The following is a 57671-nucleotide window of genomic DNA, read 5'->3' as shown; positions in this document are numbered from 1 at the left end:
GCCTCCGCAGCGGCAGCCATCCTCCTCTACGAGGCGGTGCGCCAGCGGCTGGGGTGAGATAAGATACGCGCTGACAGGTGAGAAGATCATGGCAAAGGACCGGGACGACGAACTGAATAAGCCTACGTCCGAAGAGGAGAGCTTCTCCCTGGAGGAGATCCTGGCGGAATTCGGCGGCGGCACGGCCAAAAAGTCGTGGAAGGAAGATACGATTCCCTTCCCGGTGGTGCCCCGGGAGGGAAAACGCTCCACCGGGACCCGACCGGGGAAGGTCGTATCCTTCCCCGGCGGGCAGCCCGCGCCGGCACCGCCCCAGCGGGAGCCGGAACCGGAGCCGGAGCAGCAGCGGGAGCCGGAGCCAGAACCGCAGCCGGTGGACGAGGACAAGGTGGTGGAGTTCCCGGGAGAAGAGGGACCGGCTACCGACAATCCGCTGGCGGAAAAGCTCAACCGACTGATCCGCCGGGCAGACGACTATGCCGGGCAGATGTTTGAGGAAGAGGGGCGGGAGAACGACGAGGACGTTCGCCGTGCCGAGGAATTTATCCCGGGAACCGACGAGGAGGAGCCGCCGGCCGATCGGCGGGAGCGCAAGCGCCGCCGCCAGCCGCCGCCGGCCCCCGATCTGCCGCCGGCCGATCTGGCCAAACGGTACGGGAAAGGACTCAAGTCCCTCCGTCTGCGCACCACGCTGGTATTTCTGCTGTTTTTGCCGGCGCTCTATTTGACGCTGGACCTCTTCCCCTACCCGCCCCAGCTGACCCCTCAGCTGCAGGTGCTGGCCCTGGCAGGGATACAGGGTGCGGCTATGCTGCTGGGGCTGGACGTACTGTTCCGGGGATTGTTCCGGTTGCTGCGGCTGGAGATGGGGATGGATACCCTGCTGGTTTTTGCCTGTGCGGCGACTCTGGCCGACGCGCTGACGATGTACCGCCTGGATCCCAGGGACGGCCAGATGCCCTACTGCGCGGCGGCGGTGCTGGGGATCTTTCTGCTGATGCTGGGCACCGGGCGCAAGCGGCGTGGCCAGCGATTGGCCTGCCGTACGGCGGCCTCTGCGTCGGAGCCCTATCTGGTCACGCTGGATGAGGGAAAATGGAACGGCTGGGATACCTACTGCAAGTGGTCGGGTACGCCGGCGGGCTTTGGCCGGCAGATGCAGGCCACGGATGGAGCCGAGCGGATCTTTTTCCGTATCTGTCCGCTGCTGTTTGTGGCCTGCCTGCTGCTGAGCATTGTTGCCTCCGTGGGCTGCCAGGCGCCGGAACGACTGCTCTGGTGCCTGTCGGCGATGCTGACCGCCTGTACCAGCTTGTCCGGAGCGCTGTGTTATGGCCTGCCCTGGCTGAGTCTGACACGCCGGCTGAGCCAGCTGGGCTCGGCCATTGCCGGGTGGGATGGAGTCACTGCCACAGGGGGCAGCGGCATCCTGCTCAATGACACCGATTTCTTTCCCCCAGGCTGTGTCTCCCTCAACGGAATTAAGGTATTCGGGGATTTTCCGGTGGATAAGGTGGTATCCAATACCGCCACCCTGATTCGGGACTCGGGCAGCGGCCTGGAAAAGATTTTCCATGACCTGCTCCGTTCTCAGGGGTGCGTATACCGGCGCAGCAGCGATTTCTGCTGCTATGAAGGCGGACTGTCTGCCGTCATCCGGGACCAGCAGGTGCTGGTGGGTTCAGCGGCCTTTATGCATCTGATGGAGGTCACCCTCCCTCAAGGACTCAATGTGAAAAACGCCGTGTTCTGTGCCATTGACGGCGAACTGGCCGGTATTTTTGCCCTCAACTACACCCTCCATGGTACGTTGGAGCCCTCGCTGAACAGCCTGATCCGCAACCGTATCGTCCCGGTGATGGCGACCCGGGATTTCAATCTCATCCCCGCCATGCTCCGGCAGCGTTTCAAACTGCCGGTGGACAAGATGGAGTTCCCGCCGGTGGAGCGGCGTATGGAGCTCTCCGGTCAGGAACAGGAACACAGCGATATCCTTACCGCCGTCCTCTGCCGGGAGGGTGTGGCGCCCTATGCCGAAGCAGTGGTAGGTGCTACCCGGCTGCGCCGGGCGGTGCGTCTGTCCGCTGTGCTGGCCAGCCTGGGAGCGGTGGCCGGGTTACTGCTGGCCTTTTACCTCACCTTTGTGGGTGCCTATGCCTCTCTCTCGGCGGCCAATTTGCTGATTTTTTTGGTCATGTGGCTGATCCCTACTCCACTGATCGCCGGAACTGTGAACAAATATTGAACAAAAGGCCCTTATCCAACCGGATAAGGGCCTTTTATTGTGAATAATGTGTAAATCCCGGGGTGGACGCATTGACTTTGGACACAGGAGCATCTATGATTACTTCGCATAAAAAATAATTGCGAACAGACAGGGAGGTCAACCATGAAAGAGGTCAAGAACAACGAGGTCAAGTCCTCACCGCCTAAAAAACCGCTGATCTTTTATTACATGCTGGCACTCATTGTGCTGATGCTCCTCAATGTATTCCTGTTCCCTTCCATGTTGGAGCGGCAGGTGCTGGAGGTGCCCTACAGCCAGTTTTTGACCATGGTGGACGGCGGACAGGTGGAACAGGTGGCCCTGGATGAGACCGACCGGGAGATCGTCTTTATTGCCCGGGACGAGAATGGAAAGCAGGGCTATTACAAAACCGGTGTCTGGCCTGATGACGGTCAACGGCTGCTGGAGCAGCTCAGCAGTCATGAGGAGATCGTCTTTACCGCTGAGATTCCCACCCAGGCCAACCCGATTCTCTCCTTCCTGGTGAGTTGGATCGTGCCCATCTTCATCTTCATTCTGATCGGCGAACTGCTCTCCCGCTGGATGGCCAAGAAAATGGGCGGCGGCTTGCCTGGTATGGGCAACGCCATGACCTTCGGTAAGGCAAATGCCAAAATCTATGTGGAAGAGGCCTCCACCGGCGTATCCTTTGCCGATGTGGCTGGTCAGGATGAGGCCAAGGAATCGCTGATGGAGGTAGTGGATTTTCTCCACGACCCGGAAAAATATGCTTCGATTGGCGCCAAGCTGCCTAAGGGCGTATTGCTGGTGGGCCCTCCCGGTACCGGCAAGACCTTGCTGGCCAAGGCCGTGGCCGGCGAGGCCAAGGTACCCTTTTTCTCCATCTCCGGCTCGGAGTTTGTGGAGATGTTTGTGGGCATGGGTGCGGCCAAGGTACGGGACCTGTTCAAGCAGGCGGGAGAAAAGGCCCCCTGCATTGTGTTTATCGATGAGATCGACGCCATCGGCAAAAAACGGGATACCGGCGGCTACGGCGGCAACGACGAGCGGGAGCAGACCCTCAACCAGCTGCTGGCGGAGATGGATGGTTTTGATTCCAGCAAGGGCGTGGTGCTGTTGGCAGCCACCAACCGGCCGGAGTCCCTGGACCCCGCCCTTATGCGGCCCGGCCGGTTTGACCGGCGGGTACCCGTGGAGCTGCCCGATCTGGAAGGCCGTATTGCTATCCTGAAGGTCCACGGAAAAGACGTGCACATCGACGGCGATGTGGACTGGTCCGCCATTGCCCGGGCAACTGCCGGAGCTTCGGGTGCCGAGCTGGCCAACATCATCAACGAGGGCGCCCTGCGGGCGGTGCGGCAGGGCCGTAAGACGGTGACCCAGGCCGACCTGGAGGAGAGCGTGGAGACCGTCATTGCCGGTGCCCAGCGGAAGAACGCCGTCATCTCTCCCCAGGAGAAGAAGCTGGTGGCCTATCATGAGGTGGGCCATGCCCTGGTGGCCGCGCTCCAGTCCCACTCTGCCCCGGTGACCAAGATCACCATTGTGCCCCGTACCTCCGGGGCTCTGGGCTACACCATGCAGGTGGACGAGGGGGAGAAACGGCTGATGAGCCGTACGGAGCTCACCAACAAGATCGCGACCTTCACCGGTGGCCGGGCTGCCGAAGAACTGGTCTTTGGCGCGGAGAATGTGACCACCGGTGCCTCCAACGACATTGAACAGGCCACCAAACTGGCCCGGGCCATGATCACCCGCTACGGCATGACAGACCAGTTTGACATGGTGGCCCTGGAGACGGTACAGAACCAGTACCTGGGGGGCGACGCATCTCTGACCTGTTCGGCGGAGACCGCCGCAGAGATCGACCGCCAGGTGGTGGATACGGTAAAGGCCGCCCACCAGAAGGCCCTGTCCATCCTGCGGGAAAACTCCGGTAAGCTCCAGGAACTGGCGGAGTACTTGCTGGAGAAGGAGACCATTACCGGCGAGGAGTTTATGGAGATCCTGAAGCGGTAACGTATAGAAAACCCCCGGGACCGAGCGGTCCCGGGGGCTTTTTACATGTAGGAGAAGAAAATTTAGCCCTGGGCCTCCACAAAGCTGTGGAAAGCGGCCTCTCCGGCATCGGCGTCTTCGGCGATGAGGAAGAGGAACCAATCCCCCTCCACCACAACTCGGGCATCCTGCACCTTGGGCAGGTTCTGGGACAGGTACCAGGAGAAGGTGTCCTCCTGCTGCTGGCGATAGGCTTCCACGGCGGTCTTGACGGCCTCCACATCGGCCCCCTCAGCCAGCTTGCCCAGGATCAGGGTGTCGGGGTTGGTGATCATGGGGAAGAAGGCGATCACCTGCTCAAAGGCATCGGCGGGGATCTGGTAGGTCTCAGCCAGCTGCTGGCCATCCATGCGCATGCCGTAACCCATGCCGGCCGCGTCCATGATGGAATAGGCGGCCTTCACCATGGGGTCATTGTTGGGGGTGGTGATGGTCACGGCCTCAGAGCCGTCGGTGGTGGGATCGGCCCACTCTACGGTGTACCCGTCCAGCAGGGAGAGCACGCTGGCGGAGACAAAGGTGACCCCGTCGACCACTTCGGCCTGGGATTTGACGGACTCCTCCCCTACCCAGATGCTGTTGTCGGCAAACTTCACGGTGATGAGGTTGTCCCCGAAATAGAACCAGCTCTCATTGTTCTCCTGGTCCCAATAGGCGCTGCCGTGGTCGGCCTCCGCCACCAGGCGCAGGGGGATGAGAGAGTCGGAGGAGGCGGGGATGCCGGCGGTATTCAAGGTCTCGCCGTTAAGGGTAATGGTGGTGGAGTAGGCGTTGGGGTTGGCGGAAATGAGCAGGCCCTCCGTGGCGCAGGCAGGGAGGGTCATGGCACCCGCCAGGGCCAGGGTGAGGGCAAACGTGCCGAGTTTCTTCATGTGGATTCTCCTTTGCAATTTGATCAGTCGGGAGAATAGACGGCAGGGATGGGAAAAAGTTCCCGTCTGCCCCAAAAAAGTTATTTGCATACCGGGGCAAAGCGTCCCCGTACCAGTGCGCACAGCGCCCCAGGGGCCACCTCTACCTGGGCGCCGATCTTGCCGGCGCTTACCGTAATGGTGTCCAGGGTCTCTTCGCTCTGGTCAAATACGGTGGGGAACTGCTTTTTCATTCCCACCGGGGAGCAGCCTCCGTGGACGTAGCCGGTGAGGGGGAGCAGCTGGGCCTGGCGGATCATCTCAATGGACTTTTCCCCCACCGCCCGGGCGGCGGCCTTCAGGTCCAATTCCCGAAGTACCGGGATCACAAAGACGTAATATTTCTTGCTGGCTCCCTGAGTGACCAGGGTCTTGCACACGGACGCCGGATCTTTCCCGATGAGGGCGGCCACACTGGCACCATCCACTGCCCCATCGGGGTGTGCATAGTGGTGGGGAGTATAGGGCACCTTTTTTTGGTCCAGTACCCGCATGACATTGGTCTTTTCCTCGGACATGGTTGCATCGCTCCCGTGATCTGGTATAAGATAGAATTATATTACTACAAATGAGGAGACGATGCAAATGCTGAATACACAGGGCTGCAAGCCCTTTTTGATGGAGACCGCCCGGACCCTGCTTACCACCGACAGCCCCAGCGGTTTTACTGCCCGGGTGGTGGAGACGGCCGAGGGGATCGTGCAGGGACTGGGATATGCCACCCGGCGTACCAACAAGGGCAACCTCATCGTGTCGGTGCCCGGCCGGGAGCCTGGAAAGACCGTTGGCCTGTGCGCCCACATCGACACCCTGGGGCTTATGGTGCGCTCCATCACTGCCGATGGCATGCTCATGATCACCAAGGTGGGCGGGCCCATCCTGCCCACTCTGGACGGGGAGTATTGCCGCATCTACACCCGGGACGGTCGGGTGTACACCGGCACCGTTCTCTCCCTCTCCCCTGCTGTCCACGTCCACGATGACGCCGCGACCCGGGCCCGGGATGAAAAGAATATGGCCGTGCGTATCGACGAGGTGGTGCACGATAAGCAGGATGTGGAGGCCCTTGGCATCGCCCCCGGGGACTTTGTGTGTTACGATCCCAAGACTGTGGTCACCGACAGCGGCTTTTTGAAGTCCCGCTTCATCGATGACAAGGGCAGCGCCGCCTGCCTGCTTACCCTGCTCCACCTGATGGCCCAGCAGGGCCTGCGCCCCCGGTATGACACCCAGGTGTGCTTTACCGTCCATGAGGAGGTGGGGCACGGCGGGGCCACCCTGCCCGTGGTGGACGAACTGCTGGCGGTGGATATGGGGTGCATCGGCGAGGATCTCAGCTGCACGGAGTACCAGGTGTCCATCTGTGCCAAGGACAACAACGGCCCCTATGACTATGAGATGGTGACCCGCCTGGTGGAACTGGCCCGTGCCAACGGGGTGAACTACGCGGTGGACATCTATCCCCACTACGGCTCCGATGTGGCGGCGGCCTGGCGTACCGGCATGGATGCCCGGGGCGCCCTCATTGGACCTGGAGTGCATGCCTCCCATGGCATGGAGCGGACCCATTTTGACGGGCTGAAAGCCACCATTGATCTGGCAGGCCTGTATCTGGAGCTGGCCTGAGGGAAAGAGGGTCCGCTCCAGACCCCGCCGGGTGGCGGGGAGCCCGGCGGAATTCACTTCTGCCGGGTGATACATGAAAAAGTATGGGGTCCCCGCAGGAGCCATGCTCCCGCGGGGGGCGGACCCATTTTGACGGTTTGAAAGCCACCATTGATCGGACGGGCCTGTATCTGGAACTGCCCGAAAGCGGTCCGGCCCTTGTCACAAGGGCTGAAATTTGGTATAATAAAGGGTAATTTTGAGCAAGGGAGGGCAGAGTACGCCCATGAAATATAAACAATGGAACCGGGCGGCCTGCGATCCCGGAGCCCGAAGGGCCATGGAGGCGGCGGGGGTGCCGCCGCTGGCGGCCATTACCCTGTGCGCCCGTGGGCTGGATACACCGGAAAAGGCCCGGGCCTTTTTGGCCTCGGGGCGGGAGCTGCTCCACAATCCGCTGCTGCTCCGGGATATGGACCGGGCGGTGGAGCGGGTGCGCCGGGCCCTGGACGGCGGGGAGACCATCGCCGTTTATGGCGACTATGATGTGGACGGTATTACATCCACCTGCCTGCTCACGGATTTTCTGCGTAAGGAAGGGGGACAGGTGGTCCCCTACATTCCCGACCGGATGGAGGAGGGCTACGGCCTTAACCGGGAAGCGGTGGATACCCTTCACCGGCAAGGGGTGAGTCTCATTGTCACGGTGGACTGCGGTATTACCGCTGTAGAGGAGACGGCCTATGCCGGAACCTTGGGGGTGGACGTGGTGATCACAGACCACCACGAGTGCAAGGCCGATCTGCCGGAAGCGGTGGCGGTGGTGGACCCCAGGCGGGCCGACTGCCCCTATCCCTTCAAGTGCCTGGCGGGAGTGGGCGTGGCGCTGAAGCTGGCGTTGGCCTTGGGAGGTCAGGCGCGGTGGGATGAGCTTCTGGACCGGTACGCCGACCTGGCGGCCATCGGCACAGTGGCCGATGTAATGAGCCTGACGGGAGAAAACCGGACCATTGTGCGTGTAGGTCTCAAAGCGTTGCGGCACACGGTACGACCTGGACTTAAGGCCCTGCTCCATGAGGCGGGACTGGATGAAAAACCACTGACTTCGGTGGCGGTGGGGTATACCCTGGCGCCCCGCATCAACGCCTCCGGCCGGATGGGCTGTGCTCCGCTGGCGGCCGAACTGCTGCTCACTTCCGACCCCGTCCGGGGGGAGGAACTGGCCCGCGCTCTGTGCGAACTCAACCGGGAACGGCAGGCCATTGAAGCGGAGATCTACACCGAATGCCTGAGTATGGCCGATTCCCTGCCCCCTGAGCGGCGCAGTGCCCTGGTCCTGGCCGGGGAGCACTGGCACCAGGGCGTGGTGGGGATCGTAGCCTCACGTCTGGCCGAGAAATATTCCTGCCCCACGTTTATGATCTGTCTGCAGGACGGCCACGGCAAAGGGTCCTGCCGGTCCTTCGCGGGGTTTAATCTGTTTGCCGCGCTGGAGCACTGTGCTCCCCTGCTGGAGGGCTTCGGCGGACATGAGCTGGCTGCCGGCTTTACCATTGCCGCTGAGCACATCCCAGCCTTTGCCCGGGCCATGAACGACTATGTGCGAGAGTGTACCGGCGGTGCGGAGATGGTCTCGACGCTGGACATCGACAGCGAGCTGGACGACCCTGGGGAGCTCACCCTGGAGGGGGTAGAGGGCCTGGAGCTGCTGGAACCCTATGGTTCGGGCAATCCCAAGCCGGTGTTTTCCCTGTCTGGATGTGTGGTCACCGCCCTGAGCGAGGTAGGGGGCGGCCGGCATCTGAAGCTGAAGCTGAATGTAGCCGGAAGGATGCTGGATGCCATTTTCTTTTCTGCCAGTGCGGCAGAGGCGGAGGTGGCCGTGGGAGACCGGGTGGATGTGGCATTTACCCCACAGATCAACGAATATCGGGGCTGGCGCACCGTACAGCTGCAGGTATGTGATCTGCGCCCCGCTCTTACCAGGGCCCAGGCTGAGCGGGCTCTGTATGAAAAGTTCCATCGTGGTGAGGATCTGACCCGGCGGGAGGCCGAGGCCTTGCTTCCCAGCCGGGAGGAATTTGTCGTGCTCTGGCGCTATCTGAAGGGCCACGCCGGGCCTGCTCCACTGGAAGAGACTGCCCATCGCCTGGCCCGCAACATTGCCCGTTCTGCGGGGAAACGGGAGACCGTTATGCGTACGCTGGTGTGTCTGGAGGTATTTGACGAGCGGGGGCTCATCCGCCTGGAACACACCACCGATCACTTGCATATCGCCCTGCGGACGGTAGAGGGCAAGGTCGATCTGGAGGAATCCTGTATTATGCGCAAGCTCCGGGGCATGATGATGCCAAAGGATCAAACTGACTGAATTCACGGGAGGTGCCCGCTATGGACCCCATCCTGGAGCGCTATCAGGCGCTGGAGGAGAAAATCAAAACCTATAACCCGGCGCTGGACACCCAGCGCCTGTTCAAAGCGTTTACCTATGCCGACAATGCACACGCCGGTCAGCTGCGTAAGGACGGCTCTCCCTATATTACCCACCCGCTGGCGGTGGCCGAGATCGTGGCAGAGCTGGAGCTGGATACCGACTCCATCATTGCCGCGCTGCTTCACGACTGTATTGAGGATACCGGCTCCACCCATGAGGAAATTGCCAAGCTCTTCGGCACCACGGTGGCGGATCTGGTGGAGGGCGTTACCAAGCTGACGCGGGTGCAGTATACCTCCAAAGAAGAGGAACAGATGGAGAACCTGCGCAAGATGCTCATGGCGATGGCCAAGGACATCCGGGTGATCCTCATCAAGATCTGCGACCGGCTGCATAATATGCGTACCATGGAGTACCAGTCTGCCCGCAAACAGAAGGAAAAGGCCCTGGAGACCATGGAGATCTATGCCCCTATCGCTCATCGGTTGGGCATGCAGCGCATCAAGTGGGAGCTGGAGGACACCTCCCTGCAATACCTGGATCCGGTGGGATATCGGGAGATCGCAGATGAGCTGGCTGCCCGTTCCTCTGCTCATGAGGAATTTCTGGCCGGCATCCAGAAGCGCATTCAGGAGCGGTTGGACGAAGAGGGTGTACACTGTACTATCTACGGCCGGGTGAAGCACATCTACTCGATCTACCGCAAGATGTACACCCAGAACAAGACGATGGACGAGATTTTTGATCTCTACGCCTTCCGGGTCATTGTGGACGATGTGCCCGAGTGCTACAATGTGCTGGGTGTGATCCACGATCTGTTCAACCCTGTGCTGGGCCGGTTCAAGGACTATATCTCCACGCCCAAGCCCAACGGCTATCAGTCGCTGCACACCACGGTTATCGGGCGGGAAGGCATTCCCTTTGAGGTGCAGATCCGCACCTGGGATATGCACCATACCGCTGAATACGGCATCGCGGCCCACTGGAAGTATAAGCAGGGCATGGCCAACGCCAAGCTGGGTACGGAAGAAGCGTTTGAATGGGTGCGCAAGCTGCTGGAGAGCCAGCAGGATGTGGACGCAGAGGAATTTGTCCGCACCATGCGGGTGGATCTGTTCTCCGACGAGGTGTTCGTGTTTACTCCCCGGGGCGACGTTATCAACCTGCCTGCCGGGGCCACGCCCATCGATTTTGCCTACAACATCCACTCCGCTGTGGGTAACCATATGACGGGAGCCAAGGTCAACGGGCGTATGGTACCCTTTGATACCCAGTTGAAAAACGGCGACATCGTGGAGGTCATCACCTCCAAGTCGGCCCACGGCCCCAGCCGGGACTGGATGAAGATCTGCAAATCCAACGAGGCCCGCAACAAGATTCGCCAGTGGTTCAAGAAAGAGCGCCGGGAGGAGAACATTGCCACCGGCCGGGCTTCCTTTGAGTCGGAGCTTAAGCACGTGGGATTGTCTTTGGCGGCCATTACCGCAGAGGATGTGCTGCCGTTTATCCTGAAGAAGGTGCGTTTCGGCACACTGGATGAGCTGTACGCCGCCATTGGCTACGGGGGCATGTCCTCCCAAAAGGCGGTGGTGCGCATCAAGGATGAGATGACCCGCCTGGATCGGCTCCACGCGGAGCAGGCCGCAGAAAAGGCTGCGGCGGCTGCCGCTACCGAGGCGGTTTATCCCTCCACCAACAACCCGCCTCCCGTGGCGGTGAAGGTGGGCAAACGGGACCAGTCGGGCATCATCGTGGAGGGCATCGACAACTGCCTGGTGAAGTTTGCCAAGTGCTGCACCCCGGTGCCCGGGGACCCGGTGGTGGGCTTCATCACCCGGGGCTTCGGTGTGTCGGTCCACCGCTGCGACTGTCCCAACGCCGACCCCGCCCGCCGCAAGCCAGAGGAGGCGGGGCGGTGGATCAAGGTCTCCTGGGCCGAGGGCGAGATGGCCTGCTATCAGACCAGTCTGGAAATCTCGGCCAAGGACCGGGATGGGCTGACTTTGGATGTGGCCATGGCGCTCTCCGCGGCCAAGGTCAAGACGACCAGCCTGTCCGCCCGCTCCATGCCGGACGGATATGCCACGGTGAACATCGTGCTGGAGGTCAAAAACCAGACCGAGCTGACCGGGGTCATCAACCGCCTGGGACAGATCCAGGGGGTCTACCAGGTCAAGCGCGCCACGGGCTGAGCCCGCCGCCTGTTTTGGGCTAAGGAGAATGGAATATGACTACAATAGAGATTAAGCGGGAGGACGAGCGGCTCAGCCGTCTGCTCTCCGAGTGTTTTTCCGGCGGCGAGCGGCTGCGCCGGGAACTGCGTCTGACCCGGAGCCAGGCCGAGCGCCTAGCTGCCGCTTTCCACGCCGCAGTGCGGCCGATGGGCGGGGATTGGTATGAAATCAGCTTTCAGGGGGCGTACCGTTATTATGACAACTGAGTTTGTGCCCGTACTGCTGGGCTCTGACATTAACGCATACAGCATGGCCCGGGCCTTTCATGAGGCCTATGGCATCAAAAGCATTGTTTACGGCATGTATCCGGCCAGCGTCTGTGCCGGCAGCAAGATCATCGACTACCGGGTGCGGGAGCATAACGACCGGGTGGACAAGGTGCTGGAGAACGTCACCGAGGTGGCCCGGGAGTATCCCAACAAGAAGATCCTGGTGCTGGGCTGCGGAGACAATTACCTCAACGCCATCTCTGCCAACCTGCCCAACTATCCCGCCAACGTGGTGGCCCCCTATGTGGAGCTGTCCATGTTGGAAAAACTGATCCACAAGGAGAAGTTTTACGAGCTGTGTGACCAGTACGGAATTGATCACCCTGCCACCGTGGTGTATCACAAAGGGATGGGCCACGACTTTACCCTCCCCTTCGACGGTCCCTTCGTGGTCAAACCCGCCGAGTCGGATACCTATTGGAAACACCCCTTTCCCACGCAGAAGAAGGCTTATGTCCTCCAGACCCGGGAAGAGGTGGACACCGTCATCGACCAGATCTATGAGGCGGGGTATGAGGACTCCCTGATTCTGCAGGACTTTATCCCCGGAGATGACAGCTACATGCGGGTGGTGACCAACTACTCCGGTGCCGACGGCAAGGTGCGGCTGATGTGTGTGGGCCATGTCCTGCTGGAGGAGCACACCGGCCACGCCATCGGCAACCACGCCGTCATCATCACCGAGCCCGAGCCTGAGCTGTGCGGAAAGCTGAAGGGGTTCCTGGAAGCCATCCACTTCACCGGATTTTCCAACTTCGATATCAAGTATGACCAGCGGGACGGTAAGTTCAAAGCCTTTGAGATCAACTGCCGCCAGGGCCGCAGCAACTACTATGTCACCGGCGCGGGCTACAACCTGGCCAAATATCTGGTGGAAGACCGGATCCAGGGCAAGGACTGCCCTCTCACCATCACCCAGAACCGCCACCTCTGGCGGGTCATCCCCAAGAAAGTGGCCTATGATTATGTAAATCCCCAATACCACCAGGAGATGCGTGCGCTGGAGCAGGCGGGCGCGGTGGTCAACCCGCTGTTTTACGCCAAGGACAACGGCCTGATCCACAAGCTGCGCATCCTCCGGGGGCAGCAGCGCTACGTAGGCTGGTATGCCTCCTGTATGGAAAAGGTGAGATAATGGAACAGCGCCTTGGTATTCTGGGCGGTATGGGACCCCAGGCCACCCAGGTCTTTTATCAGCGTATTCTGGACAAGACAGAGGCCTCCTGCGACCAGGAACACCTGCCCACGCTGATCTGGAGCGACACCAGCATGCCCGACCGCACCACCGCCATTTTGGGCGGGGACGCGGAGGGGTGCTACCGGCGGCTGTTGGCCGATGCCAGGCTGCTGGAGGGCGGGGGCTGCACCGTACTGGCTATCCCCTGCAATACCTCGCACTATTTTGCCGACCGGCTTCAGGCCGAGCTGACGGTGCCTCTCATCCATATGCCCCGGGAAACGGTGGCTGTTCTGGCCGCCCAGGGCCGGCGGAAGGTGGGCATCCTGGCCACCGACGGCACAGTACAGACCGGGGTATACCAGACCGAGTGCGCCGCCCGGGAACTGATCGGTCTGACCCCGCCCCCTGAGGTACAGCGGGTAGTGATGAGTATCATTTATGACGAGATCAAGCGTGGCGAAAAGGGCTCCCGTGAGAAATTTGCCCTCATCGACCACTGGCTGCGCCAGTCAGGCTGCGATGCGGCCATCCTGGCCTGCACGGAGCTGTCGGTGTACCGGACCTATCACGGCCTGCCCGATTATTATCTGGACGCCATGGACGTATTGGCCGAGCGGTGCATTACTGCCTGCGGTTACCGGCTGCGCATGGTGTGAGACGACATTTTGAAAAAACGGATGGTGTGCCATTATGATGAATCGGCCCCAACATTCCCTGGGAGATTATTATCAGCTGCTCATCCGTGCGGGGCTGCTTGCCGACCAGAGACCTCTGGCCGCCGACCTGACCCGACGGGTGGCTCTGGTGTCCTGCGACTCCAACCGGGTCATCCCCGAGACCCTGTTTGTATGCAAGGGCGCTAAATTTAAGGAAGAGTACCTCCGCTCCGCCATGGAGCAGGGAGCCTTTGCCTATGTGAGCCAGACGCCCTATCCCAATGTGCCCCTGCCCTGCATCCCGGTCACCGATATCCGGCGGGCCATGGGCCTGCTGGCCGATCTGGCCTACGGGCATCCATCCGGAGCACTGAAGATCACCGGCATCACCGGTACCAAAGGCAAAACCACCACGGCCTACTATATCAAGTCCATTCTGGATGCCTGGCTGACGGCTCAAAACCACCGGGAAAGCGCTCTGCTGTCCACCATCGTCACCGATGACGGGGTGGAGCGCCGCCCGGCCAAGCTCACCACCCCCGAGCCGCTGGATCTGCAGCGCCATCTCTCCAACGCCGCCGGGGTGGGGGCGGATTATCTCACCATGGAGGTGTCCAGCCAGGCCCTCAAGTACGGCCGGGTCATTGGGGTGGATCTGGCCTGCGCGGTGTTCCTCAACATTGGGGAGGACCACATTTCTCCCGTGGAGCACCCCGATCTGGAGGACTATCTGCGCTCCAAACTGCTTATTTTCCGCCAGGCGCAGGCGGCCTGCATTTCCATGGACTGCGACCACGCCGGGGAGGTGGCCGCCGCAGCCCAGGCCTGCGGGAAGGTGCTTACCTTCTCACGGAAAGATCCGTCGGCTGACGTTTATGCCCGGGACATCCGCAAGCAGGGGGACCGGCTGGTCTTTTGGGTGCGCACCCCCCGGTACGAGCGGGAGCTGGCAATTTCCACACCGGGGCTGTTCAATGTGGAAAACGCTCTGGCCGCCGCGGCGGTGGCCGAGGTGTATGATATCCCGGCCGACTATGTGGCCCAGGGGCTGGTGGAGGCCTTTGTTCCCGGCCGCATGGAGCACTATGCCAGCGCCGACGGGCAGATCTCAGTGATTGTAGACTACTCCCACAACGGTATGAGCCTGGAGAATGCCCTGCGCTCGGTGCGGGAGGAATACCCCGGCCGGGAGCTGACCGTGCTCTTCGGCTGTACCGGAGGTAAAGGCATCGATCGCCGGGAGGGCATGGGCAACGCTGCCGGAGCCCTGGCTGACCGGATCCTCCTCACGGAGGACGACCCCGGACCCGAAGAGGTGGAGGATATCTGCGCCGACATCGGCCGGTTTATCTCCGCCCACGGCAAATCCTACGAGGTAATACCCGACCGGGAGCGAGCGGTAGAGCAGGCCATTCTTCAGGCCCGGAGACCGGCGGTGGTGCTGCTGGCCGGCAAGGGGTGTGAAGTGGCACAGAAGCGGAAGAACGGACCCGAGCCCTGCCTTCCCGACGGGCAGCTGGCCCGCCGGACCCTGGAGCGATATGACGCACGCTGAGCTGGACCGGGCCTTTACTGCGGCCGGCGCGGCAGCCTGGGGCGGCGTGGTCTATGAGCGCTTGCTGCCCTGGTTATCCACCGCCGCCCGCTCTGATGTGGAAAACTTGTGCCGCCGTCCCCGTATGGTGCTGACGGCGGCCTTTCCCTATTACGCCGGAGACCGGCCGGGGAACCTGTCTCTCTACGCCCGGGGGGAGGATTATCACCGTGTAGTCACCCGGCGGTTGGATACGATTTGTGATCTGCTGCGGAAAGAATACCCTGAGGAGTCGTTTTTCCCTGCGGCGGATAACTCTCCCCTGCCGGAGCGGCAGGCGGCCTGGCTGTCCGGTATAGGGCTGCGGGGGGAGAATGGACTGCTGATCCTGCCGCCTTACGGCAGCTATGTCTTTCTGGGGACCATCCTCACCGGCGCGGCGCTGGAACTGCCGACGGCCCAGCCCGCCCCGCCCTGCATAGGCTGCGGGGCCTGCCGCCGGGCCTGCCCTACCGGGGCGCTGGGGCGGGACGGAGTAGCAGTGGAGCGCTGCCTGTCCGAGCTGACCCAGAAAAAGGGGGAGCTGACCTGTGCGCAGACCGACCAGCTGCGGAGCCACCCGCTTATCTGGGGATGCGACACCTGCCAGCGGGTCTGCCCCTATAACGCCGCCCCTGCCCCCTCTCCCCTGCCTGAGTTTTTCACCGGCCTGGTGGACCGGCTGGAGGGGGCCGACCTGGAGGGACTCACCAACCGGACTTTTCGTGAGAAATACGCCGACCGGGCCTTTGCCTGGCGAGGGCCGGCACCGCTGCGCCGCAACCTGGCGCTGAAGGAAGAATAAAACCGCCTTTTTCGTCCAAACTAAAGCAAAGTTTGGGAGAAAGGCGGTTTTTTATGCAGGTGTGTGAGCTGATGAACCCCAGTGTGGTCTCCATTGCGCCGGAGGAGTCGGCGGCCCTGGCGGCCCGGCTGTTGTCCCGGCACAACGTGGGAGCGCTGCCGGTGTGCGGCGGGGACGGCATTCTGCGGGGGATTGTTACCGACCGGGACATCGTGCTGCGCTGCGTGGCGGCGGAGGAGGCGCCGGAGTGTACTCCGGTGCGGCAGATCATGACCCGGGGATGCGCCTCAGTGGCTCCGGAGGACGATGTGCGGGAGGCCGCCCGGCTCATGGCCGTCCGGCAGGTGCGCCGGCTGCCGGTAGTGGAGGCTGGCCGGGTGGTGGGTATGGTCTCTCTGGGAGACCTGGCCAAAAGCCGGCGCTGGGACATGGAGGCGGGACTGGCACTGAGTGAGATCTCCGACCCGGTACGCAGACGGGACTAAAGCAGTAAAAGAGGCGGCCCTACAGGGCCGCCTCTTTTTGTTACTGTGCAAGGTGAAATACATGCTCGTCTGCCAGCTTGAGCAGTTCCAGCACACTGTTGTACTCCTGCTTGGGAGAGCCGTCCAGCCAGTCCACAAAGCCCTGCCAGGTGGTGTTGCGCCGGGTAATGACATAGAGCTGGAACGTACCCACTGTGCCCTTGGCAGCCTGTACGACCTCGGGGGACATACCGTCCTCTAAACAGTCGGCGGCAGGTACAGCAGCGGTCTGACGGGGGGCAAAGGAGCGGGTACGCTGAAAGGCCTGAGGGAAATTCTGCGCATCCAGTACCGCCTCCACCTGAAGCAGCATGCCGCCGAAGTCGGCAAAGGTGATGGGGGTGGTCAGCCGCTGACTAAAGACCCGGCCGGAAATACGCCCGTCCTCCACCTGGTCCACACAGACCCGCAGCGCGGCGGAATAGTGGTTGAATGCATTGCTCATTGCGGCGATCCCTCCTGTTATTGAATGGCGTCTAGACGCCGGCGCATCCAGTCGGTATTGATGCAGTAGTGCATGGCTTCCTCGGGAGCTACCCGACCGGCCTGCACCAGACGAAGAATGCTCTGGTCCATGGTAATCATCCCTTCAGCGGCGGACTGGGCGATCACATTGTCCAGCTGATGGGCCTTGGACTCCCGGATCATGTTGCGCACCGCGCTGTTGACCGTCATGACCTCAAAGGCGGGGGCCAGTCCACCCTGGAGGGTGGGCAGCAGCTGCTGGGAGACCACGCCCTCCAGGACCATGGCCAGCTGGGTGCGGATCTGTCCCTGCTGTTCGGACGGGAAGGAGTCCACGATGCGGTCAATGGTGCTGGCTGCACCGATGGTGTGCAGGGTGGAGATGACCAGGTGGCCGGTCTCAGCGGCGGTAACGGCCGCCCGGATGGTCTCCGCATCCCGCATTTCTCCCAGCAGAATGATATCGGGAGCTTCACGCAGAGAGGCCCGGAGGGCGGCGTCATAGGAAAGGGTGTCCGTAGACAGCTCCCGCTGGGTAACCACGCTCTGCTTGTGGTGGTGCAGGTACTCAATGGGGTCCTCAATGGTAATGATATGGGCGTTGCGGGTGGAATTCACCGCGTCCACGATACACGCCAGACTGGTGGTTTTGCCGCTGCCTGCCGGACCGGTGAAAAGGACCATGCCGCGGGTAAAGCGGGCAAACTGCATCACATTGTCGGGAATGCCCATGGCAGTCCGGTCGGGGAGCGTAAAGGATACCACGCGGATTACAAGTCCCAGAGAACCGCGCTGCTTGAGAGCATTGACCCGAAAGCGGGACAGGCCGGGCATAGCAAAGGAGAAATCATCATCTCCCGTTTCATGCAGCTTCGCGGAACTGCGCTCTCCGGCCAGGTGGTAGAGTTCCTCTGTCAGCGCGGCAGTGTCTGCCGGGAGCAGCCGTTCCCCCTCCCGCTGAATAAGGCCATGGACTTTATAAGCCACCGGCAGTCCGGCAATAAGCAAAATATCAGAGGCGGACTGTTCCACCGCTCGTGTAAGAATATCGGTCAAAACCATGACGCACGCCTTCTTTCTAGGATTGAGGAATGGAGCCGTCCCAGACCGGCAGATGTTCATCGATCTCAGGCTCTACGCTGACGGTTTGCCACTGCAGGACACGGACGGAACCGTCGTCCTGACGGACAAAGTGCACGGCCAGGTACTGCTGCTCCGTAATGGGAAGGGTGGTTTCCAGCTCCGCCTCATCGCCGTCGGCAAAGGCGGCATAGAGCCGGGCGGCCTCTGCATCGGCAGAATAGTAGGCCTGTACCGTGTCGGCATTGCGTTGAGACAACGCCAGATCAGCCCGGGCGGAGGCCAGAGTCAGCGCAGCAAACAGGGACAGAGCCAGCACCAGCAGCACCGTCAGAATGGAAATGACCCCGATACCAATGGGAGCGGGGCGGGATTCAGACTGATTCACGGTGCGGCCACCTCCTCTCCGATCGAAAGGGTATAGATGGGCTCTTCACGCGCTTCCAGCCCGTGGGACAGAGAATAGACGGACACCTGGGCGCCGTCCTCCGTGGAGGTGATCTCCACCTGATAATCGGCCAGGGTAGAACGGCTGGGGTCCGACGGATCCCCGGTGTCCGGCTGACCATTGGAAAAGTAGCAGTCATAGAGGGGGGCGCCGGAACGCCAGCGCTCAGCGGCATCCTGAGCGATGTAGACGGCCTCGGTGAGTTGGCGGCTCTCCTGGCTCATGCCCTTGGCGGTGAGCAGCAGGGCCACACACACCACTGCACACAGGGTAAACAGCACCAAATCCAGCACCAGCTCCAGCAGAAAGAGATTGGTTCGCTTCATGCTGCCGCCTCCTCTCCCCCGTCGGAGCGCAGAGCGACAGAGGCCGACCAGCGCTCACCGCCCGATTCCACGGTTAAATGGATCAGGCCATCCTGCGCATATGCCGTCATGCTGTCCAGAGGCAGTACAGCCACTCCGTCCCCCGGCGCAAAGTCCAGACCAGCTTCCGCATACAGTTCCCGCAGCTGACCATCGTAGCAGTAGAGCAGGGTGACATAGCCGTCCTCCTCCAGACGCAGCGCATCCACACCGTCAAAAGACGTAATGGATACGCAGTCTGCCGCGTCACTGCGACGCAGTTGGTTGACCAGATAGGACAAGGCGGTGCGCTGGATGTAGGTCTGATCCGAGGAGGAAGCCACACCGCGGTATACGCCGCTGGCCAGCAAAGTCAGTCCCATGGCCAGCAGAAAAAACAGTGCACACAGCACCAGCGTCAGAGCGGAGCGCAGCCCACGCCCGCTGTGGTGAAAGAACATAGGCCGCCTCCTTTCAGGAAATGGGAAGGACCGTGATATCCGGCATTAGGTTAGCGGCCACATACTGATAGGCCACAAAACAACGATCCTCGTCTACAGTAACACCGTAGTGATCCTTCAAATAATCCAGACTGGAGGGATAGAACCCCTCCAGCGCGTAACACTGCACAGCGGCCCGGCGGACGGCCTGCTCCGTAAGCTCCAGGGTTTCTGCGTCTGCCCGCCCACCCAGAAAGCGGGAGGCAAACAGCAAAGCAAGTGGGATCAGCACCAACAGCACCAACACAGGCGCCACCCGGCGCAGGGGAGAAATTCTGTGTCCCATAGCCTTACCCTCCGATGGCGGAGAGTACGCCCAGCAGCGGCAGCATCACCGACAGCAATACCAGTGCGATGGACAGACAGAGGACCACGACCAAAAGGTATTCAAAGCGGCTGAGCATGCCGTCCAGCCGCTCCTCCGACTCCTGTGCGCAGCGGCGGGCCAGTTCTTCCATAGCCTGGTCGGTGACCCCAGCCCGGCTGCCCGCTGACAGCAGTCCGGCCTGCAGTCCGGTAAGCAGTCCTGCGCTTTCGACTGCCCGTGGGAAGGACTCTCCTTCTTCCATACGGCGGCGGCACTCTCGCAGAGCAGGCGCCAGAGCGGACTGCTCCAGCAGCTCCACCGTGCGGCCCATGGCCTCATCCAGCGGCAGACCGCTGGAGAGCATCAGGGCCATGACGGAGGCAAAGCGGCTGCGGTCTACCGCCCGGCCAGCAGCAGAACGGGCAAAAAAGCGGCTGTAGGCCGCTGCGCCCTTCCGGCTGCGCACCAGATAGAACAGCAGCAGCGCGCAGGCGATCAGGATCACCGCCAGTACGGCAGTCACCGCCTGACTGGCCGAGCCGAAGCTCAGCAGCGCCCGTGCCACTGGAGAAAGCGCTACCCCCAGCTGGGCAAAGACCTGCTGGAATACGGGCAGTACCCGGGACACCAGAGCCAGGAAAATAACGGCGACCAGCAGCGCCATGGCCGCAGGATAAGCTACCGCCCGGCGCAGAGCACGCTGAGTATCGGCCTCCCGCCGGTAGTAAGTGGCCAGAGCGGTGAGTACCTGGTCCAGCCGCCCGGAGGCCTCTCCAATGGAGACCATACGCAGCAGGTAGGGCGGAAAGGCGTTCGCCGCTTCCAGCGCGTCAGCCAGAGGAGCGCCGTCCAGCAGCTTGGCGTGTACGGTGCGCAGCAATTCCTGCTCACGGGGCTGCCGGGTGTCGGAGAGCAGCAGACTGACGCTCTCTTCGCTGCCGATGCCTGCATGGAGCATCAGCGACAGCTGGCAGCAGAAGACAGAGAGTGCGTCATAGCTTAAAACCGTGTTGTTCGGGTTATCTTTCATGCTTATCCCCCTTTGGAACAGGGTCCCGCGGTATACCGCGGGACCCCAATGAGCGGTCATATGATCAATAGGCGTACTTCTCGCTGTAGTTGGTGTCGGTGGTGACGTACTTGAGGATAGCATCGCTGTGCTTGCCGTTGGAAACAAAGGTGGGGTCCATCAGGGTCCAGGTGGTGCCGTCAAAGTAGATGACCTTATCAACCCAACCCACACCCTCAATGTAGACGTTAATCCAGGCGTGATAGATGGTACCGGCGTAGCCCACCACCAGTTTGCAGGGGATGTTCTGGCTGCGCAGCATGGCTGCCATCACCGCTGCGTAATCAAAGCAGATGCCCTTCTGGGAGGCCAGGACTTTGTCTACATCCGGCAGATAGCCACTCTGTACCGTATTGGCCAGATTATAATCGTAGACAAAATTGTCGGTGACATAATAGTAGATCGCCGAGAGCTTTTCCAAATCAGAACTTTTGCCTGCGGTCAATTCTGCGGCCTTGGCGACTACTTTGGAGCTGTCGGAGTAGTTGACGTACTGATTGGGGTAAAGGAAGGGCAGAAAGTCGTTGCGCAGTTTCAGGTTGAGGGTGGTGCTGTAGGCCTGGGCGTACTTGGTCCCGGAGGTGTTTTCAAAGACCTTGACGGTGTACTGACCGTTGCCCTCGGTGAGGGGGAACGTCTCGGTCGCGCCAGTATTGTTCAGGTTATAGGTGTAGGTTTCTCCGCCCTGCTTGGTGATCTGGACCTTGATTTTCACATTTTTGCCGCCGGTGTACTTCACCAGGATGTAACCCTCGGAGAGGTTGGAAGCATCAATGGAGGCGCTGGAGTTGGAAAAAACGGTGACTCCGGTGACGGCAGCAGCCTTTACCGGCAGTACGGAGGGTTTCTGGCTGGCAGAGGCCCGGTTGGCGCCGAAGATGGCGGCGGTTCCGCCCACAGCCAGGGCCAGGACCAGCAGGGCGATGGCGATGCGCCGGATGCGAATGTGTTTCATAGTGGTGCAGTTACTCCTTTGAAGTGTCAGATGGATAGGGGTATTCCTCGCTCAGCGGATAGGTAGCGACCAGTTCGCCCCGGACCACAAGCCGGTGATCGGCCACACCGATGGGGGTACATGTAGTGAGCGTCACACAGCCGTATCCCTGATTGAAGATAGGGGTCCAGTCATCCGGCTCGATGACTTGGGTGCATTCCCAGAGATATTGGTAAATGGTCTGATCATCTACCAGATAGAGGTAATCGCCTTCCGTAAGGGTGTTGATGTAGTAAAAGGGCATATTATCGGTAATCTGCCCACCCCGCAGACCGTTGCGGTGGCCGGCAATGGAGACGTTGGCGCCCCCCTCGGAGGGCAGCTGGGCATATTCATACAGCCCGACGCCCCGCAGCAGTGTGTCGGCATCGGTTCCGTTCAACACCGGAACATCTACATCCAGCTTGGGAATTTTCAGGCGCAGTGTACCGTCCACATAGGACTTGCGGGCCTCTGTGATGTATACCCGGTCCTTGGGCAGCCCATTGTCATCCATGGCCGGATCACCGTCAGGCACTTCTTCCGTTTCCGATTCCGGGGTAGGGGTGGGGGCGGCGCTGGGCTGTGCCGTGGTTGAGACGGGAGTAGAGGCGGCCATCTGGGGCGCCTGAGGAAGGCTCTGTCTCCCACTCCACAACAGAGCCAGTGCGGCGCCCAGGGCCAGACAGGCCAGGCAGAGCAGCAGCGCTGCGATGAGGGGGATGCGTTTGTTCACAGCGGGACCTCCTAATTGATCTCCAGCTCCCGGATCTTATAGGAGAGCTTGAGATAGTTGCGCCGGTGCTGGCGGTAAAAGGCGGTGACGATGCGGTCCATGACCATGGTGGAATCTTCAAAATTGGCCGCAGGAAGCATTACCACATATTGGGCGGCGCTGTACCGGCTGACTACATCTCCCCGCCGCAGATTGCCTGCAAGGATTTCCAGCAGCTGGTCCATGGTGGTATTCAGAATACCAAGCGGAGGAGCGCTGCCATCAGGCAGGGCCACGGTTATCAAAGCTACATGAATGCAGGCACCGCTGCGGGCTGCCCGACGGGCTTCCAGCCGGTAGGCTTCCCGGAAAAAGCCATATTCACATACGAAAGCCCCGGGCCGCGCAGCGGTCTCCTTCAAATGGCTTTGAATGACTTCCAGATTGGTTTCGAGCCCTTCCTCGGTGTCCATGATTTCCCGGTAGAGCTCCTGGAGCTCCTCGGATGGCCGTACGCCAAGGCTGCGGTAGAGCAGGTCGGTGGCTTTTTCGTAATGGCTGAGGGCCGAGGCGTCCTTCCCCTGGTGCAGAAGAGCCCGGACGATCAGTATATGTAACCCCTCATCCAGCGGGTCAAGCTGGCTGGCACGGGTACACAGTTCTACCATTTCTTCATAGGCGTGGGCCTCATCCAGCAGGGTGGCATAGGTCTTTACCGCTGCCAGGAAGAGGGAGTGGTAGCGTGCACTGAGAGGAATGATCCACATCTGGGTGGACAGTTTGGGCAGGAAATCCCCTTGGTAAAGTGCACAGGCCTCCTGGTAGAGGGCCATGCGTTCGTCTGCTGTGCGGCCTGGCTCCTCCGCCTGACGGCAGAGGGTCTCAAACCGGTCCGTGTCCAGAGTGCATGCAATGGCCGGATTCCAGGAGTAGGAACCCCGCTGGGAGAGAATGGGGTCCGGCCCCTCCGGAAACAGCGGCAGCAGCAGCGAGCGCACCCGGTAGAGCAGGGTTTTAAGGGCGTTGTTGGGATTGGAGCTGTTTTCTTCGGTCCAAAACAGCTCGATCAGCTCTGACTGAGGTACCGTCCGATCCCGGTGAACGATAAGATAGCACAATACATTCCAGAGTTTCAGGGAACGATTGATCTCGTCGGTCAGCACCTGACCGTCGATCTGCAGACGGAATCCGCCCAGTGTAGAGACCTGAATATGTTTCACCGCAGCGGCAGGTGCAGTTCTGGCCATAGGAAAGACCTCGCTTCCAAACTAGAAGATCCTGAGTGTATACGATTTTAATGTATTATAGCACAATCTGGGGCTGGATGGTAGTCTTATTCTGGGACGGTCACATAATACCAAATAGAAACACAAATTTCAATGAAATAAAATAAAACTTTTGAAATGTAACCAAAAAGTAACAATGGCGTGTTACGATAGGAGCACGTCAGGAAACAAGAAGGGCGAAGACTTTTCGGGAATGTAACCGGGAAGTGACCGGTACATGGTATGTTCAATACAGAACATGCGGATTGCCGGAGAAAAGAAGACCCCGCCCGGCGCATGGAACGTGAAACGGCAAACCGGCCGAAAGGCCGGGACGCAAAGCTATGGAGGCTAAAGCGGAGAGGCACCGCCACGCCAGTCCGGCCGCCACAGATTCCATTCTCAGACTGAAAGGAGAATGAATGATGTTGGCAAAGAAAGGAAAAAAGATCCTGGCCATGCTGCTGGCCCTGGTCATGCTGATGGGGCTGCTGCCCGTAAGTGCCATGGCCGCAGGGACCCAGCTGCCCCCGGTGACGATCCTGCACGACGGAGAGCAGGTGACCAATGAGGGCAAAGGAGAGCCCGGCTATGTGTCGGTGCAGAAAAGCATTGACCCTGTATCCAATCGGGACGATGAGTTTACCATTACACTGGATGTGACCACCACTGCTTCCGTGGAGACCGTCACCCAGAATGTCCCGGCCGATGTGGTGCTGGTTATTGACGCTTCGGGCAGTATGTGTGAAGCGATCAACCACAATACAAGCCACAGCAAATACAGTAAGTATGGTACCAGCTGTGAAAGCAATGGCTGCGCCATTTACAAGGCAAAGGAAGCGGCCAAGGACTTTGCTGAGGAATTCCTGGCGAACAACACCGATGGGAAACGCACCGTTTCCGTGGTGATGTTCAAGGGGTCCGGCTTCAATGGCGCTAATCCCAAGGTGGAGACGATCGTAAATCAGGCCACCAGCTATAGCCAGGTGGAAAGCCAGGTCGATACCATTACGGCCAATGGCGGCACTCCCACCGGCCCCGCGCTGAAGCAGGCCCGGCAGCTGCTGAATGACAGCTCCTCTCTGCGTTACATCGTGCTCATCACCGACGGTGATCCCACAGAGGATAGTTGGTGGGGCGGAATCAGTGGCTTCGGCGGGAAGAGCAGTGCACGTACCCAGGCTACCGCCGCCAAGAACTCCGGTATTGAGCTGTACACCATCGGGTGTGATACCGGCAACGGCTTTGACGAAGCATTCCTGCAGGAAATTGCCTCTTCCCGGCAGGATGAGCACGGCAATTGGATCCCCAATTATTCCAAGGTGGAGAGCGCCGAGCTGGGCGACGTGCTGGGTCAGATTGAGGAGACGGTGAGCAATGCCGCCCAGGCCTGGTATGTCACCGATCCTCTGAGCCCTTATGTTACTTTTAAAGAATTTAACACCGGTTATAACTATTATCAGAAGGGGTCCAATACCCCGGCCGCTTGGACCGACGGCAACCAGAAGAACATTACCTGGAATATGCTGAACGTGGAGCCCACCACGACACAGGAGGGCGGAACGACCTACTACCACTATACCCTGAAATACGACATCACTGTGCCCCGGACGGAGGACTTCTACCGCGCCCTGGTCAATGGCAGCGAAGAGTATGGCTATACCGACCTGGAGACCGGGACGAAGGGCCTGCTGACCAATGGCACCACGACTCTGAGCTACCGCCTGTATCAGGACAGCCAGGAAGTGGGACGCAACACCATTGATTTTGATGTGCCTGCGGTTACCAGCGAAATCCCTGAGCTGCCCTATCGGGTGGAGTATTACCTCCAGGGAGATGCCAAGAAGGGCGAGTACGACTCCTATACCCTGGACGATACAAAGGGTCTCGATGCGGTGCCTCTGTTCACCAACGTTACTTTGACTGAGGCTGACCCGAACTATGCGGACAAATATGCCGACGATTACTACAGCGTGTCCAAAACCGTTGCTTCCTGCACGGTTTCTCTGGATGACAGCCAGAATGTACTGAAGGTCTATTATGACCATCAGACCTCTCTGCTGACGGTCAATCATTACTATAAGGAGATCGTCATCGACGCCGACGGCACCCCCAGTGAAGGCGAATATGAGCTGAAGGTCACCTCGTATGACGGCCGTGAGGGCGACCTCAACGCACCTCTGTATGCCGGTGAGCGCTACACCATTGGTGCTGAAGGCAACCTGGGCCTGCTTACCGACGGCGGCTACAGCCTGGACTCCACTTCCCTGGGCGGAAAGGATCTGACCGTGGAGCTGGAGCCTAACAACAACACGGTGGATCTGTACTACTCCCGTACCACTGACAACAGCGAGGCCCATGTGACCGTCACCCACACCTACAATACCTATAGTTGGGTGGTGGAGACCGACCAGAGCAGCGACAACTACGGCAAGCTGGTACCCAAACTGGCCGCCAGTGTGGATGTGCCGGTGGCCGATGCCACGGTCCGTCTGGCCGACCAGAAGAGCTATTCCGCCGACCTGAAGGCCAACGAGAGCTATAAGGACTATGTCTATGTGGACGGTTCGGCCGTATCCACCAGCGATTCGGACGTAACGGTGGACAGCAGCAAGGCGACCATTGACCTCAAGGTGGGCGAGAACGACTTGAACCTCACCTTTGAGTATGTCCCCGCCAAGCCCACCACGATCTCCTTCACGGTGGAGCACTACTACACCAAGAACGTGACCGCAATCGTGGACGGCGAGATCAGCCACGAGGGTAGCTTCACCGACGAACTGGGTTATACCGAGACCATTACGGACTATGCCCCTGGTGAGTATTATACCCTGCAGGAAAAGACGGAGTATAACGGCGACATTTACACGCCTGCTGACGACAATGCCGGCAAGCTGACCGGCGCCGCGGTGGATGGCGAGGTCATCAAGCTGTACTACACGCTGAATGAGTCCCCCGCTGAGAGCACCCTGACCGTGGTGCACGTCTACCGTGCCTGGGAGCGCTACACCGAGGATGACGGTGTTACCGAGAGCATCCGCCCCGCCACCGGTGTGACGGTGCCCGAATCCGTTACCGTGGAGTATCCGCTCAGCGGTACCCTGTATCAGGGACAGAACGTGACCGTTACCCTGAAGGGTGAAGAAGGCTATACTTTTACCCCCAGTACGGACGACGGTGCCAACATCGGCCCCGACGCGCCCGTCTCCGACATCGCGGCTGACGGCGAGAAGGTCCCTGCCCAGGGCCAGACCATCTATGTTTACTACGACGCCATCCCCAGCGACGCCCGGGATGACGCCCAGATCACCATCGTGCACCACTACACCACCCTGCTGGACACCGTGATCGGCGGTGTGGTCACCGAGGATTACCGCCGGGACGATGGCACCTCTATGGAGACGCTGACTGGTCAGGCCGGAGACCCCTACAGCATCACCGAGCGCACGGAGCACGAGGTGGGCGGCGAGAGCTATACCTACACCTGTGTTACCAGCCATGCAGACACGGGTACCTTCCACAGCGGCACCAATACCACCATCGATCTGTACTATGAGCGCTCTGACAGCGATCTGCAGGCGGTCACCTACAATGTGGTGTATGAGTACTACCGCCAGGAGATGACCTTCAATGACGAAGGTGTGGCCGGTTACTGGGATGAGCCTCAGAAGGTTGCCAAGCCCAGCGGCGCGCCGGATGACGTCACCGGTGCCAGCGCCTATCTGGGTGAGAAGGTAAGCCTGAGCGACGGCGCAGTGGGCAACTATACCGCCTACGGTGAGAACAATCTTGAGCCCGTCATCGATGCGGAAAATAAGACCATCACCCTGAAGTATATTGAGCAGGTGGCAAAGACCGCTACCACCATTACGGTGCAGCACCACTATCTGGAGACGGTGCTCAATCCGGACAACACCGTCAAGGAGACCATCGATCATACCTCTGGCGAAGTGGTAATCCCCGTATTTGTGGAGCAGAGCTATCTGGCGGAAGCGGCTGTGGTCTCCCCCTATGCCTATGACCGGGTGGAGGTCAGCGCCAACCTGAGCGGGTACGATCAGAACAGCGAGCACGATGTGACCGTCACCATTCCCGACGGTGCGTCCCGCATTGACTTCTACTACACCTGGACCAACAGCAGCGCGGTTTCCCCCGCCAGCTACACCGTCAATCACTATTACCGCACGGTGGACTGGAATGAGGATACCGCGACCAAGGATTACGATCCCATCGGCACCGGCGCCAGCTACAAGACCGAGGGCAACAGCTATGCCGGTCTCACCATCACCGGCACGCCCGATCTGAAGGTGGACAGCACTGGCAACCCGGTCTATACGCTGGACAGCGCTACGGCCTCCAGTGAATTCCAGGGCGAGAATTACACCATCGTACTCACCTCCGGAAGCGACAATGTCATCAACTTCTACTACACCCAGTACATTGACAGCCGCGTGGGCAATGAGACCCGGGTGGAAGTGACTCACAATTACTATGCCCGCGATACCTTTACCGATGTGGACGACATGACCGACGCCGACTACATCGCCCAGGAGGGCATGAAACCGGAGTACAGCACTACCCTCGTCTACGACACCATTGCAGATGGCGCGTGGATCGGTAACAGCTTTACCGCTACTCAGTACCCGGACCGCTATACTCCCGATGAGAACGGTGAGTCTACGGTGAAGATCTCCTACGAGTTCGTCAATGCCGACCCCGAGGGCGGCAAGATCGACTCCCTGGCTGCCGTGGCGCAGGAGCAGCCCACGCCCAACGTTATCACCATCAACTATATCCGCGAATATTCGACTCAGCCGGATCAGGTGACGCTGACGGTCAACCACCAGTATTATCTGGATGGCGTGCTGCAGGAAGACCTGACCACCAGCGAGACCCACGACGTGGCCTATGGTACCAGTGTGACGGCGGCTGACTATGCCAAGGAGAAGGACGACTACAGCCTGGATCAGAGCGATGCTCAGAGCCAGAATATCGCCAGCATGACAACTGCGGCGACCATCACCCTGAAGTATTACCGCACGACTCCTACCGATCCCGGTGGCGGGGATGGCGGCGACACCACTTATTACAAAGTGGTCGTCAAGTACCTGGAAGAGGGAACCGAGAAGTCCCTGCGCAGCGACTACAGCATCAGCATCATGGAGACCCACGCCTACGATGTGACCAGCCGCACCGAACTGGACATTTCCGGCTATGACCGGACCAATGTCACCGGCGACAGCCTCAGCATGGAGCACATTGACTCTGACAAGGAAATCATTGTCTGGTATGTGGCCAACGGTGAGCCTACCGATCCCGGTGATGGTGGTGACGGCGGCGATGGCGGCGAGATCGACATCGGCGAGCCTGACACCCCGCTGGGCCCTGGCCCCGACGGCGGCACGGGTACCGGTGACGGCGGCGAGATTGACATCGGCGAGCCCGACACTCCGCTGGGCCCGGGCCCCGATGGCGGCACGGACAGCGGCAGCGAGGTCGAGATTGATGATGCCGGCGTGCCCAAGGGCGATCTGCCTCAGACCGGTGCCGTGGCTGCTCCGGTGAACCCCGCCATAACGGCTGGCCTGCTGGCGCTGTCTATGTCCATGGCGGCGCTTGGCCTGACCTTTACCTTTGGCCGGAAGAAGGGCGAAGAAGAGGACTGATCAGAGAAAATCCGGAAAGGAATTGGCAGTTATGGGGAAAAAACGACCGACACGGGAAAGTTTTCTGGTGCAGATCCTGGACCGTCAAAATGCCACATGGCAGGGGACCATTACCTGGACCGAGACTGGCCGGACGGAACCCTTTCGCAGCGCATTGGAGCTGATACGGCTCATTGACAGCGCGCAAGAGGCCCCTGAGGAAACTGCATAGAGACAACAAAAACAGCGCCCGCTCCTCATTTGAGGAGCGGGCGCTGTTTTTGTTGAAAAAACGGGCCGCGCCATCGGTTCGGCGCGGCCCAAGATAAAGTAATGGGGGAAATTTACTTGTTGCCCTTGAGCGCCTTCATACGGTCGGCGTGGCTGAGGATACGCTTACGCAGGCGCAGGCTTTCGGGAGTGACCTCCAGCAGTTCATCGTCGGCCAGGAATTCCAGGCACTGCTCCAGGCTCATCTGTCTGGGCGGGGTGAGACGCAGAGCCTCGTCCGAACCGGAAGCACGCATGTTAGTCAGCTGCTTCTTCTTACAGATGTTGACCGAGATATCCTCCTGCTTGGGCGTCTCGCCTACCACCATGCCGGCGTAGACGGGCACACCAGGACCGATGAACAGTACGCCGCGCTCCTGGGCATTGTACAGGCCGTACGTCACGCTCTCACCCGTCTCAAAGGACACCAGAGAGCCGGAGTTGCGGCGCTGGATATCACCTTTCATGGGGGCATAGCACTCAAAAACGGAGGCCATAATGCCCTCGCCCTTGGTGTCGGTAAGGAACTCGTTGCGGTAACCGAACAGGCCGCGGGAGGGGACCAGGAACTCCAGCTTCATGCGGTTGCCCACCGGAGTCATCTCCAGCAGGTCGCCCTTGCGGGCGCCAATCTTTTCAATGACCGCGCCCACACTGTCGCTGGGCACATCCACCACCAGGCGCTCCACCGGCTCACACTTCTTGCCGTCAATCTCCTGATAGAGTACGCGGGGCGGAGAGACCTGGAACTCATAGCCCTCTCGGCGCATGGTCTCGATGAGGATGGACAGGCTCATCTCGCCGCGCCCGGCCACGTTGAAGGAGTCGGTGGAGTCGGTCTCGGTGACCCGCAGAGACACGTCCTTTAGGGTCTCACGGAACAGTCGGTCCCGCAGCTGGCGGGAGGTGACGAATTTGCCCTCCTTGCCAGCAAAGGGAGAGTCGTTGACCGAGAAGGTCATCTCGATGGTGGGGGCAGAGATCTTGACAAACTCAATGGGCTCCACACAGTCGGGGGCGCAGATGGTATCGCCGATGGTGATGTCGCCAATGCCGCTCATGGCAATAATGTTGCCGGCGGTGGCCTCAGTCACCGGAACCTTGCCCAGGCCGTCAAACTGATAGAGAGCGGTAGCCTTGGCCTTGACAGGGGCCTCATCCGGCTTGTGATAGTTGCACACCGCAATCTCCTGGTTTTGCTTTACACTGCCCCGCTCGATGCGGCCGATGGCGATACGGCCGACAAACTCATTGTAGTCGATGGAGCTGACCAGCATCTGGAAGGGAGCATCCACATCGGCCTCGGGGGCGGGAATATAGTTGAGGATGGTCTCAAACAGGGGCACCAGATCCGTGCCGGGCTGGTCGGGAGAATAGGAAGCGGTACCCTGACGGCCAGAGCAGAACAGAGTGGGAGACTCAAACTGCTCATCCGTGGCGTTCAGATCCAGCAGCAGCTCCAGTACCTCATCCATGACCTCGTGAATGCGCTGGTCGGGGCGGTCGATCTTGTTGACCACCACGATGACCTTGTGGCCCAGCTCCAGGGCCTTGCTCAGCACGAAGCGGGTCTGGGGCATGGGACCCTCGGCGGCGTCCACCAGAAGGATGACGCCGTTGACCATCTTCAGGATCCGCTCCACTTCGCCGCCGAAGTCGGCGTGGCCCGGAGTATCCACAATGTTGATCTTGACGTCCTTATAGTGGACGGCGGTGTTCTTGGCCAGAATGGTGATGCCGCGCTCCCGCTCCAGATCGTTGGAGTCCATAACGCGCTCCACCGTGGCCTGGTTTTCCCGGTAAATACCGCCCTGCTTGAGCATTTCGTCCACCAGAGTGGTTTTGCCGTGGTCAACGTGGGCAATGATTGCTACGTTTCTCAGCTTCGTATCTTGCAAAGTGGTGCACCTCTCAATAATTCCAAAATCAATCCGTGTAAACTCGACCATTTATTATACCCTAGAAGATTGCCCGGTGCAACTCATTTCCCGAAAAAACCGCCTAAATTCCAGCCGGTCAAGGTGGTCGGCGTTGACAGGACCGCTGAGTTGCGGTACAATAAAACAACCCTGTCCGCCTGAATGCTCCTGGCGGATAGACACTTGTCTCCGTAGCTCAGATGGATAGAGCGGCCGCCTCCTAAGCGGCAGGCCGGAGGTTCGAATCCTCTCGGGGACGCCAGAAGCAGAACGCACCCTGTTTGGCACAAATGCCCGTCGTACGGCGAGGCAGATTCGCCGGACGGGGTGTTTTTCCTATGGTGAGGAGGGAAAGCCATGGAGCAAGAGAATGCCCTGTATGCCAACATCGATTTTCAAAAAGTGTGTGAGAATCTGTATGACGGTATTCATATTACAGACGGAGAGGGCCGTGTATTGTTTATCAACCAGGCCTATACCCGCACCACCGGCATCCTTCCGGAGGAGCTGCTGGGGCGGAAAGTAGCCGACATTGAGGCCGAGGGCAAACTTTATAAGGGTTCGGTTACCGGCAAAGTACTGGAGTGCCGGCAGCGGGTCAACTCTGTGGCCACGATTTTCAAACTGAATAAGGAGGTGCTGGTCACCGGCACGCCGGTCTTTGATGAGGCGGGGAACATCGTCCTGGTGGTGACCAACACCCGGGATTTCCCCGAGCTCAAACGGCTGGAGCAGCAGCTTCTCACCTTAACCGAGGAGAGCAAGAAGGCCAACGAGGAGCTGACCTATCTGCGTCGGCAGCAGGCTGGTGACCGGCAGCTGTTTTACCGAAGTCAGGCCATGGCTTCGGTGATGGAACTGGTACGCACCGTAGCGCCAACCGATGTGACGGTGCTCATTACCGGCGAATCGGGTACCGGCAAGGAACTGGTGGCCAATGAGATCTATCATCACAGCGATCGGGTGGACAAACCTTTTATCAAGGTCAACTGTGCCGCGATTCCCGGGGAGCTGCTGGAATCCGAGCTTTTCGGATATGAGGACGGCGCCTTTACCGGGGCCAAGCGGGCGGGGAAAGCCGGCATGTTTGAGCTGGCCAATACCGGGGTCATCCTGCTGGATGAGATCGGTGATATGCCGCTACCCCTGCAGACCAAACTGCTGCGAGTGCTCCAGCAGCGGGAGCTGATGCGTATCGGCGGCAGCCGCCCCATCCGCCTGGACATCCGGGTCATCGCTTCCACCAACAAAGACCTGCAGGAGGAGGTGCGCCAGGGACGTTTTCGGGAGGATCTGTTCTACCGGCTCAATGTAGTACCCCTGGAAATCAAGCCCTTGCGGGAGCGACCGGAGGATATCCCCTATCTGGCGGAACGCTTTTGCCAGAGTTTTAATAAAAAGTACGGCAAGGATGCCCGTATCAGCGATGAGGCCATGCAGCTGATCCTGGCCTATCGCTGGCCGGGAAATATTCGGGAGCTGGAAAACCTGATTGAACGCATCGTGGTGACCAGCCCGGGCGGAGTGGTGACCCGTGGGACGGTTTATAACGCGCTCAATCCGGGCGGGATGCGGCTGGGCGGCCGAGTGATGGAGGACGCCACTCTGCGCCAACAAGTGAGCGCCTTCGAGCGGGAGGTAATCCTCCATACAGTGGAGCGGGCCGGTTCCATACGCAAGGCGGCACGCCTGCTGGGGGTAGACCACTCCACCCTGGTTAAAAAGTGCCGCCAATACGGTTGTCAGGAACAAAAAGAAGAGCGGTGAAGAATTTCACCAATGTGGTGATAAAATTCACCAGCCATAAGATATAGAAAAATGAGACAAAAAAGCCCTTTTTTATCCAAAAAATTGAAACATTTTTTGCGCTTATAAAAAACTGGAAGAAAAAGAAAAGGAAAAGGCGTGTGGTGAAATATTTCACCACACGCCTTTTCCTTGGGAACAATCTGATAACAAAACAACCCGTTGGGACAGAAGGCGTTGCAGGATTTTTTCCGCAGGATGGGAAAGTTGGCATAGCGGTTGCATATTAACAGAGGCGAAAAGATGAGCTGCTAATGGCTCTGGAAAGAAAATGAGGTGCTTTTAAAATGAAAAAGACCATCATCACTGTAGCAACCACCGGTGCCTGGCCGAAAAAGGAAAATAACCCTAACGTTCCTATGACGCCGGCAGAGATTGCCGAGGATGTATACAGCTGCTGGAAGGCTGGCGCCGCTGTGGCCCACCTGCACATGCGGGATGATGCGGGCAACGGGACGATGGATAAGGAGAAGTTCCGCCAGACCGTGGAACTGCTGCGTAAGAACCATCCTGACTGCGACATTGTGCTGAACATGACCACTTCCGGCGATCTGAACGCCACCGACGAGACCCGTCAGGCTCACCTGCAGGAACTGCGTCCCGAGATGGGGTCCTTTGACTGCGGTTCTATGAACTGGCTGCACTCCAGCCTGTTTATCAACCACCCCAAGTTCCTGGAGGAGCTGGGCCTGCACATGCAGGAGTGGGGCGTCAAGCCTGAGATCGAGGCCTTTGACCCCGGTATGATCGCCAACGCCGCTTATTATCTGAAGAAGGGCGTACTGAAGGCTCCCCTGCACTTCCAGTTCTGCATGGGCTGTGCCAACGGCATCCCCGGCACCATGAAGAACCTGGTGTTTATGAAAGAGACCATGGAGTCCCTGTGCCCCGGTTCCACCTGGAGCTGCTTTGGCGTAGGCCATTCCGCTATGGAGATGCTCTACGGCGCCGTGGCGCTGGGCGGCCATGTCCGCGTGGGCATGGAGGACAACGTCATGTATGCCAAGGGTCAGCTGGCCGAGAGCAATGTGCAGTTCGTGGAGCGCGCTGCCCGCGTGATCCGGGAGTACGGCAATGAGGTGGCTACTCCTGATGAGGCCCGTGAGATCCTGGGCCTGAAGAAATGAGCTGGGGCGTCTACTGGATGTTTTACCGCTGCCCCAAGTGCGGTAAAAAATTTAAGTCGGGGGCGGATACCATCACGGATCCCGCCTTCGGCCGGTGCCCGGACTGCGGGACCGAGGGCGAACTGGTGGGAGAGAGCGGCAAGGTCTACCCGCCGGATGCCAATGAATATGAGGATACCGCCGATTAGGAGAAGAGATTATGAAAGACGTCAAGTACATTCTTATCTGTGGCGCCGGCATGATGGGCAAGAACATTGCCTACGTTATGGCGTCCAACCCCGCCTTTGAGGTGGGGGTTTACGACCTGTACCCCACTGATGTGGAAGCCGGCATCCGCACCAATACCAAGCAGCTGCTGGACAAAGGCGTGATCACCAGCGAGGAGCTGGAAGCCCGCCTGAAGCGTATCCAGTTTACCACCGATATGGACAGTGAGCTGGTCTCCCGGGCCGACCTGGTCATCGAGGCTGTGTTTGAGGACATGCAGGTCAAGCGCGAGACCTTTGCCAAGCTGGAGGCACGCTGCCGTCCGGATACCATTTTCTGCACCAACTCCTCTGTTATGAGCCCCAGCGAGATCTCCGCCGAACTCAAGCATCGGGAGCGCTTCGTTGGCACCCACTTCTGGAACCCGGGTCACCTGATCCCTCTGGTGGAGGTGGTCAAGTCTGACGCCTCCTCCGATGAGACGGCCCAGACCGTGATGGAGGTCCTCCGCTCCGCCGGCAAGAAGCCCGTACTGTGCAAGAAGGATGTGCCCGGCTTTATCGCCAACCGTATGCAGCATGCCCTGTGGCGTGAGGCCATTTCCATCGTGGAGCACGGCATCGCCGATGCCGCCACTGTGGACGAGGCCGTGAAGTACTCCTTCGGCCTGCGTCTGCCTCAGCTGGCGCCTATGGAGAACGCTGATATGGTGGGTACCGACCTGACCTATAACATCCATGACTACATCCTGAAGGACCTGGAGGACTCCCATGAACCCTCCCCCCTGCTCAAGCAGCTGCGGGATGAGGGCAAGATCGGCTTCAAGACCGGCGAGGGCTTCCAGAAGTGGACCCCTGAGCAGGTGGCCAAGTCCAATGCCGACCTGAACGAGTATCTGATCCGCATGCTCTACGGCAAGTAATCTCCCGCGCTTTCCGTTCTGTGGGAACGGGAACATAGATGAGAGAAGTTTGAGAGAAAGGAAGCGATCCAATGTCCCAGCAAACTCAGACCAAGAAGCTGAAAGGAACTCCTCTGTGGAACATCAGTAAGAAGTTCAACTTTGCAGCTGAGAAGATCATCCCTGATTCCTTCGTATTCTGCGTTATCCTGATGATCGTCGTGTTTGTCCTGTCCCTGATCATCGGCAAGGGCCCCATCGAGCTTCTGCAGGCCTGGTGGGGCGGCCTGAGCAGCCAGTTTACCTTGGCTTTCCAGATGGGCATTATGGTCTGCGTATGCGCCACCTGCGCCCGCAGCCCTCAGGTCACCAAGTTGCTGAACGCTATTGCCAGCCACGTGCATAACCGCTACACCGCCATCATCATCATGATGCTCTTCGGCTATGTCACCTCCATGATCAACTACGCGTTCTGCACCATTGTTACCCCCATCCTGTCCATGCAGCTGGCCAAGCGGGTCAAGGGCCTGCACTTCCCCATGATGGTGGCCGGCGGTTATACCTGCATGATCCTGGGCCAGTGCCTTGGGCCCTCCGCTACCCTGTACTCCAACTTGGCTACTGAGGGCAGCTCCTACGCCGAGATCGTGGGTCACACCATGACCGTCCTGGAGACCTGCTACAACACCCCCAACGTGATCCTGTTCACTGTGCTGGCCATCGCCTTCATTCTGATTGTGCTGTTCACCCAGCCCGGCGAGGACGAGCTGATCGAGCTGCGCGACGTGGCCACTCAGGCTGACGTAGCTCCCAACGACTATAAGATTACTGGTAAGGCTAGCACCTTTGCTCAGAAGATGAATACCTGTAAGCCTGTTATGTGGGTCGTGGGCGCCTTTATCTTCATCAACATTATCTACGACTTTGCTACCAAGGGCTTCTTCGGCGCGCTGAACATGAACCTGGTAATCTTCATGTTTGTTGGCATCAACTGTTTCCTTTTCCCCCAGCCCAGTGCCTGGATCACCGCCCATGCCGACTCCATGCACCTGGCTACCGATATTATCATGCAGTTCCCCTTCTACGGTGCCATCATGGGTATGATGTACATCGAGGGCGGCCTGGGTTCCGTGCTCATTGGCGCTATCACTTCCGTGGCTACCGCCCGCACCCTGCCCATCTTCACCTTCCTGTCCGCCTGTCTGGTCAACTGCTTCATCCCCTCCCAGGGTGGCCAGTTCACCGTGCAGGGTCCTCTGATCGTCCAGACCGTGCAGAACATCCAGGGCGCCGACCTGGCTACCTGCCTGAATGCCTTCGTGCTGGGCGACGAGTGCACCAACCTGCTGCAGCCTCTGTATGTCATCCCCGCGCTGAGCGTGGTCGGCATGAAGCTGAAGGATGTGTGGGGCTTCATGGCCTTCATCTGTGTGTTCTGGATTGTGATCACCTGTTTGGGCCTGTACTTTATCCCTCTCTTTGTGTAAATTCCTCCCGTTCCGCTCCTCCCCAACTGCGGAAAACACCGCGCTCCGGCTTGGTCCGGAGCGCGGTGTTTTTTTCTTAGGAAAAACGTTGTACTAAGCAAAGCGTGCAAAAGAACCGGAAGAAAACACATATTTTAGGAAAAATAAATAAAAAAGAATCTACAGAATTTCTAAAATGACGAAAATTAAAAAAACTTAAAAAAGTAATTGACCAACATGCCCAATCAGAGTAAAATTCTTATCGAGGAAAAGTAAAACGTTTACTCGTTTCTGATTTTGGCTGAACCTGCCGTACAGGACGGCAGTCTTAAGCCCGGGTGGAGATTAGGAAAGGCGCTACCCGGAGATAGAAGAACGGAAAGTGGAGGTACAAGAGATGAAGCGTAAACTTTCTGCACTGCTGGCGGCAAGTATGGTCGTCTCCCTGGCCGGCGTTCTGCCTGCCCAGGCTGCGGAGGCAGACACGGCCACACAGGGCAACGGTCTGTCCTGGGATATGGCGGAGGAGATCCTCACCCATATCAGCGATCCTGAGTTCCCGGATTACTCCGTGAACGTGCTGGACTATGGCGCGGTACCCAATGACGACAAGCTGGACACCGAGGCCATCCAGAAGGCCATCGACGAGGTCAGCGAGAAGGGCGGCGGCAAGGTTGTCGTTCCCTCCGGCACCTTTGATGTGGGTGCCATCGAGCTCAAGAGCAACGTCAACCTCTGCCTGGAGAAGGAAGACACCCTGCTGCTCTACACCCGGGACATCACTGAGGAGAACTATCCTCTGGTGTTTGCCCACTATGAGGGTTCTGCCTGCTACAACTGGAGCCCCTTCATCTACGCCAAGGACGCCGAGAACATCGCCCTGACCGGCGAGGGCACCCTGGACGGCAACGCTGACGCCGATCACTGGTGGAACTGGAGCAAGACCTACAACCCCGACGGCACCACCACCAGCCCCTCTTCCGCCGACGCCAAGGTGCTGCGTCAGCAGACCGATGACGGTGTGGCTTTTGAGGAGCGTATCTTCGGCGAGGGTCACTACCTGCGCCCCAACTTCTACCAGGTCATCAACTGCACCAACGTTCTGGTGGAGGGTGTTACCTTTAAGAACTCCCCCATGTGGATCATGAACCCCGTGCTGTGCACCAACTTCACCGCTCGCGGCGTCACCGTTGACACCCACGGCTACAACAACGACGGCTGCGACCCTGAGAACTGCAACTACGTGCTCATCGAGGACTGCTACTTCAACACCGGCGACGACTGCATCGCCGTGAAGGCCGGCCGTAACAAGGATGGCCGCGATCTGGGCGAGCAGGGCTATCCCACCCAGAACCTGATCATCCGCAACAATAACTTTGCTAATGGTCACGGCGGCATCGCCATGGGCAGCGAGATGTCCGGCGGCATCAAGAACCTGTTCGCCGACAACAACACCTTTGACAGCCCCAACCTGAACTATGCTCTGCGCTTCAAGACCAACGCGCAGCGCGGCGGCTACATTGAGAACGTCTATCTGCGCAACTCCACCGTCAAGTCCGTGGGCGATGCCTCCGTGCATGCCACCATGCTGTACGACACCGGCCGCGACGGCGAGTATCTGCCTTACTTCAAGAACATCACCATCGAGAACCTGAAGAGCACCGGCGGCCAGTACGGCATCTTCATGGAGGCCTTTGACGAGGTGCCCATCACCGGTCTGGTTCTGAAGAACGTGGAGATCACCGGTGCCGAGAAGGACGTGCGCGCCCTGAACTGGCAGGATCCTGTGTTTGAGAACGTCACCATCAACGGCAAGAGCTATCCTCGTCCCGTGGACGTCCACGTGGAGGGCGACACTGTTGTGGGCGAGACCGTGACCGCCAGCGCCGTGGAGCTGGGCGGCGACACCTCCAAGCTGACCTACACCTGGGAGGTTGCTGATACCGAGGACGGCACCTACACCAGCTGCGGCACCGAGGCCTCTCTGGCTCTCACCGCCGACATGGCCGGCAAGTACGTCCGCATGACCGCTACCGACGAGAGCGGCAACTCCACCACCAGCATGTCCTACAAGGTTCTGGCCGACCGTGAGGTGGCCGGTGTGTCCACCAGCCACTGGGCTTCCGACGCCGTAGTGGAGGCTGCCAGCAAGGGCCTCATTGATGAGGACGAGGCCATTGATCTGGATGCCACTGTTACCAGCCGTGATGTGGCCAAGATGCTGGGCAAGCTGTGGGGCCTGACCGAACCCACCACTGAGATCACCATGAGCGACGTGCCCACCAGCGACCCCGACTACAAGGTCATCGCCGCTGTGGTAGAGGCCGGCCTGATGCCTCTGAAGGACCCCAACGTCACCGGTCCTCAGGGTACCCTGTACAACACCAGCCTGCTGGATGACATGGCTGCCAAGCGCGTGGCCTTTATGCCCGACAATGTGATGACCCGCGAGGAGCTGGGCTATATCTCCATCCTGGCCTGCGGCGTGCCTTACAATGAGACGCTGGGCAACGCCACTCCCAAGTTTGCTGACACCGACGAGATCTCCTCCGTGTACAAGTCCAACCTGGGCGCCGCCAACTACTTCGGCTTCATGGTGGGCGATCAGAACGGTGTGTTCAATCCCAAGGGTGAGGTCACCAATGCGGCTCTGATTTCCGTGGTCACCCGTATTGCTGAGTTCAACAACATGTAACAGATTTCGGTTACACTTATCTTTCCTTTCCTTTTCTTTACCCCATCCAACACAAAGGCGCTGTCCAAATGGACAGCGCCTTTGTGCTGTTTAAATTCGGTTGTTCAGGACTTCTGCCGCAGCCCGAATGGCAGTGGGGTCGGTGACGGGATACTGTTCCTCCGGCGGGCAGGTGCCTCCGGAAAAGCTCACTGCCGGATTGTGGGTGGCCGAGATGTCCAGTCCCCAGGTTTTAAAGGAACCGTGGAGCTGATCGCAGCCGGTCTCCGCCAGCAGGGCCGCCGCGTTTCCCGGGTTTACTCCGCAGCCGGGCAGGATCTGGATACGCCCGGCGGCGTATTCCCGCATGGCCCGGAGGGTGGCGGCTCCAGCCGGAGCGGTGGCAGCCTGGCCGCTGGTAAGTACCCGGGTAAAGCCCAGGTCCATCAAACCGTCCAGAGCGGCCCGCCAGTCGGGCGTTACGTCGATAGCCCGGCTGAATACGCTTTCCTTGGCTCCGATGATTTCCAGCATGGCGGCGCACCGTTCCCGGTCTACCGTCCCGTCGGGGTGGAGACAGCCGAACACGATGCCGTCCGCTCCTGCCGCCAGCAGGGCCCGGGTGTCGGCCAGCATGGTAGCAAACTCAGCTTCGGTATAGCAGAAGCCCCCTTCCCGGGGGCGTACCATGGCCATGATGGGGATATCTACCCGCCGGGCCAGCTCCATGGCCCCGATGCTGGGGGTCAGGCCACCCAGGAACAGGGCGGCGTTCAGCTCCACCCGGTCCGCCCCGGCCTGAGCCGCCGTCCAAACGTCTCCCGCACAGCCGCAGCACACCTCTAGTATCATATTGCCCACCTTCTTTTCCATTCTGGGGCTATGATAGCATAAAAATTTGTGCTATCATAGCCCCAATCAAAAGGAGTGGATCCCATGGAAGAAGAACTGCGCTTTCTCAAAACCGCCCTGCCGGCGGACTGGGCGACCTATCCCCGATCACTGTTTGAGGCCTTTGCCGCCCACGCCGCCATGCTGCGGGATACCGTGCCGTGGTGCAGGCAGCTCAGCCGGGAGGTCTATGAACAGTATGTGCTCTGCCCCAGAGTCAACGACGAAGACCTGTCTGACCACCGGGGACTGTTTTACGGCCAGCTGTGGGACCGGGTAAAGGACCTGGAGCAGGAGCAGGCAGTGCTGGAAGTCAACCGCTGGTGCCATGAGCAGGCCAGCTATCAGGCCCAGGACGACCGCACAGCCTCCCCCCTGACGGTGTACCGCTGCGGCAGCGGCCGGTGCGGGGAGGAGTCCGCCTTTCTGGTGGCCGCCCTGCGCAGCGTAGGCTTGCCCGCCCGACAGGTGTATGCCCCACGCTGGTCCCACTGCGACGACAACCACGCCTGGGTGGAGGTGCTCTGCCACGGGAAATGGCGGTTTCTGGGGGCCTGCGAGCCGGAGCCGGTGCTGGACCGGGGGTGGTTTAACACCGCCGCTTCCCGGGCCATGCTGGTCCACAGCCGCACCTTCGGCCCGGTGAGGGACACCGCTCTCCACGGCGTGCCTTTGGGCCGGGAGGGCCAGGCCCTGTACCACAATCAGACTGGCCGCTACGCCCGCACCAAACAGTACACCTTCCGGGCCCGGCCGGGGGAGAAGATCACCCTGGAGGTGCTCAATGAGGCGCGGTTCTGTCCCATCGCCCACCTGACCGCCGGGCCGGACGGCACAGTACGGGCCGAGCTGGGTATCGGGGATCTCCACCTGTCTGCCGGGGAACGGGAGGCATTTTGTCACGGTGAGACCGAGGACGGGGCGGAACTGGCCGCTCCCCTCCCCTGCCCGGGCTGGACAGCCTTTGACTTCCGTGCTCCCCGGGACTATCCCGTCAACCCCGCGCCGCTGGACGAAGCCCAGCGGAAGAAACGCGCGGAAGTGCTGGCGGCGGGAGACGCCAAGCGGGCTGGGCGCATGGCGGGATACTGCGACCGGAACAAGCTGGAGGCCTATCCGCAACAGCGGGAACAGCTGGAGAAGGCCCGGGGCAATTTTGAGGTAATCTACGCCTTTCTGAGCAGGGACGGCGACCCTCTGCGGTCCGCCCTGTTGGAGAGCTTGTCCGACAAGGACCTGCGGGACGCCACCGCCGACCTGCTGGAATTTCACCTGGAGCGGGCCCGGCCCTGGGCAGACCGGTATCCGGAGGAGATCTTCCGCCGGTTTGTCCTCTGTCCCCGGGTGGCCTATGAGCGGCTCACCGACTGGTCGGTGCCCCAGTCCGGAGCGGTGGGAGAGGTCATTGCCCTGCGGCAGGCGGGCATTCCCGCCTGGCTGCGGCCCCTGGACGGAGCGGTGATGATGTGGCAGGACGGAAAAGTTGTCCCCAAACATCCGCAGAAATGTGGAAAAGTAATCTTCCGCAAGACGGCGGAGGACCGGTTTTCCTACCGGCAGAACTGGTCGCTGGACCTGTGGACGGGGGAAATGTGGAAACCCCTGGTGCTGGCCGACCGGGCCTGGCACAAAAATGAGCTGATGACGGTCCTGCCTGCCGGGCGCTATCGGGTGCTTTCCGCCCTGCGGCTCCCCGCCGGTGACCAGCTGGCGGACCGGCTGGAATTCTCCCTGGAGCCGGAAGAGACGCGGGAAGTTTTCCTGGAGCTGCGGGAGTGTACCCTAAGGGATCTTATTACCCCCCGGGACCTGCCGCTGGAAGAACTCCGGAGCAGAAACGAAAGGCCCGCCCTGCTCCTCTGGCTGGAGGAGGGGGCGGAGCCGACCGAACATATTCTCAATGAACTGACCGCCGATCTGGCGGCGTTCCGGGCCCTGGATGCGGAGACAATCTGTTTCCTGCGCCGGCCGGGGGCGGAGCGCCAGACCACCCTGGCCGCATTGCTGGCGGCCTGGCCGGAGGTGCGGGTGGAGTACCCGGAATGGGGTTACCAGACGGAGACGGTGGCCCGTCACCTGGGGCTGGATCCGGACAAGCCGCCTTTCGCGGTGGTGCGGGACGGCGCGGGCCGGGCGGTCTACGCCTGCTGCGGCTATCAGGTGGGGACTGCCCAGCTGCTGCGGCGGATCCTGGAACAACTTACCGCTGAAAAGCTTTGAGGTATTCCGCAGCCGAGCGGCTCATTTCCCGGGAAAAGTCGGAGTTGTACTTCCGCTTGCAGAAGGCGGCCAGCCACTCGGCATAGGGGCGCGGGCCGGCGTTGTCGGCCAGCATGGCCTCCAGCTCGGCGGCGCCCATGTGCCGGTATGTGTTTTCGTGCACGATGTGCTCCATGGCCCGGCGGCGGGGTTTCTGCCGCTCCAGCTGCTGCTGGGTGGGCCAGCCGAACACCAGCATGGCGGCAGGCACCACATACTCCGGCAGGTGCAGCAGTTCCCGGTGGGTCTCGCACCGCTCCAGGATGTCTCCGATGTAACACGAGCCGATGCCCAGGCTCCAGGCGGCGGTGACGGCGTTCTGGGCGGCGATGTTGGCGTCGCAGAAGGCCAGCAGCAGGTCGCCCACGGCGGGGTTCCGGGGCTGACAGCCGCCGGCGGCAAAGGCGTCCTGCCACTTCTGGCAGTCGGCGCAGAAGATGAGCACCAGCGGGGCCTGGGCGATGAAGGGCTGGTGATCACAGGTCTCGGCCAGGGTGTCCTTGACGGCCTGGTCGGTGATATCCAAAATGGTGTAAAGCTGCTGGTTGCCCGCCGTTGGGGCAGCGCAGGCCGCCTCCAGGATGGCGGCTTTGTCCGCCGGAGCAATGGGCTTGTCCAGAAAGGCCCGCACCGATTTGCGGGCGTGGAGCTGCTGAAGCACTTCGTTCATACGCGTATTCTCCTTATGTCAGGATGTGATTCAGATGCAGAAAAAAGAATATCCCGTGACCCATGCGGCCTCCCTGCTCCCCTTTCTGCTGGAACAGGTGAGGGGACAAAGCCGCAACAACATCAAGAGCCTGCTCACCCGGGGCCAGGTGCAGGTGGACGGCATCACCGTCACCCGCCACGACCATTCGCTCCAACCGGGACAGACCGTGACGGTCCTGCCCCAAAGCGCGGCGGAGACTAAAGCGCCCTTCCCCATTCTCTACGAGGACGGACATATCCTGGTCATCGACAAGCCTGCCGGACTTTTGAGCATGGCCACCGAGCGGGAAAAGGTCCGCACCGCTTACCGCATGGCTACCGACTATGTGTGCCGGACCGACCCCCGGGGACGGGTATTCATCGTCCACCGTCTGGACCGGGCTACCTCCGGGGTGCTCCTCTTTGCCAAGGATGAGCCCACCAAGCGGGCCTATCAGGACCATTGGGACACCCTTGTGGACCGCCGGGGCTACCTGGCGGTGGTGGAGGGCCGGCCCCCCAGGCAGGCGGACACCGTCCGCACCCTGCTGCGGGAAAACGCGGCTCACAAGGTCTACTCCGTGCGCTCCGGCGGGAAAGAGGCGGTAACCCATTATACCACTCTCGGCGCCGGAACGGAATACACGCTGTTAGAAGTGAACATCGACACCGGCCGGAAGAACCAGATCCGGGCCCACCTCAGCGAACTGGGCTGCCCGGTGGCGGGGGACTGGGATTACGGTGCGGCCACCGACCCGCTGGGCCGGCTGTGTCTGCACGCCCACGTGCTGATTCTCACCGATCCCTTCACTGGGGAGAAGCGGACCTTCCATGCCCCGGAGCCCCGGGGCTTCCGGCGTCTGGTCCGGTAAGATTTACAACCCCAGCTGCGTCCGGGCCTGCTCTCGGAAGGTCACCAGCTCGGGGTAGGCGTAGAAGAAGTTTATCTTCTGCGCCCACACCGCGTCGCCCTCGGCCCGGTCGGTCAGGACGAAAAAGGCAAAGCTCTCGGCAATGTCCTCCGACGGATTGGTGGCGGCGTAGCTGGTGACGAAGTCGTCCGGGTGGCGCAGGTAGAAGCCGGAGCTGTCCGGCGCGGCCAGCCGGTCGTCCAGGTAGTCCTGCCAGAAGCTCTGGTAGAAGGCGTTTAGGTAGGATTTGGGCAGGCAGACCATACCGGGCTCGCTGTAGCAATCGAAGCGAGGGGTACCGCCATAGGTGACCTGGGCGTCGTTGAGGGTCAGATAGTGGCTGTACTCGTGGAACACCGTCACCGCAAAGTAGTCCAGATTCTCGGTGTCCTGTGGGTCCACTGCCAGCTCCCACTGGGTGCCTGCCTCATCTACGGGGACCACATAGGCCAGGATTTCATCCACACCATCCGTGAAGACGGTAAAGCGGCGGAAGGCATTCAGACTGCCTTCCGGCAGCAGGTCCTGCACCAGGTCCCACAGGGGCCGGTAGGCGTCCTCGCCGTCCGTGGCCTTCAGCACTCCGTCCCCTTCAATGTCGTACCCGGCCAGGGGCTGCATCTTTCCCTCGTCTGCGCTCCAATGGTCCGGCTCCCCCAGATAGCGGCTGGTACAGTCCTCATAGAACTGGTTGAGCTCTTCCACCAGCCGGCTCTCCTCCGCTGACAGCTCCCAGCGGCCGTCGGATGCACGGGCCTGGCGCAGTGGGACGAGACGTTCCAGCAGATGGAGCACCTGGTCGTGTTCCTCAGCGGAGAGCTGGGTCTCCAGCGTGCCCAGCTGGGCAGCGGCCAGGCGGCGGGCCTCGGTCCGGACCTCAAGGGGGGCGGGGGATGGCTGTGCGGCGGTCTGGCTGCGGCAGGCGGTCAGGACCAGCACCGGCAGCAGGAGCAGGGGGAGTAAGCGTCGATTCATAACAGCACCTCATTTCGTTTGCGCCATTGTAGCATGAGGGCCGCCAAAGGAAAAGAAAGCTAAAGAAAACCATAGAATTATGGCATGATATGACAAAAAGGCCAGTGGGCGGCACCGCATGCGGTGCCGCCCACTGGCCGGTCAGGAAGGCTGGCTCACAGCCGGACCACCCACCCGAAGGGATCGGGCCGGGTGCCCCACTGGATGCCGGTGAGGGTATCATAGAGTTTCTGGGCCAGGGGGCCGATCTGGCCGGCATTGACCACCACGTGCTTGTCCTCCCAGCCCATCTCGCCGATGGGGGAGATGACCGCGGCGGTGCCGGTGCCCCAAGCCTCCTTCAGGGTGCCGTCAGCGCCTGCATCAAAGAGCTCCTGGGCGGTGATGAGCCGCTCCTCCACCTGCATGCCCCAGCTGCGCATAAGCTCGATGCAGGACTTGCGGGTGATGCCCGGCAGGACGGAGCCGGTAAGCATGGGGGTGACCACCGTATCACCCAGCTGGAACATAACGTTCATGGAGCCCACTTCTTCGATGTACTTGCGGTGGACGCCGTCCAGCCACAGCACCTGGGCGTAGCCGTGCTCCTCAGCCCGCTCACCGGCACGGATGGAGGCGGCGTAGTTGCCGCCGCACTTGGTGTAGCCCGTGCCGCCCCGGACGGCGCGCACGTCCTCGCTCTCCACATAGATCTTCACCGGGTTGATGCCCTCGGCGTAATAGGCGCCCACGGGGCAGGCAATGATGCAGAAGATATAGTTGTGGGCGGCGTGGACCCCCAGTGTGGGGGTGGTGGCGATGATAAAGGGACGGATGTACAGAGAGGTGCCCGGCTTGGAGGGAACCCAGTCGGCCTCCAGGCGCACCAGCTGTTCAATGGCGGCCAGAGCGTCGTCTTCATCCAAGGGCGGGATGCACATACGCTCGCAGGAGGAGTTGATGCGTTTGACGTTCTCCGTGGGCCGGAAGAGCTGGACGCCGCCGTCGGGAGCGCGGTAGGCCTTCAGCCCCTCAAAGACCTCCTGGGCATAATGGAACACCATGGCAGAGGGCTCCAGGGACAGGGGAGCGTAGGGGACAATGCGCCCATCATGCCAGCCCTGGCCAGCGGTGTAATCCATGATAAACATATGATCGGTGAAGCTCTTACCAAACTGCAGGGTGTCCGGGTCGGGTTTGGCCTTGAGGACCGCGGCCCGCTGCACGGGAAATTCCTTCATGGGAATGGCCTCCTTGAAAACAGTGATCGTATGAACCAAAGTATGGCAGTTTTAAAGAAAAAAGAATGTAAAACAGGATACAATGGAAGGGATTCTTATTGTATCACAACGAGAAAGTCACTGCAAGCGCACTTGTTTTTGACAGGCGTGTCTGGTATAATAAACTCTCTTATTGTAGACAAATTTACTGCCTGGGAGGGAATCGCATGCGGAAAAATAAACTATCCCATCTGCTGGAGCCGAGCCTGCGGTTGTACTTCGGCTTTTTGCTGGTGTTTGCCGCGGTGACCGCCATTTTCAGTGTCCCCGTGGCGGTGATGGAAGCGGCGGTGGTGGTGGTGCTCTACCTTTACTTCCGCAGTACCAATGCCCGCCGGCAGAAGGAGATCCTGAAATACATCGAGAATGTCACCTGCAATATGGACACCGCAACCAAGGATACCATGGTAAATGCGCCTCTGCCCATGGTCATCTTCCGGCCGGAGAACGATGAGGTCATCTGGTCCAATGACCGCTTTTTGCAGATCACCGGGGAACGGGACCATATGTTTGACACCAAGATCACCGCTGCGGTGCCCGACTTTTCCTCCCGCTGGCTCATGGAGGGCAAGACCGAATGCCCGTCAGAGGTGCGCATTGGGGAGAACCGTTTTTTGGTCTTCGGCCATCTGGTGCGCACCGAGGATCAGGGGGCCCGGGGGTACCTGGCTACCACCTATTGGGTGGATGTGACCAATCTGGCGCAGGTGCGGGATGAATACTATTCTACCCGGCCGGTGGTGGGCATCCTGACGGTGGACAACTATGAGGAGCTGATGAAAGGGGCTACGGACAACGCCAAGTCCGCCCTGCGCAGTGAGATCGACCAGCGTCTGGCCCAGTGGGTGGCCCCCGCTCAGGGGGTCTTCTGCCGGTACGAGCGGGACCGTTATCTCTTTGTGTTTGAAGAGCGGTTCCTGGCCCAGTTCCAGGAGGCGAAATTTTCCGTACTGGACAGTGTGCGCCAGGTGACCAACCATGCCGGAATCCAGGCCACCCTGTCCATCGGCATCGGCAAAGAGGCCGATTCTCTGGGAGAGCTGTTCCAGTATGCGGCCTTGTCGGTGGAGATGGCCCTGAGCCGGGGCGGCGACCAGGCTGTGGTAAAGAACAAGTTTAATTTTGAGTTCTACGGCGGGCGCACCAAGGAGTTGGAGAAACGCACCAAGGTGAAGAGCCGGGTCATGGCCAGCGCCCTGGGCGAACTGATGGCCGACGCTTCCCGGGTGTTCGTTATGGGTCACAAGTACCCGGATTTGGACTGTGTGGGTGCGGCAGCCGGCGTGTGTGCCATTGCCCGAAAGAAGGGCGCGCCGGTGCACATCGTGCGGGAGCCGGGCCAGAACCCCGCCAGCGGCATGGTGGAGCGGCTGAGCGAGCTGGCCGAGTATAAGGATGTATTCCTCTCCCCTCAGGACGCCATCCTCCTGGCCGATCCCAACTGCCTGCTGGTGGTGGTGGACACCAACCGGCCCGAGCAGGTGGTGAGCCAGGATCTGCTGGAGGCGGTGCACAAGGTGGCGGTCATCGATCACCACCGCCGGGCATCCTCTTACATTGCCGATGCCGCCCTCAATTTCCACGAGCCCTATGCCTCCTCCGCCAGTGAGCTGGTTACCGAGCTGGCCCAGTATCTGCTGGAGCCGGCTGATCTGCTGAAAACCGAGGCGGAGGCGCTGCTGGCCGGCATGGTGCTGGACACCAAGCAGTTCACCATGCGCACCGGCAGCCGCACCTTTGAGGCGGCCGCCTTCCTGCGCCGCTCGGGCGCGGACACCGGTGATGTAAAGAAGCTCTTCCAGAACGATCTGGAGGGGATGATCGCCAAGTATTCCATCATCCAGAATGCCAAGATGTATAAAGCGGGCATCGCCGTGGCCCGGGTGGACCACACTGTGGGGCGGATCACCGCCGCTCAGGCCGCCGATGAACTTTTGAACATCTCTGGCATCGACACCTCCTTTGTTCTCTTCCCCGATCAGGAGAACCGGGTCATCCTCTCGGCCCGCAGCATGGGGGATGTGAATGTGCAGGTGGTGCTGGAGAAGCTGGGGGGCGGCGGCAACGCCGCCACAGCCGGCGCCCAGGTACCGGGCAAGAGCGTGGATGAGGTGTACAACCTTCTTCTGCAGGCCATCGATGAGTACCTGGAGGACGAATAAAACCGATTACGACGCAAACGGATAACCAACGAAAGGACGAATTACCATGAAAGTGATTTTGCAGCAGGACGTAAAGGGTCAGGGCAAGAAGGGCCAGATGATCGAGGCCAGCGACGGCTACGCCCGCAATTTCCTCCTGCCCCGGAAGCTGGCTGTTTTGGCCACGGCGGAGAACGTCAACACCATGAAGATGCAGGAAAAGGCCAAGAAGGCCCAGCAGGCCGCCGAGAAGGCCGAGGCTGAGGCCACTGCCGCCCGCCTCAAGGAGCTGAGCGTCCAGATCGCCGCCAAGGCGGGCAACGGCGGACGGCTGTTCGGAGCGGTGACCTCCAAGGAGATCGCCGACGCCCTGCAGGCTCAGCACGGCATTGCCATCCAGAAGACCAAGATCGTGCAGGATGAGCCCATCAAGGCCTTTGGTACCTACGAGCTCAAGTGCAAGCTGGGTTATGAGGTCACCGGAACGCTGAAGGTGGTCGTGACCGAGGCGTAAAACATCCGGAAGGACGGATTTTTTCATAGGGAGGTGCAGCACATGGCAACGGAGGAAGAACTGCTGGCCCGGCAGATGCCCCACAGCGCGGAGGCCGAGCAGAGCGTACTGGGCTCCATGCTCATTGACTCCCGGTGTGTGCCCGAGGTCATTGAGGCCCTGCGGCCCGAGGACTTCTATCTGCGCACCAACCGGGAGATCTATGAGACCATCTACTCCATGTTCAATTTCTCCCTCACCATCGACCCGGTGACCGTGCTGGAGCACATGCGCCAGAACGGGGTGTACGACGAGAATACCTCCCGCAAGTATGTGCTCCAGCTCATGGAGATCACCCCTACGGCGGCCAACGTGAAGGAGTACGTGGCCATCGTGAAGGACAAGGCCCTGCTGCGGCGTATTGCCGAGACGGCGGGAGACCTGACCGCCCTGATCCAGGAGGGCACCGGTACTGCCCAGGAGGTGCTGGAGGCCGCTGAACAGCGCATCTATGCCATCCGGCAGGGCCGGGCTGCCCAGGGCCTGACCCACATCTCCAGCGTCATTCTCAATGTGTATGAGCGGCTCAACGAACTGGCCGCCAGCGACGCGGCGGTGCCCGGCCTCAGCACCGGCCTGCCCGATGTGGACATGGCCATCTCCGGCCTGAATAAGTCCGACCTCATCCTGCTGGCCGCCCGCCCGGGCATGGGCAAGACCTCCTTCGCCCTGAACATGCTGCTCCACGCGGGCAAGTTCTCGGGCAAGACGGTGGTCTTCTTCTCTCTGGAGATGAGCCGGGAGCAGCTGGCCATGCGTCTGATTTCCGGCGAGTCCTTTGTGGACAACAAAAAGCTGGTGACGGGCAAGCTCAGCGAGGAGGATTGGACCAAGATCGCGGCCGCATCGGCGGCCCTCAACCAGACCCAGATCCTTATCGACGACAATCCCTCCCTCTCGGTGGCCGACATGAATGCCAAGTGCCGCCGGGTAGACAACCTGGGGCTGGTGGTCATCGACTACCTCCAGCTCATGACCTCTGCCGGCGGACCTCAGCGCAGCGGAGATAACCGTCAGCAGATCGTATCCGATATCTCCCGGGCCCTGAAGATCATGGCCAAGGAGCTCAACGTGCCGGTAGTCTGTCTGTCCCAGCTCTCCCGTGGACCCGAGAGCCGGTCGGATAAGCGCCCCATGCTCTCCGATCTGCGTGAGTCGGGCGCCATCGAGCAGGACGCCGACATCGTCATGTTCCTTTACCGGGACGACTATTATAACGATGACAGCGAGAATCACAATCTGGCCGAGTGCATCATCGCCAAGAACCGCCATGGCGAGACCCGGACGGTGGAGCTGCAGTGGCTGCCCGAATACACCACCTTCTCTTCCATCGACCGGCGGCACGAGGAGTATTAAACATACCCCGGATACCGAAACCGCTGCGGCAAAGGAGACCCTATGCTGGAGAGTGTCAGAGCCCTGACAAGTGAATACGACATGCTGCCCCAGGGAGAGACGGTGCTGTGCGCCGTCTCAGGAGGGGCCGATTCCATGTGTCTGCTCCACCTGCTGCATTCCATGGCGGAAGAAGGGGGCTTTCGGGTGGCGGCGGCCCATTATCACCACGGGATGCGGGGGGCGGCGGCCGACGCCGACGCCGCCTTTGTCTCGGACTGGTGCCGGGAACGGGGCATCCCCTGTGTGGTAGAGCGGGGAGACGTGTATGCCGAGGCAGAGCGCCGGAACCAGGGCGTGGAGGAGACCGGGCGGCAGCTGCGGTATGAATTCCTCCGCCGCACGGCGGCTGAGCTGGGCTGTGGGCGTATTGCCACGGCCCACCACGCCGACGACAATCTGGAGACTCTGCTGCTCCATTTGGTCCGGGGAGCGGGGCTCCACGGCCTGGCGGGCATCCCGCCGCGGCGGGGAGAGATCGTCCGGCCTTTGCTTACCACGCCGCGGGCGGACATCGAGGCATACCTTCAGGCCAACGGCATCCCCCATGTGGAGGACTGCACCAACACCGATGAGAGCTATGCACGCAACCGTATCCGCCATCAGGTGATACCAGTGCTGCGGCAGCTCAACCCCCGCCTGACCGAGCGCTGTGCTGAGACGATGGGCTATCTGCGGGCTGACAACGACTATCTCAACGCCCAGGCGGCCGCCGCCTGCTGCCATGCCCGCTGGGCGGAGGACGACCTGGTGATCGAGGCACGGTATCTGGCGGACCTGCCCGCCGCCATCGCCCCACGGGCGGCCCGCCGCCTGCTGGAGATGCTGGGGGACGGCAACACCGACTGCTCGGCGGCCCATCTGAAGGCCATCGTGGAATTGGCCCGGGGGGACGACCCCTCCGCTGTCGTGTTTCTGCCGGGCGGAAAGCTGGCCCAGCGGGTGTATGGGGAGCTGCTGCTCACCACCCGCAGCGAGCCCCTGCCCCCCTTTCATCCCATACCGCTGGCGCTGGACGGAGAGACGGCCCCTGAGGGAACCCCGTGGCGGGTGTCCTGTCGGGCGACCATCTGCCCGGAGGAGGGTATGGGACGGCCCGGAGCCTTTTATCTGGCCCGGGACGCTTTGGAGGGTCTGCCGATGCTCCGGCCCCGGCAGACTGGTGATGAGATCGCCCTGCCCCGGCGGGGAGGTACCAAGACGGTAAAAAAACTGTTGATCGACGCCAAAGTCCCCCGGCGGGAGCGGGAACGTATTCCGGTGCTGGCGGATGGACGGGGTGTAGCGGCAGTGGCGGGCTTTGGCCCGGATCAGAGCCGGCTGGCTCTGCCCGGACAGCCGGCCTATGAAGTGATCATATGGAAGGAAGGGTAAGGGAAGTATGGAACACATTCTGGACAAAGACGTGGAACGGGTGCTCTTTTCCGAAGAACAGCTGCGGCAGCGGGTAGCGGAGATTGCTGCGGAGATCGACCGGGACTACGCCGGTAAGGAGCCGCTGCTGGTCAGCGTACTGCGGGGATCCTTCGTCTTTATGGCCGATCTGGTGCGGCAGATCCACCTGCCCTGCACAGTGGATTTCATGGCAGTGTCCTCCTACGGTTCGGGTACGTCCAGTTCCGGCCAGGTGAAGATCGTCAAGGACCTGTCCGAGCAGATCGAGGGCAAGGATGTGATCGTCATCGAGGATATCCTGGACAGCGGCAACACCCTGAGCTATCTGCTGCAGATCCTCCAGGCCCGCAAGCCGGCCTCCGTGCGGCTGTGTACCCTGCTGGATAAGCCCTCGCGCCGTACCAAGCCGGTGCAGCTGCACTACGCGGGCTTCTCCATCCCTGACTATTTTGTGGTGGGGTATGGGCTGGATTACGACGAAAGGTACCGCAATCTGCCCTATATCGGCGTTTTGAAGCCCTGCGTGTACGAGGGCAAGTAAAATACGTTGCCCGGAAAGGACGTGTCCCGAGATTGAAACGGAGAGCAAGCATGCGCGATGTGGGCTTTTATGTCCTCATCGCCTTGATTTTGATGATGACCGTCTTTGCCCTGCAGGGCGGCCTGGATAACACCCCGGCGGCCACCTATGGAGAGATCCGCCGCCTGCTGGAACAACAGCAGGTGGAGCAGGTGGAGCTCAAGGACAACACCGTCACACTCACCCTGAAGGGGATGCCGGAAGGTCAGAACCTGGTGACCTATGAGGTGGCCGATCCAGAGTGGTTCTACAATGACTTCAATGATCTGATCGTGGAACAGCTCCACCAGGGTATCATTACCGACTACGACTATCCTCAGGGGTGGGAGCCTCCCTTCTGGGCCTCCTTCCTGCCCTGGGTGGCGGTGCTGGTGGTGTTTGGCCTTTTGTGGTACTTCATGTTCCTGCGTCAGGCAGGTGCCGGCGGAGGCGGGGGCGGCGCTGACCGTACCGCCCGGTTTGGACGGGCCCGCACCCGCAGCGGCGCCGACGAGCAGAAGAAAGTCACCTTTGACGATGTGGCCGGCGCCGAGGAGGAGAAGGCGGAGCTGCAGGAGATCGTGGAGTTTCTGAAGGAGCCCAAACGCTTTCTGGAACTGGGAGCCCGCATCCCCAAGGGTGTGCTGCTGGTGGGCCCGCCGGGTACCGGCAAGACCCTGCTGGCCAAAGCGGTGGCTGGGGAAGCAGGTGTGCATTTCCTTTCCATCTCGGGTTCGGATTTTGTGGAGCTCTATGTGGGCGTGGGCGCCTCCCGCGTCCGGGATTTGTTTGACCAGGCTAAGAAGAACGCGCCTGCCATTGTATTCATCGACGAGATCGACGCCGTGGGCCGTCAGCGCGGCGCGGGCCTGGGCGGCGGCCATGACGAGCGGGAGCAGACCCTCAACCAGCTGCTGGTGGAGATGGACGGCTTCGGCAACAACGAGGGTGTGGTGGTCATGGCGGCCACCAACCGGCAGGATATCCTGGATCCCGCTCTGCTGCGTCCCGGCCGGTTCGACCGGCAGGTGTACGTGGGCTATCCCGACATCAAGGGCCGGGAGGCCATCCTGAAGGTCCATGCCCGCAACAAGCCCCTGGGGGACGACGTCTCCCTGGCCGAACTGGCCCGGGGCACCGGCGGGTTTACCGGCGCGGATCTGGAGAATTTGATGAACGAGGCGGCTCTGCTTTCCGCCCGAAAGCACCACCGTTTTATCGGTATGGATGAATTGAACGAGGCGGTCATCAAGGTCATTGCCGGACCGGAGAAGAAAAGCCGGGTGGTTATTGAACGGGAGCGGAAGCTCACCGCCTACCATGAGGCGGGCCATGCGATTGTCATCCATGACCTGGAGAGTCAGGACCCGGTGCACCAGATCACCATCATTCCCCGGGGTATGGCGGGTGGCATGACCATTTCGCTGCCGAAGGAGGACGTGACCTTCCAGTCCAGGCAGCAGCTCACGGAGCGCATTGCGGTCTGCCTGGGTGGCCGGGCCGCCGAAGAGCTGGCGCTTGGGGATATCTCTACGGGCGCGGGCAGCGACCTGCAGAAGGCCAGTTCCATTGCCCGCAACATGGTCACCCGCTACGGTATGAGCGAAAAACTGGGCAATGTGGTCTTTGATTCCGGCCATGACGAGGTGTTTATCGGCCGGTCCATGGCCCAGACAAAGAACTACTCCGAGGAGGTGGCCGCTCTCATTGATGAGGAGATCCGTGCCCTCATCGATGGCGCCTATGACCGCTGCCGGCAGATCCTCTCTGCCCGGCGGAGCCAGCTGGATTTTGTAGCGGACTACCTGCTCAAATATGAGAATATGGACGCGGAGACCTTTGAGCAGGTCTTTACCGATCCCTCGGCTGTCCGGCCTCCTGTTGCCTATCAGGCGGTGGAGAAGGATGCTGCGGCTGAGCTGGCCGACCGAAAAGAGAACGAGGACTGATCACACGGAAACAGAACGGGGGCGCGTGTATGGCACGCGCCCCCGATTTCTGTCAATCGTAAGAAAACCGTAAAGGACAGACTGGGACAAGTCTGCTATAATAAAGGCAAATCTGTCGAAGGAAGTGCCCCCGATTATGCCCACCCAGACTCCTGTCCGGCGCAGGCTCTCTCCCCTGCCTGGTCTCATTCCCGGCCTGATCCTCCTGGTGGCGGTGCTGGCCGTCATTAAATGGATCGATCCCTTTGCACCCAAGGAGCTGCATGTCCCCGACACCCCGGACTGGGTGGAGGAGGAGCTGCTGCCCATCAACCCCTATTCCCGTCCGGGCACACCCCTGGAGCAGGTCAACGGTATCGTTATCCACTATGTGGGCAATCCGGGTACCACCGCCGAGCAGAACCACAGCTATTTTAAGAATCTGGCCCAGACCGGAGAGACCTATGCCAGCAGCCATTTTCTCATTGGCCTGGACGGGGAGATCATTCAGAATGTTCCCCTGGATGAGATCGCCTATTGTTCCAACCAGCGCAACGATGACACCATTTCCATTGAGTGCTGCCATCCGGACGAGAGCGGGAGTTTTAACCAGGCCACCTACGACTCCCTGGTGCGCCTTACCCGCTGGCTGATGGAGCAGTACGGATTGGACCGGGACCAGGTCATTCGCCACTACGACGTGACGGGTAAGATCTGCCCCCGCTCCTTTGTGGAGCACCCGGAGACCTGGGAGACTTTTTTGGACGACATTTCGAAATAAGTCCGTTTTATGGGACAGCTTTTCTGCTACACTGAGAGCACAACGAAGCAGAAAGGAGCGCTGACCCATGAGTTATGAGATCCGTTATATTGGTGGACATGTAGAGGTATACGACCAGGCGGGCCGCTTCCGGTTCTCCGCCGACTCCGAGTGGGAGGCGCTGGCGGAACTGGAGCATGAGCACGCCGCATAAAAAGATGAACAGGGCGCCCGGCCGATGGCCGGGCGCCCTGTCTGGTGTATTGGATTCAGTCGGGGATGTAGGCCCGGATACGCAGAGTGACTCCCAGCTCTTCCGTGATGGCACGGCAGCGGGCGATCTCTTCGGGGGTCTTGTCCTTGTCCACGATGGTCATTACCACGTGGGGCACATAATCCCGGCATTTGCGGGCAAAGTCCAGCATGGCGTCCCAGGCCTTTGTTCCCTCCCGGGGCTGGGTGACGGCGCAGTATTCCTCCGGTGTGGAGCCGTTGAGGGAAATGGAGATCGTGTCGATGCGCCCCTTTAGTTCGGGCGTCACGTCCCGGCCCAGGAACAGATTGGCGTGGCCGTTGGTGTTGATACGCACGGGGGGCAGGTTGGGGACGCGCTCCTTCAGCTGGTCCACCAGCCAGAGCAGATCGTCCGTGCGGTACATGGGCTCACCAAAGCCGCAGAACACCAGCTCCCGGTACTGGGAGAAGTCCCGGGCCAGCAGGTCTGCCAGAGCTTCCTCCCGGCTGGGCTCGTGTTCCAGCCACAGATCGTCGGCGTAGATGGAACCTTTGTGGCCGTTGTGACGCAGGCAGAACACACAGTTGCAGTCGCACCGGTTGGTCAGGTTGACATAAAGCGCCCCTTCGTATTCATAAGAGATGGTCATCATGGCAATTTGCCTCCTTTACGAAATGCCAAAAAAGCGTTTGCCGTTCTCCAGCGTGGCGGCCAGGACTTCCTCGGTGGTCAGACCCTTGAGCTGGGCCACCGTCTGAGCCATGAGTGGGATGAGGCTGGAGTCGCACCGGCTGCCCCGATAGGGCTCAGGAGCCATATAGGGCGCGTCGGTCTCCAGCATCAGCCGGTCCAGGGGCAGCCAGCGGAGGATCTCAGGCGCCCGACGGGCGTTTTTGAAGGTAATGTTGCCGGTGAAGGAGAGCATCCAGCCCCGGTCCACCAGCACCTTGGCATCCTCGATGCTGCCGGAGTAACAGTGGAACACACCGCGGGTGCCGGGGTGAGCACGGACCAAGTCCATGCAGTCCTTGTGGGCGTCCCGGTCGTGGACGATGGCGGGCAGGTCCAGCTCCTGGGCCAGGGCGAGCTGGGCGGCAAAGACCTCCCGGGAGAAGGCGCGTTCCTCCGGGGCCTTGACCCAGTAGTAATCCAGGCCGATCTCCCCCACCGCCACGCACTTGGGGTGGGCGCACAGGGCGCGGATCTGGTCCAGCTGATCCAGGGTCATCCCCTCCAGATTCTCCGGGTGGAAACCAGCGGCGAAATAAAGATAGGCGTATCGCTCCGCCAAGGCCTGGGACTGGCGGGAGCTGGCCAGGTCGCAGCCGGGGCAGACCACCAGCTCTACCCCCTTCTCAGGCAGGGAAGAAAGCAGTGCGTCCCGGTCGGTGTCAAAGGCATCATCATAGTAGTGGGCGTGGGTGTCGAAGATCATAAGGGCCTCCCAACGTTGTTTTTTTCATCATACTCCCTTTTGGCAGCGTTGACAAGAGGGCGGGGCTGTGGTATACTGCCCGAGGAATACGGGGATGAGGTCCTCCCGGGGCGTGCGCCCGAACCGCCGAACGGCTGATGACTTCTGCAAGTTTTTGCAGGGGGCATTGGCTTTTTTTGTGCCCTCTGGAAGGGAAGGAACGATTATGTTAACAAGTATTGGCTATGTGTTGTTGCTGGGACTGGGGCTGGGGGCCCTGGCCAGATTGGTCCGCCTGCCGCCTCTGGTGGGGATGCTGGCAGCAGGGATCCTGTTAGGGCCCTGTGTGCTGAACCTGCTGTCCCCCGAGCTGCTGGACATCTCCGCGGATCTGCGGCAGCTGGCTCTCATCATCATCCTGGCCCGGGCGGGGCTGAGCCTGGAGATCGACGATTTGCGCCGGGCAGGGCGGCCTGCTGTGCTGATGTGTTTTGTGCCTGCCAGCTTCGAGGTCCTGGGCATGGTGGTGCTGGCCCCCAGGCTGCTGGGTGTCAGCGTATTGGATGCGGCCATTATGGGAGCGGTAGTAGGGGCGGTGTCCCCGGCCGTCATCGTGCCCCGGATGCTC

General features: G+C 60.5%; 50 protein-coding genes, 1 tRNA gene and 2 riboswitches (2 of these 53 cut by a window edge). Of the genes, 32 read left to right on the top strand and 19 right to left on the bottom strand.

All coding sequences use genetic code 11. The features are described from left to right. From rlmB to ftsH (WMO45_RS08145), 3 genes are all read left to right on the top strand, one after another. Positions 1–57: the end of a 23S rRNA (guanosine(2251)-2'-O)-methyltransferase RlmB gene (gene rlmB, locus WMO45_RS08155; protein ID WP_349140145.1), read on the top strand. Its footprint begins 711 nt before the window's first position; 57 of the gene's 768 nt are visible here — the last part of the coding sequence; its start codon lies off the left edge, out of view; it ends in the stop codon at positions 55–57. A 31-nt stretch (positions 58–88) separates the two neighbouring features. Beyond that, entirely contained in the window at positions 89–2245 is a 2157-nt protein-coding gene (locus WMO45_RS08150; RefSeq protein WP_349140144.1) for a hypothetical protein, read from the top strand. 144 nt (positions 2246–2389) lie between these two features. Next, the gene (ftsH, locus tag WMO45_RS08145; protein WP_349140143.1) at positions 2390–4267 is read left to right on the top strand and encodes an ATP-dependent zinc metalloprotease FtsH; all 1878 of its coding nucleotides are present in this window, start codon (positions 2390–2392) and stop codon (positions 4265–4267) included. 62 nt (positions 4268–4329) lie between these two features. On the opposite strand, the gene WMO45_RS08140 is transcribed toward ftsH (WMO45_RS08145), so the two are convergent. Together WMO45_RS08140 and ybaK are read right to left on the bottom strand one after the other, a co-directional pair. Beyond that, a complete protein-coding gene (locus tag WMO45_RS08140) occupies positions 4330–5178 on the bottom strand; it encodes a DUF4358 domain-containing protein (RefSeq protein WP_349140142.1) in 849 nt (282 codons plus the stop codon). An 80-nt stretch (positions 5179–5258) separates the two neighbouring features. Then, on the bottom strand, positions 5259–5735 hold the full coding sequence (gene ybaK, locus WMO45_RS08135; protein ID WP_349140140.1) for a Cys-tRNA(Pro) deacylase: 477 nt from the start codon (positions 5733–5735) through the stop codon (positions 5259–5261). Positions 5736–5802: 67 nt separating this feature from the next. On the opposite strand from ybaK, the gene WMO45_RS08130 reads away from it, so the two are divergent. From WMO45_RS08130 to WMO45_RS08090, 9 genes are all read left to right on the top strand, one after another. Next, entirely contained in the window at positions 5803–6843 is a 1041-nt protein-coding gene (locus WMO45_RS08130; protein ID WP_349140139.1) for a M42 family metallopeptidase, read from the top strand. A gap of 265 nt (positions 6844–7108) precedes the next feature. Next, positions 7109–9193, top strand: coding sequence for a single-stranded-DNA-specific exonuclease RecJ (gene recJ, locus WMO45_RS08125; protein WP_349140138.1), 2085 nt, complete (start codon positions 7109–7111; stop codon positions 9191–9193). A 20-nt stretch (positions 9194–9213) separates the two neighbouring features. After that, positions 9214–11448, top strand: coding sequence for a RelA/SpoT family protein (locus WMO45_RS08120; RefSeq protein WP_349140137.1), 2235 nt, complete (start codon positions 9214–9216; stop codon positions 11446–11448). A 35-nt stretch (positions 11449–11483) separates the two neighbouring features. Beyond that, the gene (locus WMO45_RS08115) at positions 11484–11696 is read left to right on the top strand and encodes a hypothetical protein (RefSeq protein WP_349140135.1); all 213 of its coding nucleotides are present in this window, start codon (positions 11484–11486) and stop codon (positions 11694–11696) included. After that, positions 11686–12894, top strand: a complete 1209-nt coding sequence (locus WMO45_RS08110) for a carboxylate--amine ligase (protein ID WP_349140134.1) — start codon at positions 11686–11688, stop codon at positions 12892–12894. The genes WMO45_RS08115 and WMO45_RS08110 overlap by 11 nt, the downstream gene beginning before the upstream one ends. Then, a complete protein-coding gene (cuyB, locus tag WMO45_RS08105) occupies positions 12894–13595 on the top strand; it encodes a cysteate racemase (RefSeq protein ID WP_349140133.1) in 702 nt (233 codons plus the stop codon). The genes WMO45_RS08110 and cuyB overlap by 1 nt, the downstream gene beginning before the upstream one ends. Before the next feature lie 34 nt (positions 13596–13629). Next, entirely contained in the window at positions 13630–15150 is a 1521-nt protein-coding gene (locus tag WMO45_RS08100) for a Mur ligase family protein (RefSeq protein ID WP_349140132.1), read from the top strand. Continuing rightward, positions 15137–15973 (top strand): epoxyqueuosine reductase, encoded by an 837-nt coding sequence (locus WMO45_RS08095; RefSeq protein WP_349140130.1) that lies wholly within the window; start codon positions 15137–15139, stop codon positions 15971–15973. Before WMO45_RS08100 ends, WMO45_RS08095 begins: the two co-directional genes overlap by 14 nt. Positions 15974–16026: 53 nt before the next feature. Beyond that, a complete protein-coding gene (locus WMO45_RS08090) occupies positions 16027–16458 on the top strand; it encodes a CBS domain-containing protein (protein WP_349140129.1) in 432 nt (143 codons plus the stop codon). 40 nt (positions 16459–16498) lie between these two features. On the opposite strand, the gene WMO45_RS08085 is transcribed toward WMO45_RS08090, so the two are convergent. From WMO45_RS08085 to WMO45_RS08040, 10 genes are all read right to left on the bottom strand, one after another. Continuing rightward, complete coding sequence (locus tag WMO45_RS08085; RefSeq protein ID WP_349140127.1) at positions 16499–16942, bottom strand: hypothetical protein; 444 nt, start codon at positions 16940–16942, stop codon at positions 16499–16501. Positions 16943–16959: 17 nt separating this feature from the next. Then, a complete protein-coding gene (locus WMO45_RS08080) occupies positions 16960–18024 on the bottom strand; it encodes a type IV pilus twitching motility protein PilT (RefSeq protein ID WP_349140126.1) in 1065 nt (354 codons plus the stop codon). 16 nt (positions 18025–18040) lie between these two features. Next, on the bottom strand, positions 18041–18430 hold the full coding sequence (locus tag WMO45_RS08075) for a hypothetical protein (RefSeq protein WP_349140125.1): 390 nt from the start codon (positions 18428–18430) through the stop codon (positions 18041–18043). After that, on the bottom strand, positions 18427–18816 hold the full coding sequence (locus WMO45_RS08070) for a hypothetical protein (protein WP_349140124.1): 390 nt from the start codon (positions 18814–18816) through the stop codon (positions 18427–18429). The genes WMO45_RS08075 and WMO45_RS08070 overlap by 4 nt, the downstream gene beginning before the upstream one ends. Then, the gene (locus WMO45_RS08065) at positions 18813–19295 is read right to left on the bottom strand and encodes a DUF4860 domain-containing protein (protein ID WP_349140123.1); all 483 of its coding nucleotides are present in this window, start codon (positions 19293–19295) and stop codon (positions 18813–18815) included. The genes WMO45_RS08070 and WMO45_RS08065 overlap by 4 nt, the downstream gene beginning before the upstream one ends. Positions 19296–19308: 13 nt before the next feature. Further along, positions 19309–19620 (bottom strand): hypothetical protein, encoded by a 312-nt coding sequence (locus tag WMO45_RS08060; protein ID WP_349140122.1) that lies wholly within the window; start codon positions 19618–19620, stop codon positions 19309–19311. A 4-nt stretch (positions 19621–19624) separates the two neighbouring features. Further along, on the bottom strand, positions 19625–20671 hold the full coding sequence (locus WMO45_RS08055; RefSeq protein WP_349140121.1) for a type II secretion system F family protein: 1047 nt from the start codon (positions 20669–20671) through the stop codon (positions 19625–19627). 64 nt (positions 20672–20735) lie between these two features. Then, positions 20736–21665 carry a transglutaminase-like domain-containing protein gene (locus tag WMO45_RS08050; RefSeq protein WP_349140120.1) on the bottom strand — a complete coding sequence of 310 codons (930 nt, stop codon included), beginning with the start codon at positions 21663–21665 and terminating at the stop codon, positions 20736–20738. A gap of 10 nt (positions 21666–21675) precedes the next feature. Continuing rightward, positions 21676–22419, bottom strand: coding sequence for a sortase (locus WMO45_RS08045; RefSeq protein WP_349140118.1), 744 nt, complete (start codon positions 22417–22419; stop codon positions 21676–21678). An 11-nt stretch (positions 22420–22430) separates the two neighbouring features. Next, positions 22431–23645 (bottom strand): AfsR/SARP family transcriptional regulator, encoded by a 1215-nt coding sequence (locus WMO45_RS08040; protein WP_349140117.1) that lies wholly within the window; start codon positions 23643–23645, stop codon positions 22431–22433. A 319-nt stretch (positions 23646–23964) separates the two neighbouring features. After that, positions 23965–24055, top strand: a riboswitch (cyclic di-GMP riboswitch). Positions 24056–24088: 33 nt separating this feature from the next. Here WMO45_RS08040 and WMO45_RS08035 point away from each other — a divergent pair. Both WMO45_RS08035 and WMO45_RS08030 read left to right on the top strand, forming a co-directional pair. Continuing rightward, on the top strand, positions 24089–29329 hold the full coding sequence (locus WMO45_RS08035) for a VWA domain-containing protein (protein ID WP_349140116.1): 5241 nt from the start codon (positions 24089–24091) through the stop codon (positions 29327–29329). 31 nt (positions 29330–29360) lie between these two features. Next, on the top strand, positions 29361–29540 hold the full coding sequence (locus WMO45_RS08030) for a hypothetical protein (protein WP_349140115.1): 180 nt from the start codon (positions 29361–29363) through the stop codon (positions 29538–29540). Between the two features lie 112 nt (positions 29541–29652). On the opposite strand, the gene typA is transcribed toward WMO45_RS08030, so the two are convergent. Next, a complete protein-coding gene (gene typA / locus WMO45_RS08025) occupies positions 29653–31476 on the bottom strand; it encodes a translational GTPase TypA (RefSeq protein ID WP_349140114.1) in 1824 nt (607 codons plus the stop codon). 206 nt (positions 31477–31682) lie between these two features. On the opposite strand from typA, the gene WMO45_RS08020 reads away from it, so the two are divergent. The 7 genes from WMO45_RS08020 to WMO45_RS07990 all read left to right on the top strand — a co-directional run bounded on the left by WMO45_RS08020 (position 31683) and on the right by WMO45_RS07990 (position 39699). Continuing rightward, positions 31683–31759: transfer RNA gene (locus WMO45_RS08020), tRNA-Arg, on the top strand. Between the two features lie 95 nt (positions 31760–31854). Continuing rightward, positions 31855–33264, top strand: coding sequence for a sigma-54 interaction domain-containing protein (locus WMO45_RS08015; protein WP_349140113.1), 1410 nt, complete (start codon positions 31855–31857; stop codon positions 33262–33264). 326 nt (positions 33265–33590) lie between these two features. Continuing rightward, positions 33591–34430, top strand: a complete 840-nt coding sequence (locus WMO45_RS08010; RefSeq protein ID WP_349140112.1) for a beta-keto acid cleavage family enzyme — start codon at positions 33591–33593, stop codon at positions 34428–34430. A 17-nt stretch (positions 34431–34447) separates the two neighbouring features. Beyond that, the gene (locus WMO45_RS08005) at positions 34448–34618 is read left to right on the top strand and encodes a hypothetical protein (RefSeq protein WP_349140111.1); all 171 of its coding nucleotides are present in this window, start codon (positions 34448–34450) and stop codon (positions 34616–34618) included. An 11-nt stretch (positions 34619–34629) separates the two neighbouring features. Further along, the gene (locus tag WMO45_RS08000; protein WP_349140109.1) at positions 34630–35559 is read left to right on the top strand and encodes a 3-hydroxyacyl-CoA dehydrogenase family protein; all 930 of its coding nucleotides are present in this window, start codon (positions 34630–34632) and stop codon (positions 35557–35559) included. A 71-nt stretch (positions 35560–35630) separates the two neighbouring features. Beyond that, on the top strand, positions 35631–37025 hold the full coding sequence (locus WMO45_RS07995; protein WP_349140108.1) for a TIGR00366 family protein: 1395 nt from the start codon (positions 35631–35633) through the stop codon (positions 37023–37025). Between the two features lie 376 nt (positions 37026–37401). Further along, a complete protein-coding gene (locus WMO45_RS07990; protein ID WP_349140107.1) occupies positions 37402–39699 on the top strand; it encodes a glycoside hydrolase family 28 protein in 2298 nt (765 codons plus the stop codon). Positions 39700–39789: 90 nt separating this feature from the next. On the opposite strand, the gene WMO45_RS07985 is transcribed toward WMO45_RS07990, so the two are convergent. Continuing rightward, positions 39790–40530 carry a copper homeostasis protein CutC gene (locus WMO45_RS07985; RefSeq protein ID WP_349140106.1) on the bottom strand — a complete coding sequence of 247 codons (741 nt, stop codon included), beginning with the start codon at positions 40528–40530 and terminating at the stop codon, positions 39790–39792. Positions 40531–40614: 84 nt separating this feature from the next. Between WMO45_RS07985 and WMO45_RS07980 the strand changes: the two genes are divergently transcribed. Then, the gene (locus WMO45_RS07980) at positions 40615–42789 is read left to right on the top strand and encodes a transglutaminase-like domain-containing protein (RefSeq protein ID WP_349140105.1); all 2175 of its coding nucleotides are present in this window, start codon (positions 40615–40617) and stop codon (positions 42787–42789) included. Here WMO45_RS07980 and WMO45_RS07975 read toward each other — a convergent pair. Then, positions 42770–43498, bottom strand: a complete 729-nt coding sequence (locus WMO45_RS07975) for a nitroreductase family protein (protein ID WP_349140104.1) — start codon at positions 43496–43498, stop codon at positions 42770–42772. The two genes, WMO45_RS07980 and WMO45_RS07975, sit on opposite strands and share 20 nt — an antisense overlap. 34 nt (positions 43499–43532) lie before the next feature. Here WMO45_RS07975 and WMO45_RS07970 point away from each other — a divergent pair, with 34 nt between their 5' ends. Continuing rightward, positions 43533–44390, top strand: coding sequence for an RluA family pseudouridine synthase (locus tag WMO45_RS07970; RefSeq protein WP_349140103.1), 858 nt, complete (start codon positions 43533–43535; stop codon positions 44388–44390). A 3-nt stretch (positions 44391–44393) separates the two neighbouring features. Here the strand turns inward: WMO45_RS07970 and WMO45_RS07965 are convergent, their stop codons facing one another. Both WMO45_RS07965 and WMO45_RS07960 read right to left on the bottom strand, forming a co-directional pair. Then, positions 44394–45404, bottom strand: coding sequence for a zinc-binding metallopeptidase (locus tag WMO45_RS07965; protein ID WP_349140102.1), 1011 nt, complete (start codon positions 45402–45404; stop codon positions 44394–44396). A gap of 155 nt (positions 45405–45559) precedes the next feature. After that, positions 45560–46624 (bottom strand): branched-chain amino acid aminotransferase, encoded by a 1065-nt coding sequence (locus WMO45_RS07960; protein ID WP_349140101.1) that lies wholly within the window; start codon positions 46622–46624, stop codon positions 45560–45562. 206 nt (positions 46625–46830) lie between these two features. Here WMO45_RS07960 and WMO45_RS07955 point away from each other — a divergent pair, with 206 nt between their 5' ends. The 8 genes from WMO45_RS07955 (at position 46831) to WMO45_RS07920 (ending at position 55608) form a co-directional block, all read left to right on the top strand. Beyond that, complete coding sequence (locus WMO45_RS07955) at positions 46831–48825, top strand: DHH family phosphoesterase (protein WP_349140100.1); 1995 nt, start codon at positions 46831–46833, stop codon at positions 48823–48825. Between the two features lie 46 nt (positions 48826–48871). After that, positions 48872–49318 carry a 50S ribosomal protein L9 gene (gene rplI / locus WMO45_RS07950; protein WP_349140099.1) on the top strand — a complete coding sequence of 149 codons (447 nt, stop codon included), beginning with the start codon at positions 48872–48874 and terminating at the stop codon, positions 49316–49318. A gap of 42 nt (positions 49319–49360) precedes the next feature. Next, positions 49361–50713 carry a replicative DNA helicase gene (gene dnaB / locus WMO45_RS07945; RefSeq protein ID WP_349140098.1) on the top strand — a complete coding sequence of 451 codons (1353 nt, stop codon included), beginning with the start codon at positions 49361–49363 and terminating at the stop codon, positions 50711–50713. Positions 50714–50755: 42 nt separating this feature from the next. Continuing rightward, entirely contained in the window at positions 50756–52126 is a 1371-nt protein-coding gene (tilS, locus tag WMO45_RS07940; protein ID WP_349140097.1) for a tRNA lysidine(34) synthetase TilS, read from the top strand. A gap of 7 nt (positions 52127–52133) precedes the next feature. After that, positions 52134–52688, top strand: a complete 555-nt coding sequence (gene hpt / locus WMO45_RS07935; RefSeq protein WP_349140096.1) for a hypoxanthine phosphoribosyltransferase — start codon at positions 52134–52136, stop codon at positions 52686–52688. A 50-nt stretch (positions 52689–52738) separates the two neighbouring features. After that, the gene (ftsH, locus tag WMO45_RS07930) at positions 52739–54655 is read left to right on the top strand and encodes an ATP-dependent zinc metalloprotease FtsH (RefSeq protein WP_349140378.1); all 1917 of its coding nucleotides are present in this window, start codon (positions 52739–52741) and stop codon (positions 54653–54655) included. Between the two features lie 136 nt (positions 54656–54791). Beyond that, positions 54792–55415, top strand: a complete 624-nt coding sequence (locus WMO45_RS07925) for a peptidoglycan recognition protein family protein (RefSeq protein WP_349140095.1) — start codon at positions 54792–54794, stop codon at positions 55413–55415. Between the two features lie 67 nt (positions 55416–55482). Further along, positions 55483–55608 (top strand): hypothetical protein, encoded by a 126-nt coding sequence (locus tag WMO45_RS07920; protein ID WP_349140094.1) that lies wholly within the window; start codon positions 55483–55485, stop codon positions 55606–55608. Positions 55609–55663: 55 nt separating this feature from the next. On the opposite strand, the gene WMO45_RS07915 is transcribed toward WMO45_RS07920, so the two are convergent. Together WMO45_RS07915 and WMO45_RS07910 are read right to left on the bottom strand one after the other, a co-directional pair. Next, the gene (locus WMO45_RS07915; protein ID WP_349140093.1) at positions 55664–56281 is read right to left on the bottom strand and encodes a TatD family nuclease-associated radical SAM protein; all 618 of its coding nucleotides are present in this window, start codon (positions 56279–56281) and stop codon (positions 55664–55666) included. Positions 56282–56296: 15 nt separating this feature from the next. After that, positions 56297–57064 carry a TatD family hydrolase gene (locus WMO45_RS07910; protein ID WP_349140092.1) on the bottom strand — a complete coding sequence of 256 codons (768 nt, stop codon included), beginning with the start codon at positions 57062–57064 and terminating at the stop codon, positions 56297–56299. An 81-nt stretch (positions 57065–57145) separates the two neighbouring features. Continuing rightward, a riboswitch (Fluoride riboswitch) is annotated at positions 57146–57218 on the top strand. Positions 57219–57269: 51 nt separating this feature from the next. On the opposite strand from WMO45_RS07910, the gene WMO45_RS07905 reads away from it, so the two are divergent. Next, positions 57270–57671, top strand: partial view of a cation:proton antiporter gene (locus WMO45_RS07905; RefSeq protein WP_349140090.1) — the start only. Its footprint extends 783 nt past the window's final position; the window shows 402 of its 1185 coding nt (coding positions 1–402); its start codon is at positions 57270–57272; its stop codon lies beyond the right edge, outside the window.

It is taken from the genome of Flavonifractor hominis (assembly GCF_040095835.1).
Classification (GTDB): domain Bacteria; phylum Bacillota; class Clostridia; order Oscillospirales; family Oscillospiraceae; genus Flavonifractor; species Flavonifractor hominis.
Note: the sequence above shows the minus strand (reverse complement) of the source record. Positions and strands in the feature narration are given on the sequence as shown.

Bases quoted from the DNA above. Each gene is read 5' to 3' on its own strand.
- WMO45_RS08150 (WP_349140144.1), top strand. From the start codon at position 89: ATGGCAAAGGACCGGGACGACGAACTGAATAAGCCTACGTCCGAAGAG.
- ftsH (WP_349140143.1), top strand. From the start codon at position 2,390: ATGAAAGAGGTCAAGAACAACGAGGTCAAGTCCTCACCGCCTAAAAAA.
- WMO45_RS08140 (WP_349140142.1), bottom strand. From the start codon at position 5,178: ATGAAGAAACTCGGCACGTTTGCCCTCACCCTGGCCCTGGCGGGTGCC.
- ybaK (WP_349140140.1), bottom strand. From the start codon at position 5,735: ATGTCCGAGGAAAAGACCAATGTCATGCGGGTACTGGACCAAAAAAAG.
- WMO45_RS08130 (WP_349140139.1), top strand. From the start codon at position 5,803: ATGCTGAATACACAGGGCTGCAAGCCCTTTTTGATGGAGACCGCCCGG.
- recJ (WP_349140138.1), top strand. From the start codon at position 7,109: ATGAAATATAAACAATGGAACCGGGCGGCCTGCGATCCCGGAGCCCGA.
- WMO45_RS08120 (WP_349140137.1), top strand. From the start codon at position 9,214: ATGGACCCCATCCTGGAGCGCTATCAGGCGCTGGAGGAGAAAATCAAA.
- WMO45_RS08115 (WP_349140135.1), top strand. From the start codon at position 11,484: ATGACTACAATAGAGATTAAGCGGGAGGACGAGCGGCTCAGCCGTCTG.
- WMO45_RS08110 (WP_349140134.1), top strand. From the start codon at position 11,686: ATGACAACTGAGTTTGTGCCCGTACTGCTGGGCTCTGACATTAACGCA.
- cuyB (WP_349140133.1), top strand. From the start codon at position 12,894: ATGGAACAGCGCCTTGGTATTCTGGGCGGTATGGGACCCCAGGCCACC.
- WMO45_RS08100 (WP_349140132.1), top strand. From the start codon at position 13,630: ATGATGAATCGGCCCCAACATTCCCTGGGAGATTATTATCAGCTGCTC.
- WMO45_RS08095 (WP_349140130.1), top strand. From the start codon at position 15,137: ATGACGCACGCTGAGCTGGACCGGGCCTTTACTGCGGCCGGCGCGGCA.
- WMO45_RS08090 (WP_349140129.1), top strand. From the start codon at position 16,027: ATGCAGGTGTGTGAGCTGATGAACCCCAGTGTGGTCTCCATTGCGCCG.
- WMO45_RS08085 (WP_349140127.1), bottom strand. From the start codon at position 16,942: ATGAGCAATGCATTCAACCACTATTCCGCCGCGCTGCGGGTCTGTGTG.
- WMO45_RS08080 (WP_349140126.1), bottom strand. From the start codon at position 18,024: ATGGTTTTGACCGATATTCTTACACGAGCGGTGGAACAGTCCGCCTCT.
- WMO45_RS08070 (WP_349140124.1), bottom strand. From the start codon at position 18,816: ATGAAGCGAACCAATCTCTTTCTGCTGGAGCTGGTGCTGGATTTGGTG.
- WMO45_RS08065 (WP_349140123.1), bottom strand. From the start codon at position 19,295: ATGTTCTTTCACCACAGCGGGCGTGGGCTGCGCTCCGCTCTGACGCTG.
- WMO45_RS08060 (WP_349140122.1), bottom strand. From the start codon at position 19,620: ATGGGACACAGAATTTCTCCCCTGCGCCGGGTGGCGCCTGTGTTGGTG.
- WMO45_RS08055 (WP_349140121.1), bottom strand. From the start codon at position 20,671: ATGAAAGATAACCCGAACAACACGGTTTTAAGCTATGACGCACTCTCT.
- WMO45_RS08050 (WP_349140120.1), bottom strand. From the start codon at position 21,665: ATGAAACACATTCGCATCCGGCGCATCGCCATCGCCCTGCTGGTCCTG.
- WMO45_RS08040 (WP_349140117.1), bottom strand. From the start codon at position 23,645: ATGGCCAGAACTGCACCTGCCGCTGCGGTGAAACATATTCAGGTCTCT.
- WMO45_RS08035 (WP_349140116.1), top strand. From the start codon at position 24,089: ATGTTGGCAAAGAAAGGAAAAAAGATCCTGGCCATGCTGCTGGCCCTG.
- WMO45_RS08030 (WP_349140115.1), top strand. From the start codon at position 29,361: ATGGGGAAAAAACGACCGACACGGGAAAGTTTTCTGGTGCAGATCCTG.
- WMO45_RS08015 (WP_349140113.1), top strand. From the start codon at position 31,855: ATGGAGCAAGAGAATGCCCTGTATGCCAACATCGATTTTCAAAAAGTG.
- WMO45_RS08010 (WP_349140112.1), top strand. From the start codon at position 33,591: ATGAAAAAGACCATCATCACTGTAGCAACCACCGGTGCCTGGCCGAAA.
- WMO45_RS08005 (WP_349140111.1), top strand. From the start codon at position 34,448: ATGTTTTACCGCTGCCCCAAGTGCGGTAAAAAATTTAAGTCGGGGGCG.
- WMO45_RS08000 (WP_349140109.1), top strand. From the start codon at position 34,630: ATGAAAGACGTCAAGTACATTCTTATCTGTGGCGCCGGCATGATGGGC.
- WMO45_RS07995 (WP_349140108.1), top strand. From the start codon at position 35,631: ATGTCCCAGCAAACTCAGACCAAGAAGCTGAAAGGAACTCCTCTGTGG.
- WMO45_RS07990 (WP_349140107.1), top strand. From the start codon at position 37,402: ATGAAGCGTAAACTTTCTGCACTGCTGGCGGCAAGTATGGTCGTCTCC.
- WMO45_RS07985 (WP_349140106.1), bottom strand. From the start codon at position 40,530: ATGATACTAGAGGTGTGCTGCGGCTGTGCGGGAGACGTTTGGACGGCG.
- WMO45_RS07980 (WP_349140105.1), top strand. From the start codon at position 40,615: ATGGAAGAAGAACTGCGCTTTCTCAAAACCGCCCTGCCGGCGGACTGG.
- WMO45_RS07975 (WP_349140104.1), bottom strand. From the start codon at position 43,498: ATGAACGAAGTGCTTCAGCAGCTCCACGCCCGCAAATCGGTGCGGGCC.
- WMO45_RS07970 (WP_349140103.1), top strand. From the start codon at position 43,533: ATGCAGAAAAAAGAATATCCCGTGACCCATGCGGCCTCCCTGCTCCCC.
- WMO45_RS07965 (WP_349140102.1), bottom strand. From the start codon at position 45,404: ATGAATCGACGCTTACTCCCCCTGCTCCTGCTGCCGGTGCTGGTCCTG.
- WMO45_RS07960 (WP_349140101.1), bottom strand. From the start codon at position 46,624: ATGAAGGAATTTCCCGTGCAGCGGGCCGCGGTCCTCAAGGCCAAACCC.
- WMO45_RS07955 (WP_349140100.1), top strand. From the start codon at position 46,831: ATGCGGAAAAATAAACTATCCCATCTGCTGGAGCCGAGCCTGCGGTTG.
- rplI (WP_349140099.1), top strand. From the start codon at position 48,872: ATGAAAGTGATTTTGCAGCAGGACGTAAAGGGTCAGGGCAAGAAGGGC.
- dnaB (WP_349140098.1), top strand. From the start codon at position 49,361: ATGGCAACGGAGGAAGAACTGCTGGCCCGGCAGATGCCCCACAGCGCG.
- tilS (WP_349140097.1), top strand. From the start codon at position 50,756: ATGCTGGAGAGTGTCAGAGCCCTGACAAGTGAATACGACATGCTGCCC.
- hpt (WP_349140096.1), top strand. From the start codon at position 52,134: ATGGAACACATTCTGGACAAAGACGTGGAACGGGTGCTCTTTTCCGAA.
- ftsH (WP_349140378.1), top strand. From the start codon at position 52,739: ATGCGCGATGTGGGCTTTTATGTCCTCATCGCCTTGATTTTGATGATG.
- WMO45_RS07925 (WP_349140095.1), top strand. From the start codon at position 54,792: ATGCCCACCCAGACTCCTGTCCGGCGCAGGCTCTCTCCCCTGCCTGGT.
- WMO45_RS07920 (WP_349140094.1), top strand. From the start codon at position 55,483: ATGAGTTATGAGATCCGTTATATTGGTGGACATGTAGAGGTATACGAC.
- WMO45_RS07915 (WP_349140093.1), bottom strand. From the start codon at position 56,281: ATGATGACCATCTCTTATGAATACGAAGGGGCGCTTTATGTCAACCTG.
- WMO45_RS07910 (WP_349140092.1), bottom strand. From the start codon at position 57,064: ATGATCTTCGACACCCACGCCCACTACTATGATGATGCCTTTGACACC.